At 73.6% G+C, this 56788-nt stretch carries 50 protein-coding genes (1 of these 50 cut by a window edge); 32 read left to right on the top strand and 18 right to left on the bottom strand.

Features of this window, described 5'->3' with window-relative positions; translation table 11 throughout:
- The 3 genes in view from ABZ321_RS51265 to ABZ321_RS51255 are tightly spaced (at most 41 nt apart) and all read right to left on the bottom strand, a layout consistent with a single transcriptional unit that may run on beyond the window.
- Window positions 1-2479 carry the 5' portion of an ATP-binding protein gene (locus ABZ321_RS51265; protein WP_354903720.1) on the bottom strand. The gene continues 251 nt to the left of window position 1, outside the view, so 2479 of the gene's 2730 nt are visible here — the first part of the coding sequence; its start codon is at window positions 2477-2479; its stop codon lies off the left edge, out of view.
- Window positions 2480-2519: 40 nt separating this feature from the next.
- Window positions 2520-3476 (bottom strand): TIGR03885 family FMN-dependent LLM class oxidoreductase, encoded by a 957-nt coding sequence (locus ABZ321_RS51260; RefSeq protein WP_354903718.1) that lies wholly within the window; start codon window positions 3474-3476, stop codon window positions 2520-2522.
- Window positions 3477-3517: 41 nt separating this feature from the next.
- Window positions 3518-4552, bottom strand: a complete 1035-nt coding sequence (locus ABZ321_RS51255; RefSeq protein ID WP_354903716.1) for an aldo/keto reductase — start codon at window positions 4550-4552, stop codon at window positions 3518-3520.
- 86 nt (window positions 4553-4638) lie between these two features.
- Here ABZ321_RS51255 and ABZ321_RS51250 point away from each other — a divergent pair, with 86 nt between their 5' ends.
- Together ABZ321_RS51250 and ABZ321_RS51245 are read left to right on the top strand one after the other, a co-directional pair.
- Window positions 4639-5238, top strand: coding sequence for a TetR/AcrR family transcriptional regulator (locus ABZ321_RS51250; RefSeq protein ID WP_354903715.1), 600 nt, complete (start codon window positions 4639-4641; stop codon window positions 5236-5238).
- Window positions 5239-5445: 207 nt separating this feature from the next.
- Window positions 5446-7407: a PAS domain S-box protein gene (locus ABZ321_RS51245; RefSeq protein WP_354903713.1), complete on the top strand. Its 1962-nt coding sequence runs from the start codon at window positions 5446-5448 to the stop codon at window positions 7405-7407.
- Between the two features lie 3 nt (window positions 7408-7410).
- Here ABZ321_RS51245 and ABZ321_RS51240 read toward each other — a convergent pair whose 3' ends face one another.
- Together ABZ321_RS51240 and ABZ321_RS51235 are read right to left on the bottom strand one after the other, a co-directional pair.
- Window positions 7411-7722 (bottom strand): hypothetical protein, encoded by a 312-nt coding sequence (locus ABZ321_RS51240; protein WP_354903712.1) that lies wholly within the window; start codon window positions 7720-7722, stop codon window positions 7411-7413.
- Between the two features lie 186 nt (window positions 7723-7908).
- Window positions 7909-8574, bottom strand: coding sequence for an NAD(P)H-binding protein (locus ABZ321_RS51235; protein ID WP_354903711.1), 666 nt, complete (start codon window positions 8572-8574; stop codon window positions 7909-7911).
- A gap of 48 nt (window positions 8575-8622) precedes the next feature.
- Here ABZ321_RS51235 and ABZ321_RS51230 point away from each other — a divergent pair, with 48 nt between their 5' ends.
- Window positions 8623-8976: a helix-turn-helix domain-containing protein gene (locus ABZ321_RS51230; RefSeq protein ID WP_344514372.1), complete on the top strand. Its 354-nt coding sequence runs from the start codon at window positions 8623-8625 to the stop codon at window positions 8974-8976.
- Window positions 8977-8984: 8 nt separating this feature from the next.
- Here the strand turns inward: ABZ321_RS51230 and ABZ321_RS51225 are convergent, their stop codons facing one another.
- Window positions 8985-9791 (bottom strand): hypothetical protein, encoded by an 807-nt coding sequence (locus ABZ321_RS51225; RefSeq protein ID WP_354903709.1) that lies wholly within the window; start codon window positions 9789-9791, stop codon window positions 8985-8987.
- Between the two features lie 57 nt (window positions 9792-9848).
- Window positions 9849-10931 carry a LacI family DNA-binding transcriptional regulator gene (locus ABZ321_RS51220; protein ID WP_354903708.1) on the bottom strand — a complete coding sequence of 361 codons (1083 nt, stop codon included), beginning with the start codon at window positions 10929-10931 and terminating at the stop codon, window positions 9849-9851.
- Between the two features lie 76 nt (window positions 10932-11007).
- Here ABZ321_RS51220 and ABZ321_RS51215 point away from each other — a divergent pair, with 76 nt between their 5' ends.
- Genes ABZ321_RS51215 through ABZ321_RS51180 form a run of 8 tightly spaced genes read left to right on the top strand, consistent with a single transcriptional unit; the run spans window position 11008 to window position 20867 of the window.
- Window positions 11008-11907 carry a sugar ABC transporter permease gene (locus ABZ321_RS51215; RefSeq protein WP_344514367.1) on the top strand — a complete coding sequence of 300 codons (900 nt, stop codon included), beginning with the start codon at window positions 11008-11010 and terminating at the stop codon, window positions 11905-11907.
- Window positions 11904-12749 carry a carbohydrate ABC transporter permease gene (locus tag ABZ321_RS51210; RefSeq protein ID WP_354903706.1) on the top strand — a complete coding sequence of 282 codons (846 nt, stop codon included), beginning with the start codon at window positions 11904-11906 and terminating at the stop codon, window positions 12747-12749. Before ABZ321_RS51215 ends, ABZ321_RS51210 begins: the two co-directional genes overlap by 4 nt.
- A 30-nt stretch (window positions 12750-12779) precedes the next feature.
- Window positions 12780-14117, top strand: a complete 1338-nt coding sequence (locus ABZ321_RS51205) for a sugar ABC transporter substrate-binding protein (RefSeq protein ID WP_344514363.1) — start codon at window positions 12780-12782, stop codon at window positions 14115-14117.
- A gap of 10 nt (window positions 14118-14127) precedes the next feature.
- Window positions 14128-16119 (top strand): beta-galactosidase, encoded by a 1992-nt coding sequence (locus ABZ321_RS51200; protein WP_354903705.1) that lies wholly within the window; start codon window positions 14128-14130, stop codon window positions 16117-16119.
- Window positions 16116-16499: a DeoR family transcriptional regulator gene (locus ABZ321_RS51195; RefSeq protein ID WP_354903704.1), complete on the top strand. Its 384-nt coding sequence runs from the start codon at window positions 16116-16118 to the stop codon at window positions 16497-16499. Before ABZ321_RS51200 ends, ABZ321_RS51195 begins: the two co-directional genes overlap by 4 nt.
- Window positions 16496-17254 carry a TIM barrel protein gene (locus ABZ321_RS51190; RefSeq protein ID WP_354903702.1) on the top strand — a complete coding sequence of 253 codons (759 nt, stop codon included), beginning with the start codon at window positions 16496-16498 and terminating at the stop codon, window positions 17252-17254. Before ABZ321_RS51195 ends, ABZ321_RS51190 begins: the two co-directional genes overlap by 4 nt.
- Window positions 17251-19026, top strand: coding sequence for a heparinase II/III family protein (locus ABZ321_RS51185; protein ID WP_354903701.1), 1776 nt, complete (start codon window positions 17251-17253; stop codon window positions 19024-19026). Before ABZ321_RS51190 ends, ABZ321_RS51185 begins: the two co-directional genes overlap by 4 nt.
- Window positions 19026-20867, top strand: a complete 1842-nt coding sequence (locus ABZ321_RS51180; RefSeq protein WP_354903699.1) for a DUF2264 domain-containing protein — start codon at window positions 19026-19028, stop codon at window positions 20865-20867. The genes ABZ321_RS51185 and ABZ321_RS51180 overlap by 1 nt, the downstream gene beginning before the upstream one ends.
- Here ABZ321_RS51180 and ABZ321_RS51175 read toward each other — a convergent pair.
- Window positions 20830-21909: a substrate-binding domain-containing protein gene (locus ABZ321_RS51175; RefSeq protein WP_354903697.1), complete on the bottom strand. Its 1080-nt coding sequence runs from the start codon at window positions 21907-21909 to the stop codon at window positions 20830-20832. The two genes, ABZ321_RS51180 and ABZ321_RS51175, sit on opposite strands and share 38 nt — an antisense overlap.
- Before the next feature lie 123 nt (window positions 21910-22032).
- Between ABZ321_RS51175 and ABZ321_RS51170 the strand changes: the two genes are divergently transcribed.
- The 8 genes from ABZ321_RS51170 to ABZ321_RS51135 all read left to right on the top strand — a co-directional run bounded on the left by ABZ321_RS51170 (window position 22033) and on the right by ABZ321_RS51135 (window position 30371).
- Window positions 22033-23061 carry a hydroxyacid dehydrogenase gene (locus ABZ321_RS51170; protein ID WP_354903695.1) on the top strand — a complete coding sequence of 343 codons (1029 nt, stop codon included), beginning with the start codon at window positions 22033-22035 and terminating at the stop codon, window positions 23059-23061.
- 27 nt (window positions 23062-23088) lie between these two features.
- Entirely contained in the window at window positions 23089-24339 is a 1251-nt protein-coding gene (locus ABZ321_RS51165) for an extracellular solute-binding protein (RefSeq protein WP_354903694.1), read from the top strand.
- A gap of 2 nt (window positions 24340-24341) precedes the next feature.
- Window positions 24342-25226, top strand: coding sequence for a sugar ABC transporter permease (locus ABZ321_RS51160; protein ID WP_354903692.1), 885 nt, complete (start codon window positions 24342-24344; stop codon window positions 25224-25226).
- Window positions 25223-26029 carry a carbohydrate ABC transporter permease gene (locus ABZ321_RS51155; RefSeq protein ID WP_354903691.1) on the top strand — a complete coding sequence of 269 codons (807 nt, stop codon included), beginning with the start codon at window positions 25223-25225 and terminating at the stop codon, window positions 26027-26029. The genes ABZ321_RS51160 and ABZ321_RS51155 overlap by 4 nt, the downstream gene beginning before the upstream one ends.
- Entirely contained in the window at window positions 26029-26643 is a 615-nt protein-coding gene (locus ABZ321_RS51150; protein WP_354903690.1) for a hypothetical protein, read from the top strand. The genes ABZ321_RS51155 and ABZ321_RS51150 overlap by 1 nt, the downstream gene beginning before the upstream one ends.
- A gap of 61 nt (window positions 26644-26704) precedes the next feature.
- Window positions 26705-28096 carry a ricin-type beta-trefoil lectin domain protein gene (locus tag ABZ321_RS51145; RefSeq protein ID WP_354903688.1) on the top strand — a complete coding sequence of 464 codons (1392 nt, stop codon included), beginning with the start codon at window positions 26705-26707 and terminating at the stop codon, window positions 28094-28096.
- A gap of 2 nt (window positions 28097-28098) precedes the next feature.
- The gene (locus tag ABZ321_RS51140) at window positions 28099-28959 is read left to right on the top strand and encodes a family 43 glycosylhydrolase (protein ID WP_354903686.1); all 861 of its coding nucleotides are present in this window, start codon (window positions 28099-28101) and stop codon (window positions 28957-28959) included.
- Window positions 28956-30371 (top strand): RICIN domain-containing protein, encoded by a 1416-nt coding sequence (locus ABZ321_RS51135; protein WP_354903685.1) that lies wholly within the window; start codon window positions 28956-28958, stop codon window positions 30369-30371. The genes ABZ321_RS51140 and ABZ321_RS51135 overlap by 4 nt, the downstream gene beginning before the upstream one ends.
- 57 nt (window positions 30372-30428) lie before the next feature.
- Here ABZ321_RS51135 and ABZ321_RS51130 read toward each other — a convergent pair whose 3' ends face one another.
- Genes ABZ321_RS51130 through ABZ321_RS51120 form a run of 3 tightly spaced genes read right to left on the bottom strand, consistent with a single transcriptional unit; the run spans window position 30429 to window position 33634 of the window.
- Window positions 30429-31871, bottom strand: a complete 1443-nt coding sequence (locus ABZ321_RS51130; RefSeq protein ID WP_354903683.1) for a serine hydrolase domain-containing protein — start codon at window positions 31869-31871, stop codon at window positions 30429-30431.
- Between the two features lie 29 nt (window positions 31872-31900).
- Window positions 31901-32374: a helix-turn-helix domain-containing protein gene (locus ABZ321_RS51125; RefSeq protein ID WP_344514333.1), complete on the bottom strand. Its 474-nt coding sequence runs from the start codon at window positions 32372-32374 to the stop codon at window positions 31901-31903.
- Window positions 32375-32392: 18 nt separating this feature from the next.
- Window positions 32393-33634, bottom strand: coding sequence for an MFS transporter (locus ABZ321_RS51120; RefSeq protein WP_354903681.1), 1242 nt, complete (start codon window positions 33632-33634; stop codon window positions 32393-32395).
- Window positions 33635-33704: 70 nt separating this feature from the next.
- Between ABZ321_RS51120 and ABZ321_RS51115 the strand changes: the two genes are divergently transcribed.
- Window positions 33705-34313: a class I SAM-dependent methyltransferase gene (locus ABZ321_RS51115; protein WP_344514329.1), complete on the top strand. Its 609-nt coding sequence runs from the start codon at window positions 33705-33707 to the stop codon at window positions 34311-34313.
- Window positions 34314-34349: 36 nt separating this feature from the next.
- Here the strand turns inward: ABZ321_RS51115 and ABZ321_RS51110 are convergent, their stop codons facing one another.
- Window positions 34350-35276 (bottom strand): LysR family transcriptional regulator, encoded by a 927-nt coding sequence (locus ABZ321_RS51110; RefSeq protein ID WP_354903679.1) that lies wholly within the window; start codon window positions 35274-35276, stop codon window positions 34350-34352.
- Window positions 35277-35332: 56 nt separating this feature from the next.
- Here ABZ321_RS51110 and ABZ321_RS51105 point away from each other — a divergent pair, with 56 nt between their 5' ends.
- A complete protein-coding gene (locus ABZ321_RS51105; RefSeq protein WP_354903677.1) occupies window positions 35333-36637 on the top strand; it encodes an FAD-binding protein in 1305 nt (434 codons plus the stop codon).
- 25 nt (window positions 36638-36662) lie between these two features.
- Here the strand turns inward: ABZ321_RS51105 and ABZ321_RS51100 are convergent, their stop codons facing one another.
- Complete coding sequence (locus ABZ321_RS51100) at window positions 36663-39476, bottom strand: AAA family ATPase (protein ID WP_354903676.1); 2814 nt, start codon at window positions 39474-39476, stop codon at window positions 36663-36665.
- A 112-nt stretch (window positions 39477-39588) separates the two neighbouring features.
- On the opposite strand from ABZ321_RS51100, the gene ABZ321_RS51095 reads away from it, so the two are divergent.
- Window positions 39589-40191 (top strand): adenylate kinase, encoded by a 603-nt coding sequence (locus ABZ321_RS51095; RefSeq protein ID WP_354903674.1) that lies wholly within the window; start codon window positions 39589-39591, stop codon window positions 40189-40191.
- On the opposite strand, the gene ABZ321_RS51090 is transcribed toward ABZ321_RS51095, so the two are convergent.
- Entirely contained in the window at window positions 40188-42614 is a 2427-nt protein-coding gene (locus tag ABZ321_RS51090) for a glycoside hydrolase family 32 protein (RefSeq protein ID WP_354903672.1), read from the bottom strand. The genes ABZ321_RS51095 and ABZ321_RS51090 overlap by 4 nt on opposite strands.
- A 97-nt stretch (window positions 42615-42711) precedes the next feature.
- Here ABZ321_RS51090 and ABZ321_RS51085 point away from each other — a divergent pair, with 97 nt between their 5' ends.
- Complete coding sequence (locus ABZ321_RS51085) at window positions 42712-43722, top strand: LacI family DNA-binding transcriptional regulator (protein WP_354903671.1); 1011 nt, start codon at window positions 42712-42714, stop codon at window positions 43720-43722.
- A 12-nt stretch (window positions 43723-43734) separates the two neighbouring features.
- Here the strand turns inward: ABZ321_RS51085 and ABZ321_RS51080 are convergent, their stop codons facing one another.
- The gene (locus ABZ321_RS51080; RefSeq protein WP_354903670.1) at window positions 43735-44634 is read right to left on the bottom strand and encodes a hypothetical protein; all 900 of its coding nucleotides are present in this window, start codon (window positions 44632-44634) and stop codon (window positions 43735-43737) included.
- Window positions 44627-45148 (bottom strand): sigma-70 family RNA polymerase sigma factor, encoded by a 522-nt coding sequence (locus tag ABZ321_RS51075; protein WP_344512625.1) that lies wholly within the window; start codon window positions 45146-45148, stop codon window positions 44627-44629. Before ABZ321_RS51075 ends, ABZ321_RS51080 begins: the two co-directional genes overlap by 8 nt.
- Before the next feature lie 213 nt (window positions 45149-45361).
- Between ABZ321_RS51075 and ABZ321_RS51070 the strand changes: the two genes are divergently transcribed.
- From ABZ321_RS51070 to ABZ321_RS51035, 8 genes are read left to right on the top strand one after another with little or no spacing between them, the layout of a single operon-like run.
- The gene (locus ABZ321_RS51070; RefSeq protein ID WP_354903668.1) at window positions 45362-45973 is read left to right on the top strand and encodes a chemotaxis protein CheW; all 612 of its coding nucleotides are present in this window, start codon (window positions 45362-45364) and stop codon (window positions 45971-45973) included.
- Complete coding sequence (locus ABZ321_RS51065) at window positions 45970-46812, top strand: CheR family methyltransferase (RefSeq protein WP_354903666.1); 843 nt, start codon at window positions 45970-45972, stop codon at window positions 46810-46812. Before ABZ321_RS51070 ends, ABZ321_RS51065 begins: the two co-directional genes overlap by 4 nt.
- Before the next feature lies 1 nt (window position 46813).
- Window positions 46814-47311, top strand: a complete 498-nt coding sequence (locus tag ABZ321_RS51060; RefSeq protein ID WP_354903665.1) for a chemotaxis protein CheD — start codon at window positions 46814-46816, stop codon at window positions 47309-47311.
- Window positions 47301-48353 (top strand): chemotaxis response regulator protein-glutamate methylesterase, encoded by a 1053-nt coding sequence (locus ABZ321_RS51055; RefSeq protein ID WP_344512632.1) that lies wholly within the window; start codon window positions 47301-47303, stop codon window positions 48351-48353. Before ABZ321_RS51060 ends, ABZ321_RS51055 begins: the two co-directional genes overlap by 11 nt.
- A complete protein-coding gene (locus tag ABZ321_RS51050) occupies window positions 48346-49383 on the top strand; it encodes a methyl-accepting chemotaxis protein (RefSeq protein WP_344512634.1) in 1038 nt (345 codons plus the stop codon). Before ABZ321_RS51055 ends, ABZ321_RS51050 begins: the two co-directional genes overlap by 8 nt.
- A 12-nt stretch (window positions 49384-49395) precedes the next feature.
- The gene (locus tag ABZ321_RS51045; protein ID WP_344512636.1) at window positions 49396-49764 is read left to right on the top strand and encodes a response regulator; all 369 of its coding nucleotides are present in this window, start codon (window positions 49396-49398) and stop codon (window positions 49762-49764) included.
- The gene (locus ABZ321_RS51040; RefSeq protein WP_344512638.1) at window positions 49761-50039 is read left to right on the top strand and encodes an STAS domain-containing protein; all 279 of its coding nucleotides are present in this window, start codon (window positions 49761-49763) and stop codon (window positions 50037-50039) included. Before ABZ321_RS51045 ends, ABZ321_RS51040 begins: the two co-directional genes overlap by 4 nt.
- Window positions 50040-50052: 13 nt before the next feature.
- Window positions 50053-52176, top strand: a complete 2124-nt coding sequence (locus ABZ321_RS51035) for a chemotaxis protein CheA (protein ID WP_354903663.1) — start codon at window positions 50053-50055, stop codon at window positions 52174-52176.
- Between the two features lie 21 nt (window positions 52177-52197).
- Here ABZ321_RS51035 and ABZ321_RS51030 read toward each other — a convergent pair whose 3' ends face one another.
- On the bottom strand, window positions 52198-53883 hold the full coding sequence (locus ABZ321_RS51030) for a methyl-accepting chemotaxis protein (RefSeq protein ID WP_354903661.1): 1686 nt from the start codon (window positions 53881-53883) through the stop codon (window positions 52198-52200).
- 245 nt (window positions 53884-54128) lie between these two features.
- Between ABZ321_RS51030 and ABZ321_RS51025 the strand changes: the two genes are divergently transcribed.
- The gene (locus ABZ321_RS51025) at window positions 54129-54515 is read left to right on the top strand and encodes a cellulose binding domain-containing protein (protein ID WP_354903659.1); all 387 of its coding nucleotides are present in this window, start codon (window positions 54129-54131) and stop codon (window positions 54513-54515) included.
- Here the strand turns inward: ABZ321_RS51025 and ABZ321_RS51020 are convergent.
- Window positions 54496-56658 (bottom strand): tetratricopeptide repeat protein, encoded by a 2163-nt coding sequence (locus ABZ321_RS51020; RefSeq protein WP_354903657.1) that lies wholly within the window; start codon window positions 56656-56658, stop codon window positions 54496-54498. The two genes, ABZ321_RS51025 and ABZ321_RS51020, sit on opposite strands and share 20 nt — an antisense overlap.
- Between the last annotated feature and the right edge of the window lie 130 nt (window positions 56659-56788).

Raw genomic sequence — 56788 nt, 5'->3', positions numbered from 1 at the left:
CGCGGTCGGCGACGTCGACCCGGACCCACCCGGTGCCGTGCGGCGTCGCGCAGACGTCGACCCGCGCGGGTTGCCCCGGCGGCGTGTACTTCAGCGCGTTGCCGATCAGGTTGTCGAGCAGCTGCCGCAGCAGCGCCGGATCCGCGTGCACCGACGGCATGGCGCCGACGAAGATCTGCGGCGGCGGGCTGGTCGGGTCGGCGGCCTGTGCCGCGAGCCGCTCGGTGACCACGTCGTCGACGACGGCGCGCAGGTCGAGGTCCCGCGCGTCCAGCACGGCGTCGCGGGCCGCGGCGTAGCCGAGCAGGTCGTCGATGAGCCGGCGCATCCGGGCCGTCGTCGCCAGGGCCCGGTCCAGCACCGCCCGCTCCTCGCGGTGCTCCTGCCCGCACAGCCCGTCGCCGAGCGAGTCGCGGACGAACTCGGTGAACCCGCCGATCGCCGTCAGCGGGCTGCGCAGGTCGTGGGCGACGATGCCGGCGAACGCGGTCAGCTCGGCCTCCCGCTGCCGCAGCGCCGTGATCGTGTACGACGACGCGACCGCCCCCATGATCTGCCCCTCCCGGTCCCGCAGCGGCCGGGCGTGCATCATCACCACCTGCTGGTGCCCGTCGGCCTGGGTCACGTGCGCCTCGACCCCGTCGACCCGCCGGCCGTGCAGCGCCACGAGCAGCGGCAGGTCGTGCTCGGCGAACGGGGTGCCGTCCGGGTGCGCCATCCTGACCCGGCGGCTGCTCTCGACCGCCGGCAGCGGCCCGCCGGACCCGGCGTCGGCGCCGGCGTCGAGGCCCGGGATCGCGACCCGCGCCGCGCGGTTGGTGTGCACCAGCATGCCGTCGGCGTCGCAGGTGATGACGGTGACGTCCAGCGCGTCGAGGACCTGCCGCAGGTATGCCCGCTCGGTGGCGAGCTCGTCCCGCGCGGCGCGCAGCCCGGCCTCCGCCGCCTCCCGCAGCGCCAGCTCCTCGCGCATCGCGGTGTGCGCCTCGGCGATCGCCCGGTCCGCGGCGGCGCGCGCCGTGACGTCGTGGAACACCGCGACCGCGCCCGGCCGGCCGGCGCTGCCGTGCAGCGGCCGCGCCGACACGGTGATGACGACCCCGTCCGGGTTGCCGCCGTTGCGGATCACCATCGGCACCTGGTCGCTGGCCTCCCCGGCCAGGGCCCGGGCGAGCGGTAGCTCCCCGGTGGGGAACGGGGTGGCGCCGTCGGGCCGGAAGATCCCGTAGTGCGCCTGCCACGTGTCCGCGCCGTCCTGGCTGTCCTCCTCCACCCCGAGCAGCGCCTTGGCGGCCGGGTTGTGCAGCAGGAACCGGCCGTGCTCGTCGACCACCCCGACCCCGTCGCTGACGCTGTCGACCACGGCGGTGAGCAGGGCCGCGTGGTCGCGGGCGTCCGCCTCGGTGCGGCGCAGCCGTGCAGTCGCGGCCGCGACCCGGGCGTCCGCCCTGGCCCGCCCGGTGCCGAGCACGAACGTCAACAGGGCCAGCAGGCCGCCGAGGCCGAGGCCCGCGGCCGTCATCGCCGCCGGGAACGGGCCCGCGCCCGGCAGGTCCGCGGCGACGACGCTGATCCGCAGCCGCCACCGCGCCTGCGCCACCGCGACGTCGACGGTCCGGTGGTCGGTCCGGTGCCGGTCGGACTCGGCGCGGACCGCGGCCACGGTGCCCTCGGTGCCGTCGGCGTTGCGCGCCGACAGCGTCACGTCCGCGCTGTTCTGGGCGCTGCGCCGCACCGCGGCCGTCATGAAGTCCTGCCCCCGCAGCCCCATCAGCACCCAGCCGAGGAACGGCCGCTCCCCGTCGGCGCCCGACGCCGGAGGCGGGCCGGGCGTGCCGTAGACCGGGGCCGTCAGCACGAACGACTGCTGCCGCTGCTGCTCCGGCAGGTTCCGGTCGCGGATCAGCAGGTACGTGTCGGACACCGTGATCCGGCCGGACCGCCGGGCCTCGGCGAGGGCCCGCGTCGGCGCCGCCGCCTGCGTGACGTCGACGCCCAGCCCGCCGGCGGTGGAGCCGTCGAACGGCTCGCTGAAGATCGAGAAGATGTGGCCGGTCCCCGACCCGACCGGCGTGAGCGTCAGGCCCGGCACCCCGCGCTCGCGCCACAACGCCTGCACCCGGCCGATCTCGCCGTCGTCGGCGGGCACCATGAACGCGATCGACGTGGCGCCCGCCAGCCCCATGTGCCGCAGCGGGTCGACGGCCCGGGCGAACTTCGCCGCGGTCAGCGGCTCGAACGCGCCGGTCGCGGCCGCCACGGTGCGCAGGGTGTCGACGTAGCGGCCGGTCTCGTGGACGACGGCCGCCGCGACCGAGCCGACCTTGCGGTCCAGGGCCTGCGTCATCGCCCGGTGCTGCGCGCGGTCCAGCACCACCCCGGCGCTGACCGCCATCGCCGCGGTGAGGACCGCGACGAGGCTGGCGAGGGCCCCGGCGCGCGACATCGCCCGCCCGGCCCGCCGCAGGACGGACCACACACCCGGTTATCGGAGCGCGCCGCCCCGACCTTCGGACTTTCTACCGCAGTTGTGGCAGGACCTTCGCACCGAACGCGTCGATGAACTCGTCCTGCCGCTGCCCGACGTGGTGCAGGTAGATCTGGTCGAAGCCGAGCTCGGCGTACCGGTGCAGGATCTCGGCGTGCCGGCCCAGGTCGGCGCCGACGTGCACGGTGCCGGCGACCTGCTCCGGGGTCACGTGCTCGGACACCGCGTCGAAGTGCCCGGCGGTCTCCAGGTCCCAGCAGACGGGCGGCGCGAAGACGTTGCTGCGCCACTGCTCGTGCGCGACGGCCAGGGCCTCCTCGTCCGTCGGCGCCCAGCTCAGGTGCACCTGGAGGCAGAGGTCACCGCGCCCGCCCGCGGCCCGGTACGCGTCGATCATGCGGCGCAGGTGCTCGACCGGCTGGTTCACGGTGATCAGGCCGTCGGCCCACGCCCCGGCCCAGCCGGCGGTCTCCACGCTGACGGCCGCGCCGACCAGCCTGACCGGCTCGTCGGGGCGCGTCCACAGCCGCGCCCGGTCCACGGTGACGAGCCCGTCGTGGCTGACCTCCTCGCCGGCGAGCAGCGCCCGGATGACGTCGACGCACTCCCGCAGCCGCGCGGCGCGGACGTCCTTGCGCGGCCAGCCGTCGCCGGTGATGTGCTCGTTGCTGGCCTCGCCGGTGCCGAGCGCCGCCCAGAACCTTCCCGGGTACATCGCCGCGAGTGTCCCGATCGCCTGCGCGATGATCGCCGGGTGGTACCGCTGGCCGGGCGCGTTGACGATCCCGAACGGCAGCGACGTCGCCTGCAGCGCCGCGCCGAGCCACGACCACGCGAACGCCGACTGCCCCTGCCGGGCGCTCCACGGCGAGAAGTGGTCGGAGCACATGGCCGCGCCGAACCCGGCGGCCTCCGCCCGCCGCACCGCGGCCAGCAGCGCGGACGGGTGGATCTGCTCGTGCGAGTTGTGCAACCCGTAGACCGTCATGCCGGCTCTCTTACCCACCCCGTCCCCGTCCCCATGCACGGTCAGACCGGTGCGGGGTTGAGCCGGGCGAAGGCTTCCTGACGCTGGTACGGGAAGTGCGGGTACGGCGCGGTGCGGGCGCTGGCCGCGTCGAGGCGGGCCAGCTGCTCCGGCGTGAGCGACCAGCCCACGGCGCCCAGGTTCTGGCGGAGCTGGGTCTCGTCGCGGGCGCCGACGACGACGGACGCGACGGTCGGGCGGTGCAGCAGCCAGTTGATGGCGATCTGCGGCACGGCCCGGCCGGTTTCGGCGGCGACCTCGTCGAGCGCGTCGACCACGGTGTAGAGGTGCTCGTCGTCGACGGGCGGGCCGAAGCCGGCCGTCTCGTGCAGGCGGCTGCCGGCCGGCGGCGGGGTGCCCCGGCGGATCCGGCCGGTGAGCCGGCCCCAGCCGAGCGGGCTCCACACGACGGCGCCGAGGCCCTGGTCGAGAGCGAGCGGGAGCAGGTCCCACTCGTAGTCCCGGCCGACCAGCGAGTAGTAGACCTGGTGGGCGACGTAGCGCGGGTAGCCGTGCCGGTCGGCGGCCGCGAGGGACTTCATGATCTGCCAGCCGGCGAAGTTGGAGACACCGAGGTAGCGAACCTTGCCCGCGCGGACCAGGCCGTCCAGCGTCGAGAGCACCTCCTCCACCGGTGTGCCGGCATCGAACGCGTGCAGCTGGAACAGGTCGATGTGGTCCGTGCCGAGGCGGCGCAGCGCCGCGTCGCAGGCGCGGATCAGCCGGGACCGCGACGAGCCGGCGTCGCCGGGGCCGTCGCCGGTCGGCAGGCTGGTCTTCGTCGACAGCAGGACGCGGTCGCGGCGGCCCTTCACGGCCTGCCCGAGCACCTCCTCCGAGGCGCCGTCGGAGTAGACGTCGGCGGTGTCGAACATCGAGACGCCGGCGTCGAGGCAGATGTCGACGAGCCGGCGGGCCTCGCGGGCGCCGGTGCTGCCCCACGCGCCGAAGAGTGGCCCGCTGCCGCCGAAGGTCCCGGCCCCGAAGCTCAGCGCGGGCACCTGCAACCCCGACGCACCCAGCCGGCGGTACTCCATGATCGCACTCCTAACGGGTCTGTAGTTCCGTTAACGCTTCCGTTACGCTAGCACCGGCACCGGCTAAACGGAACTGGAGCACCGTTATGACGAGCAACACGCGACCCGGCGGGCGCACCGCCAGGGTGCGGGGCGCGGTGCTGCGCGCCGCCGGCGACGCCCTCGCCGAGCACGGCCTGGCCGGCCTCGACCTCGCCGACGTGGCCCGCCGGGCAGAGGTGGGGAAGACGACCGTGTACCGCCGCTGGGGGACCGTCACCGGGCTCGTCGCCGACCTGCTGCTGGACATGGCGGAACAGTCGCTGCCCCGCTCGGACACCGGCTCGCTCGACGGCGACCTGCGCGCCAACGCCAGGCTGGTCCAGCGGACGCTGAGCGATCCGCGGCAGGGGCCGCTCTTCAAGGCAGTCATCGCCGCGGCCACCTCGGACCCGCGGACCGCCGCGGCGCTGCACGGCTTCTACGACACCCGTATCCGCGAGTGGGCGTCCTGCGTGGAGCTCGCCGTCCGGCGTGGCGAGCTCCCGGAGGGCACTGACGCGCACGAGGTGGTCCGCGCGGTCTCGGCGCCGCTGTACTACCGGCTGCTGGCCAGCGGTGACCCGGTCGACGTGGCCGCCGCCGACCGGGCGGCCGCCGCAGCCGCCGCGGCCGCCCGCGCGGGGATCTTCGTCCGCACCGCGTAGCCGCCCTGCGGCGATGGCGAGGCGCTCGGCGATCCGCGGGGCGAACGGGCCGACGGCGGTCGACCGGCGCGGTCACCAGATGAACGCCGTCGCCAGGACGGGATCGTGGCCGGCGGCCCGCCCGGACTGTCCGTCGGCGCCGCCACCGGTTCCGCGTCGAACGACGTGCCCGCACGGACGCCTAACCGGCGTATCCAGGCTGCCGATATGGCAGGCATGCCGGAGGAGCTGTACCTGCTCGGCAACGTCGTGATCATGCTGGCCTACGCCGCCATCATGGTCGCGATCGTCGTCCCGGTCGCCAGGGCCGGTCAGCTGCGCACCAACAAGCTCGCCGTGGCGACCGCGCTGATCTTCTTCAGCTGCGCCGTCGGGCACGGGCTGCACGCGCTGACGGCCGCGCGCGGCCTGGCGACGGGTGCCGGTCATCCGGCGTCCTGGACGGCGGCGCTGTGGGACGTGCTCACCGCCGGTGTCGGCGTCTACTACTGGACGCTCCGGCGCGGATACGGCGTGCTGCTCGACAAAGGCGCCATGTACGTCGACCCGTGGCGGCAGCACCGTCTCGACGCCGCCGGTGCGCGCGAACGGGCCGCGCGGGCCAGCGCCGAGAACCACCGGGCGACCCTCGCCGCCGTCGTCGAACACACCGCCGACGCCATCATCGGCGCCGACCCCGACGGCACCATCACGGCCTGGAACAGCGGCGCGGAGCGGCTCTTCGGCTACACCGCCGCCGAGGCGATCGGCCGGCACGCGCTGATCGTGACCGACGGCGAGAGCACGGACGAGCAGGCGCGGCTCATGGACCGCATCCGCGCCGGCGAGCGGAGCCTGTCCTACGAGGCGCAGCGGGTGCACAAGGACGGCTCGCCGCTGGAGGTCGCGTTCACCGTCGCCCCGATCCAGGACGGCGCCGGGACCGTCATCGGCATCTCCGTGGTCGCCCGCGACATCGCCGCGGCGAAGGAGGCCGCGGAGCGGCAGCGCGCCATGCAGGAGCGCACCCATCAGGCGCAGCGGATGGAGAGCCTCGGCAAGCTCGCCGGCGGCGTCGCGCACGACTTCAACAACCTGCTCGCGATCATCGTCAACTACACCGACTTCGCCATGCAGGGCGGCAAGGTCGACGCGACCGTCCAGGCGGACCTCGCCCACGTGCGCACCGCCGCGGACCGCGCGATCAACCTGACCCGCCAGCTGCTGACGTTCACCCGCGGCGACGCGATCCAGCCGCAGGACGTCGACGTCAACACCGCCGTCGCCGAGGTCCAGACCATGCTGGAGCGCACGATCGGCGAGCACATCACGCTCATCACCGTGCCGTCGGCGCAGCCGCTGACCGTGCGCGCCGACCCCGGCCAGCTCCAGCAGGTGCTGCTCAACCTGGCGCTCAACGCCCGCGACGCGATGCCCGACGGCGGCACGCTGGTGATCGAGGCCAACACCGCCGACCTGACCGGCGACGAGCTCGCCGTGCAGCCGCAGCCGGCGCCCGGCCACTACGCCCGGCTGCTCGTCAGCGACACCGGCGAGGGCATGTCCCCGGAGGTCGCCGCGCACGTCTTCGAGCCGTTCTACACGACAAAGCCGCGCGGGCAGGGCACCGGCCTGGGGCTGGCCACGGTGTATGGCATCCTCGCCGAGGCGGGCGGCAGCATCAACCTGTACACCGAGGCCGGTGTAGGCACCACGTTCCGCGTCTACCTGCCGCTGGTCACATCGGCCGGACCGGCGCCGGGCAGGCCGGCCCGCGCCGCCACCCCGCCGCACGGCGGTGGCCGCACCGTCCTCGTCGTGGAGGACGAGCCGGCGCTGGCCCGGGTCGTCACCCGCATCCTGGGCAACGCGGGCTACCGCGTCGTGGCGTGCGCGAACGGCGAGGAGGCCCTCGCGGTGGACGCCCAGCGCGCGTGCGACATCCTGCTCACCGACGTCATCATGCCCGGCATGTCCGGCCGCCGCCTCGCCGAGTGCCTGCACGAGCGCCGGCCGGGCCTGCCGGTGCTGTACATGTCCGGGTACAGCAACGGCCTGCTCGGCACGACCCACGTGCTGGACGGGGACATCGCGTTCCTGGAGAAGCCCTTCACGGCCGACCAGCTGCTGGTGAAGCTGGGCGAGGCGGCGGTCGCCTCACAGGTTGACCGTGCTGCGGTGGCCGGTTGACGGTCAGGCCGGGATCGGCAGGACGGTGCCGGTGCCGCGTTCGACGGCGGCGACGCCGGTGTGCCCGCGGGCCGGGATGTAGACGTCCATGCCGGTGATGAACGTCTGCGCGTAGAACTCCGGCAGCGGCGCCGACAGGTCGGTGACGCCGTCGCTGCCCTCGTCGAACGCGAAGATGCCGATGACCCGCTTCACCCGCGGGCTGTCGGCCTCGTTGAGCTGTCGCTGCCGTGGGACATGATGCCCGACACGCCGGGCGTGCCGCGGGACCGCACGGCACGGCCGTCGCTGGACGAGGTCCTCGAACTGCGCCACGACCGCATGGCGACCGTCCGCACTCTGGTCGACGGCCTGGCCGACGCGTCCCTCGCCGCCGACACCGTGCCCGTGCGGGCGCCGGGCCGGCCGCCGCCGCGCGCCTTCGCCGTGCACGACTGCCTGTCGGTGGCGCTCAACGAGGAGTGGGAGCACTGCCTGCACGCCGAGTGCGACCTCGACGCCCTATTCGAAGACCGACACCCGGCGGCGGTGCATCGTCGGCGTCTCGATCTCGTCGAGCACGGCGACCGCCAGGTCCGCGTACGACAGTCCCGACGCGGGCAGGGTCTCGCCGCCGATCCGGTACCGCCCCCGCCGTGGGCCTGCCGGGTCCAGCCCCGCGGGTGGCGTCAGCATCAGCCAGTCGACGTCTTCGCCGGCCGTACGCCAGCGATCCAGCCCCGCGGCGTGCGACAGTGCGAACGGCCGCAGGTGCGCCGGGAACGCCGCGGGATCGTCGTGGACCGGCCGCCCGTCGGCGCCGAGCAGGTTCGCGAACAGGCCGATCGGCACGGCCCGCCGCACCCCGGCCAGCGGCAGGCCGTGCAGGAGCGCGTCGGCGGCGTCGGCGAAGAACCGGGCGTCGAGCGGGCCGAGCGCGGCGAGCGCCTCGGGGCCCGACGCCGGGGTGACCGCGCTGACCACCGCCGTGTGCCCGCGCGCGATCGACGCCGTCGCCGCCCCGTCGCGCACGTCGCCCCGCACCACACGCACGCCTTCTGCCGCGATGTCCGGGTGCCTGGACGGGTCGCGGACCACCGCGGTGACCTGATGGCCGCGGGCGAGCGCCTCGGCGGTGACCGCCCGCCCCGCCCTGCCGCCCGCTCCGAAGATGACGATGCCACTCATGGGCCGGACGGTAGCCGCGCCGGCACCGGTTACTGCAAACATACCGGGATGGACCTGGACCCGCGGATGTTCGACCCGGTGTGCCCGTCCGGCGCGCTGCCGTTCCAGATCGGCGACAAGTGGACGGCGATGGTGGTGCTGTGCCTGGAGCACGGCCCGCGCCGCTTCACCGAGCTGCGGGTCCCGCTGCGCGCCGTGACGCCGAAGGTGCTCACGGAGACGCTGCGGGCGATGGAGCGCGACGGGCTCGTGGTGCGCACCGCGTACGCGGAAAATCCACCGCGCGTTGAATATGCGCTGACCGATCTCGGCCGCACGCTGCTGACGCTCATCGAGGCGGTGCGGGCCTGGAGTGCCGAGCACCTTCCCGCGCTGCTGGCCGCCCGCGCCGCCAACTCCTGACGCCCCGGCTACTCCTGTGGCGGTTGCGGCGTCTGTACGACTGGCGCCGGCGGTTCCGTTGCCGTGGGCTGATCCTGCGGCGTCTGCGGCGCCGGCACGACGTGCGCCGGTGCCGGTGCGACGTGCGCCGACGGGTCCGGGCAGATGAAGTACGGGCCGGGGTAGGCCGGCCACGCGGGCGGCACCGGCGCGGCGGCCCGCGGCACGAAGTACCGGTGCGCCGGCGGCAGCGCGAGCAGCAGGACGACCGCCACGCTGAGCGTCACGACGAGGAACAGGCCGAGGGCGCCGCCCAGGAACGCGAGGTCGGAGAAGTCCTCGACGCGGTCCCAGAGGATCGACTGGAACTGCGACGCCTCCGGCGAGTCCCACGACGCCCCGTCGTCGACGACCACGTCGGAGTCCCAGTCGGCGGTGGCGAGCAGCGGCAGCATCAGGAGTCCGCCGCACATCTGCAGCGTGATCAGCAGCAACTGGCCGGCGGCGGCGACGAAGACGAAGATCCGGGCGACGTTGCTGCCGCGCAGCACCGGCAGCGCCGTGATCCCGAGCCACAGCGCCAGGACCAGGGCGGGCACCCCCACGAACAGCGCGGAGAACAGGTTTCCGGTGCGCTCGGTGTCGACCTCCCGCGGGTCCACGCCCGGCACCATCCCGGCCGCCCGCGAGATCTCCGCGTCGTAGTGCACCGCGTACGCGACGACCATCCCCACCACGGTCAGCAACACCGCCGCGGCGGCCAGCTGCAACCAGAACGCCACGGTCACCTGTGCGGGCCGCGCCAGCCGCGCCGGCCGAACTACCTCAACAGTCACAGCAAGCGACCCTACGGGCGGGCCGACCCCGCGACCTACAGCCGTTCGGTCAGCCCGTCAACGGCCGATGTCCGGCGGCGGGGCGGTGCTGGCGCGAAGGACGATGCGGGTGGGGACGAGGTCGGTGCCGGGGTCGGCGGGCTCGTTGCGGAGCTGGCGGAGCAGAGCCTGGACGCAGCGGCGGCCGACCTCGGCGAAGTCCTGGTGCACGGTGGTCAGCGGCGGCAAGTAGGACGACGCGTCGGCGATGTCGTCGAAGCCGACGACGCTGACGTGCGCGGGGACCGGGCGGCCGCGCTCGTGCAGGGCGCGCAGGACGCCGAGGGCCATCTGGTCGTTGGCGGCGAACACGGCGGTGCAGTCGGGGCGGGCGGCGAGCCGCAGGCCGGCCCGGTAGCCGGACTCGGCGGACCAGTCGCCGCGCTCGACCGGCGGCACGGGGCGGCCGGCCGCCTCCAGCTCGGCGCGCCACGCCTTCGCGCGGCGGTCACTGGCGAAGGACTCGGCCGGGCCGGCGACGTGCCAGACGGTGCGGTGGCCCAGATCGAGCAGGTGCCGGACGGCCTGGCGGGCGCCGTCGGCCTGGTCGGTGTCCACGACCGGGTAGAGGTCGCCGGCGTCGGAGTCGACCACGACCACGTGGACGCCGGGCGGCAGGGAGACGGTGCTGGCGTCGAGCAGATGGATCTCGAGGATGACGATGACGCCGTCGACGGCGAGCTCGCCCATGCGCGTGAACGCGCCCAGCACGTTGTCCTGGGTCGGCATGTCGACGGGGATCAGCGTGATGGCGTAGCCCTCGGCGGCGGCGTGGGTGGCGATCGCCTCGACGGTGCGGCTGTTGCCGGTCGAGGAGAGCCCGAACAGGATGACGCCGAGGGTGTTGAACTGCCCGTAGCGCAGCGAGCGGGCCGCGCTGTTGGGTCGGTAGCCGAGCTCCCGCATCGCGGCGAGGACCTGCTCGCGGGTCGCCTCGATGACGCCCGGGTGGCCGTTGGAGACGCGCGAGACGGTCTGCGACGACACGCCGGCGAGGGCGGCCACGTCGGCCATCGAGACGCGCTGCTTGCGGCGGCCGCCGGGCACGTCCGAGCCGCCGCGCTGCACGCCGGCGGCCGGGCGGATCGCGTCGACGTCCATCGCTTGCTCCTTGACGGTCCTGGTGAGGGGTGCCACTATACCGGCACTCACGTTTACGTAAACATCGTTCACCGCGGTGCGCGATGTTTACGTAAACACCGACGTAGAGGAGGTCATCGTGGCGCGGGTCGGCTGGCTGTTCACGGCCCCGTTCCTGGCGGTCTTCGCGCTCGTGTTCCTCGCCCCGATCGGCTACGGCGTCTACCTGAGCCTGTTCGACACCAAGTTGATCGGCGGCACCACGTTCGCCGGCGCCGGCAACTACGCCAAGGCGCTCAGCGACCCGCAGTTCTGGTCCTCGTTCGGCCGGGTGGCGCTGTTCCTCGCCGTCCAGGTGCCGGTGATGCTGTTCCTGGCGCTGCTGCTCGCGCTCGCCATCGACAGCGGCCGGCTGCACGGCGCCGCGTTCTTCCGGATCTCGGTGTTCCTGCCCTACGCGGTGCCGGCGGTCGTCGCCGCGCTCATGTGGGGCTTCATGTACGGCGACCGCTTCGGCCTGGTCGGCAACCTCGAACGGGCCCTGCACGTGACCCTGCCCGACCTGCTCTCGCCCGACGTCGTCCTCGCGTCCATCGGCAACATCGTGACCTGGGAGTTCGTCGGCTACAACATGCTGATCCTGTACTCGGCGCTGCGGGTGGTGAACCCGTCGCTGTACGAGGCCGCGGAGATCGACGGCGCCGGGCAGATCCGGATCGTGCGGGTGATCAAACTGCCCGCGCTGCGCGGGCCGCTGCTCATCGCGACCATCTTCTCGATCATCGGCAGCTTCCAGCTGTTCAACGAGCCGAGCATCCTCAAGACCCTGGCGCCCAACTCGATCAGCACGTTCTACACGCCCAACCTGTACGCCTACTCGCTGTCGTTCTCCGGGCAGCAGTACAACTACTCCGCCACGATCGCCGTCGTCATGGGCGTCATCACGATGGTCGTCGCCTACCTGGTGCAGCTGCGCGGCCTGCGGAGGGCGTCATGAGGCGCCGCCGCAGCGTCACGCTGACCGCCGCCTGCTCCCTGATGCTCGTCTACAGCCTGCTCCCGCTGGTGTGGCTGCTCATCAACGCGACGAAGACGCAGGACGGGCTGCTCAGCTCGTTCGGCCTGTGGTTCGCCGACGACTTCGCGTTCCTCGGCAACGTCGCCGACACGTTCACCTACGACGGCGGCATCTTCACCCGCTGGCTGCTCAACACGCTGCTCTACGTGGTCGCCGGCGCGGGTGGGGCGACCCTGCTCGCGGCCCTGGCCGGCTACGGGCTGGCGAAGTTCGACTTCCCCGGGCGCAGGGCCGTGTTCGCGGTCGTCCTCGGGGCCGTCGCGGTGCCGGGCACCGCCCTCGCCGTGCCGACGTTCCTGATGTTCTCCGGGCTCGGCCTCACCAACACCCCCTGGGCGATCATCGTGCCCTCGCTGGTCTCCCCGTTCGGCCTGTACCTGATGTGGAACTTCGCCGGCGACTCGGTGCCCGACGAGCTGCTCGAGTCGGCGCGCGTCGACGGCGCGGGGGAGCTGCGCACGTTCTTCTCCATCGGGTGCCCGCTCATGGCGCCCGGCGCCGTCACTGTCCTGCTGTTCAACGTCGTCGCGACCTGGAACAACTACTTCCTGCCGCTGATCATGCTGAAAGACCCTGACTGGTATCCGCTCACCCTCGGGCTCAAGTCCTGGAACCAGCAGGCGACGACCGCCGGCGGCGAGGCCGTCTTCAACCTCGTCATCACCGGCTCGCTGCTCACGATCGTGCCGCTCATCGCCGCGTTCCTGCTGCTGCAACGGTTCTGGCAGTCGGGCCTCAACGCCGGGGGCGTCAAGGAATGACACCCCACCCCAATGAGAAGGGAATCCGCCATGCCGGCATCCCGCCGCACACTCCTGCTCGGCGCAGCGTCGCTGACCGCGTCGCTGCTCATCTCCGGCTGTACCGGCGACGACACCTCTGAGAAGGCCCAGGGGAACGTGTCCGACGCCGACCTCACGGCCGCCCTCGACAAGGGCGGCGAGCTCACCGTCTGGGCCTGGGAGCCGACGCTGAAGAAGGTCGTCGCCGACTTCCAGACGAAGTACCCGAAGGTGAAGGTCAACCTGGTCAACGCGGGCACCGGCAACGACCAGTACACGGCGCTGCAGAACGCCATCAAGGCCGGCTCCGGCGTCCCCGACGTCGCGCAGGTCGAGTACTACGCGCTGCCGCAGTTCGCCCTCGCGAAGTCGCTGACCGACCTCAACCCCTACGGTTTCGGCGCGCTGCAGAGCACGTTCACGCCCGGCCCGTGGAGCTCCGTGCACGCCGGGGCCGCCGCGTACGGGCTGCCGATGGACTCCGGCCCGATGGCGCTGTTCTACAACAAGGAGGTCTTCGACAAGCACGGCGTCGCGGTCCCCGCCACCTGGGACGAGTACGTCGCCGCCGCCCAGAAGCTGCACGCCGCCGACCCGAGTGTGTACATCACCAGCGACACCGGCGACGCCGGCTTCACCACCAGCATGATCTGGCAGGCCGGCGGCAGACCGTACACAGTGGACGGCACGAAGGTCGGCGTGAACTTCGCCGACCCGGGCACGCAGAAGTTCACCGCCATGTGGCAGAAGCTCATCGACGGCAAGCTGCTGTCGCCGGTGAACGGCTGGAGCGACGCCTGGTACAAGGGCCTCGGCGACGGCACCATCGCCTCGCTCGTCATCGGCGCGTGGATGCCCGCGAACCTGGAGTCGGGGGTGAAGGCCGCCGCCGGCAAGTGGCGGGTCGCGCCGATGCCGCAGTGGGAGGCCGGCGGGAAGGCCACGGCGGAGAACGGCGGCAGCTCCCTCGCGCTGCCCGCCGCCGGCGGCAACAAGACCCTCGCCTACGCGTTCAGCAGGTACGCCACGGTCGGCGACGGCGCGCAGTCCCGGGCCGACAACGGCGCCTTCCCCGCCACCACCGCACAGCTGGACGCGGCGGCGTTCAAGAACAAGGAGTTCGCGTACTTCGGCGGGCAGAAGGTCAACGAGGTCCTCGCCCAGGCCGCCGGCCAGGTCGTGCCCGGCTGGACCTACCTGCCGTTCCAGGTCTACGCCAACAGCGTCTTCAACGACACCGCCGGCAAGGCGTACCTCGGCGGCGGCGTCACCCTGCAGAACGGCCTCAAGGCCTGGCAGGACTCGTCGGTGAAGTACGGCAAGGAACAGGGCTTCACCATCCAGTAAGGGAGTTGCCGTGCACAACGACTGGCTGCGCTGGCCGACGGATCCCGCCCGGGCCCGCCTCGGGTTCGGGGCCGACTACAACCCCGAGCAGTGGCCCCGGCACGTGTGGGACGAGGACATGCGCGCGATGCGCGCCGCCGGGGTGAACATCGTGTCCCTCGCCATCTTCTCCTGGGCCAGGATCCAGCCGGACGAGGACACGTGGGACTTCGCCTGGCTCGACGAGGCCATGGACCTGTTGCACAGCAACGGCATTGCGGTCGATCTGGCCACGGCGACGGCCTCCCCGCCGCCGTGGCTGACCACCCTGCACCCGCAGATCCTGCCGGTGGACCGCGAGGGGCGCACCGTCTGGCCCGGGGCGCGGCAGCACTGGCGGCCCACGTCACCGGTCTTCCGGGAGCACGCGCTGCGGCTGACCCGCGCCCTCGCCACCCGCTACGGCGGGCACCCGGCGCTCGCGGCGTGGCACGTCAACAACGAGCTCGGCTGCCACAACGTCTACGACTACTCCGACGACGCGGCGGCGGCGTTCCGGCGGTGGCTGCGCGACCGGTACACCACCCTGGAAGCGCTGAACGAGGCCTGGGCGACCACGTTCTGGTCGCAGGGCTACAGCGACTGGGGGCAGATCATCCCGCCGCGGCTCGTGACGTCGCACCCGAACCCCGCGCAGCAGCTGGACTTCAAGCGCTTCTCCTCCGACGCGCTCAAGGAGCACCTGCGGGCCGAGCGGGCGGTGCTGCGCGAGCTGACCCCCGAGGTGCCGGTCACCACCAACTTCCTGCTCATGGGCGAGACCAAGGGCATGAACTACGCCGACTGGGCGGCCGAGGTCGACTTCGTCGCCAACGACCACTACACGCTGCCCGGCCCGCAGTCCCGCGACGAGCTGTCGTTCTCCGCGAACCTCACCGGCAACCTGGCCGGCGGGCGGGCGTGGTACCTCATGGAACACTCGACCAGCGCGGTGAACTGGCAGCCGGTCAACGTCGCGAAGGCCCCCGGCGAGCTGGCCCGCGACTCCCTTACGCACGTCGCGCACGGCGCCGACGCCGTCTGCTTCTTCCAGTGGCGGCAGTCGGCGGCGGGCGCCGAGAAGTACCACTCGGCGATGGTGCCGCACGCCGGCGAGGACAGCGCCGTCTTCCGCGCCGTCGTCGACCTCGGCGCCCGGCTGCGCGCGCTCGACGGGGTCGCCGGTCGCCGCCGCATCCCGGCCCGCGCCGCCGTCGTCTTCGACTGGGAGTCGTGGTGGGCGGCGGAGCTCGACTCGCACCCCACCGACCGGCTCCGCTACCGGCAGGAGGCGCTCGACTGGTACACGGCGCTGCTGGACCTCGGCATCCGCGCCGACGTCGTGCCGACCGGCGCGCCGCTGGAACGCTACGACCTGCTGGTCGCGCCGATCCTGCACGTCGTCCCCGCCGGGCTCGCCGCGCGGCTGCGCGGGTACGTCGCCGGCGGCGGGCACCTCGTCACCACGTACTTCTCCGGCATCGTCGACGAGCACGACCGGGTGTGGCTCGGCGGCTACCCGGGCGCGCTGCGGGACCTGCTCGGCATCCGCATCGAGGAGTTCGCGCCGCTGCTCGACGAGCAGCGCGTCGAGCTCGACAACGGCACGACCGGCACGCTGTGGACCGACCGGATCGACGTGACCGACCCGGCGACGGAGGTGCTCGCCTGGTACAAGACGGGCGACCAGGCGGGCCGGGCGGCGGTCACTTGGCGGCAGGCCGGCGCGGGCTCCGCCGCCTACGTGTCAACCCGCCTCGGTCCGGCGGGCCTGGCCCCGGTCCTCGCCGACCTGGCAGGGCGGGCCGGCGTCACCAGCGAGCTGCCGGAGCCGCTGCGCGGGCGCGTGGAGCTCGCGGTCCGGGGCGGGCACTGGTTCCTCATCAACCGGACCGGCGCGCCCGTCGACATCAGCGCCGTCACCGGGGTGGCCTCGACCCTGGAGCCGCACGGGATCCACGTCGTGCGGACGGGGGGCACATGAGCACGGAGGTGCTCGCCGCGGTGCGGCACCGGCGGATCCTGGCGCTGCTCGCGGCGCGGGAGTTCGTCACCGTCACCGAGGTCCGGGCGGCGACCGGCGCGTCGCTCGCCACCGCGAACCGGGACCTGTCGGTGCTCGCCGCCGAGGGTGCGCTGACCCGCATCCGGGGCGGCGCGACCAGGACGGCCCCGCCCCCGGCCGGGCCGTCGGGTCAGGAACGCGTCCTGGTTGCCTGCCTGGTGCAGGCCCGGCGGGCGGCCGAGCGCCACGACCTGGCCGCGGTCGAGGGCGCGCTGCATCAGGCGCTCACCACCTGCCGGCAGCTGCGGGATCGCCATGTGAGCGATAACATTCGTCCGCCGCGGAAGGAGGCCTCATGACGTTGCAGACCGGGATGTGCTCGGTCACATTGCGGCGCCTGCCGGCGGGCGCGGTGCTCGACCTGGCCGCGGCGGCCGGGCTGGCGTGCATCGAGTGGGGCGCGGACCGGCACGTCCCGCCCGGCGACCCGCGGGCCGCCGTGGCGCTGCGGCAGCGCGGGCTCGACCTGGGCGTGGCGGTCGCCGCATACGGCTCCTACTTCCGGGCCGGCGTCGACGACGTCGCGGATTTCGCCACTGTACTGGCGGCGGCGGTCGCTCTCGGCGCGCCGCGGGTGCGGATCTGGGCCGGCGCGGCGGGGTCGGCAGGGGTCTCCGCCGACGAGCGCCGGGCGGTCGTCGCGGGCGCCCGGGCCGCCGTCGAGCGCGCCGCCGACGCGGGGATCCTGGTGGCGTTCGAGTTCCACGGGGACACGCTCACCGACACGGTCGCCTCGACGCTCGACCTGCTCGGCGAGGTCCCCGGCGCCGCCACGTACTGGCAGCCGCCGGTCGGCGCCCCGGATGCCGAGGCGCTCGCCGGGCTCGCGGCGGTGCTGGACCATCTCGCGGCGGTGCACGTCTTCTCGTGGTGGCCGCGCACCGAACGGCTCCCGCTGACCGCCCGCGAGCGGCTGTGGCGTGAGACTTTCACGCTGCTGCGCGGCTGTGAACGCGACCGCGACCTCGACGCGCTGCTCGAGTTCGTCCCCGGCGACGACCCGGCCGTGGTCGCCACCGAGGCCGCGACCCTGCGCGACCTGGCCGGCGCATGAGTCTCCGCGAGCGGTGGGACGGGCTGCCGGCAGGGGTACGGGCGCGCGCCGTGAGCGACGCCCGCGACCGGATACCCGTACCTTCCGCCGACGTGCGGGAGGCATGGGCGGGGCTGCCCGCACCGACGGTCGACCACGACGCGCCGTGGCCGCAGCCGCTGCTGTCGCAGTACGGGCGGTACTGGCGGGACGGCAACCGCACCGGCTACGAGGGCCCGGCCGCCGCGCTGCGCGACCGTGCCGCGACGGCCGTCCTCGCCGCCGCGGTCACCGGCGACCTCCGCGACCTGGACGCCGCCGCGGACGGGCTGCAGCTGCTGTGCGAGCAGAGCACCTGGTGCTGGGCCGCACACGAGACCTTCGCCGCCGAGCGCGGGCACGTGGTGCCGGACCCGGACCGCCCGCACCTCGACCTCGGCGCCGCCGAGACCGCCGGGCTGCTCGCGTGGGCCGACCTCGTCCTCGCGCCCGCGCTCGACCGGCGCGTGCCCGGACTGCGGGAACGCGTCAGGTGGGAGGTGCGGCGGCGGGTCCTGCGGCCGTTCCGCGAGGTGCGGGACTGGCACTGGCTCGGCCTCGACGGGCACCAGCACAACTGGAACCCGTGGATCCACGGCCACGTCCTCGCCGCCACGCTGTTCCTGGACCCCGACCCGGCGGTGGTGGACCTGGTCGTGGACGGCCTCGACCGGTACCTGGCCGCCCAGCCCGCGGACGGCGGGTGTGACGAGGGGTACGGGTACTGGTGGAACGGGCCGGCCCGGCTCGCCGAGGCGCTGCAGCTGCTCGACTGGTCCACCGGCGGCGTCCTCGCCCCGTGGACGATCCCTCCGCTGGCGGAGATGTCGCGGTACCCGCGGCACACCGACCTCGGCGGCGGATGGGCGGTCAACGTCGGCGACGGCCCCGCCCGCCCCGATCCGGCGCAGCCGTGGCACGTGCTGCACCGCTGGGGCGCCGCCTGCGGCGCGGCCGACGTGGTCGCCTACGCGGTCTCACGCAAGGGCCGGCCGGGCGGCGCCGGGCTCGGCCGGGCGCTGGTCGAGCTGCACGACCCCGCCTGGCGGGCGGCCGTCCCCGCGCCCGCGCCGCTGCCCGAGCGGTCCTGGCTGCCGGACGTGCAGCTGCTCGTCTGCCGCGCGCCCGGGATCGCGCTCGCCGTCAAGGGCGGCCACAACGACGAGAACCACAACCACAACGACGCCGGCTCCTATGTCGTCGCCGTCGGCGGTGTGCCGGCCGTCATCGACCTCGGGCAGCCGACGTACACCGCGATCTCCTTCACGGAGCGCCGCTACGAGCAGTGGGTGACCCGCAGCGAGTGGCACAACCTCCCGGTGATCGGCGGCGCCGGTCAGGAGCCCGGCCGCGCGTTCCGGGCCACGGACGTCCGCGCCGACGGCGACGCGCTGCACCTGGACCTGAGCCGCGCCTACCCGCCGGAGGCCGGCTGCCGGTCGTGGCGGCGCACGGCGCGCCTCGACCGGGCGCGCGGCGCCGTCGTCGTGTCTGACGACTGGGACCCCGCGGTGCCGGCCGTGCTGCACCACGTCCTGTCCGGCGAGCCCGTGACGCACCGCGCGGGCGAGCTCGTCATGCGGTTCCGCTCGCCCGTACGCCTGTCGTGGAACCCCGCCCTCGGCGCCGGCCACCTGGAGCGGCACCCGGTCGACGACCCGCTCCTGCGCGGCGTGTGGGGCGGCGCCGTCCACCGCCTCGTCATCGCCGCCACCGCCACCTTCGAACTGACCGTCACCAGTGGAGACCCCTGATGGACGCTGCCGAGCGCTCCCCGTACACCGGCTACACCCGCGAACACTGGACGGCCGCCGCCGACCGCCTGCTCGCCGCGGTGCGCCCGTACGCGTCGCCCGACCACGCGCGGATCGACCTGCCGGGCCGCACCAGCAGGTACGGGCGGGACAGCGACGCGCTCGAAGGGTTCGCCCGCACCTTCCTGCTCGCCGCGATCCGGCTGCGCGGCGAGGGCGGCGCCGACCCGGACGGGCTCGCCGGCTGGTACGCCGACGGGCTGCGCGCCGGCCCGGACGTGTGGCCGCGGCCGGACCGCCTCGACCAGGCGAAGGTCGAGGCCGCCTCGATCGCGCTCGGGCTGCACCTGAGCCGGCCCTGGATCTGGGACCGCCTCGACGACGCCGGCCGGGAGCGGATCGCCGGCTGGCTCGGCACCGTCGTCGGCCAGGCGTACCCGCCGATCAACTGGGTCTGGTTCCAGCTCACCGTCGAGGCGTTCCTCCGCGGGGCCGGCGGCGACTGGTCCGAGGCGGACATCCACAGTGGACTGGCGGCGCACGAGTCGCTGTACCGCGGCGACGGCTGGTACGCCGACGGCCCCGAACGCTCCTACGACCACTACAACGGGTGGGCGCTGCACACGTTCCCGCTGCTGTGGGCGGACCTCGCCGGCGACCTGTGCCCGGAGCACCTGCGGCAGGCGTGGCGCGAGCGGTTGCGGCGGTTCCTCGGCGACGCCGTGCACCTCGTCGGCGCCGACGGCTCCCCGCTGCTGCAGGGCCGCAGCCTCATCTACCGGTTCGGCGCCGCGGCGCCGTTCTGGATGGGCGCCGTCACCGGCGCGACGCCGCTGTCCCCGGGCGCCACCCGGCGGGCGTGCAGCGGCATCCTCCGCCACTTCCACCAGCACGGCGTGCCCGGCCGGCGCGGGCTGCTGACGCTCGGCTGGCACCGGGAGTGGCCGGCGATGGCGCAGTCCTACTCGGGGCCCGGCTCGCCGTACTGGGCGGTGAAAGGCATGCTCGGCCTGCTGCTGCCGGCGGACCATCCCGTGTGGACGGACGTCGAGGAGCCGCTGCCGGTCGAGCGGTCCGACTTCACGCGGGCGATCGGCCCGCCGGGCTGGCTCGCCGCGGGCACCCGCGCCGACGGCGTGGTCCGCGTCGCCAACCACGGCACCGACCACGCCCTGGAGGGCGACGGCGGCACCGACGCGCCGCTGTACGCGCGGCTCGGCTACTCCACCGCGACGTTCCCGGCCGGCGACGACAACGCGATCGCGCTGGTCCGCGACGGCGAGCCCAGCCACCGCAGCGGGTTCCGGACCGTCGGGTGCACCACGGACGGCGCGGTCAGCGTCGCCCGGCTGCACTGGGTCGGCACGCCCGACACGGCGGCACCCGACCACGGCTCCGGCCGCACCGGCACCGTCACGTGGGGTCCGCACATGACGATGGCGTCGCTGATCCGCGGCGCCGTCGAGGTGCGGGTCGCCAGGATCGACGACGAGGTCGACGACGAGGAGCCGGCCCCCGGCACGGTGCTCGAGTTCAGCGGCTGGCCCATCACCCGCGGGCTCACGTCGCTGCTCGTGCCGCTGCACGGGTTCGAGGGGGCGGCGCTGTCGGAGCGCACCGTCGCGTCACCGCTCGGCGACGAGGTGCGGGTGCCGGTGCTGCGGGCCGCCGAGCCCCCGCGCGCAGGGCGGGTCTACGCGGTCGCCGTGCGGCTCAGCCGGGCCCCGTCGGGCGGGCTGCCGACCGTGACCGCCGCCGCGGGGACGGTCACGGTCCACTGGCCGGACGGCTCCACGGCGACGGTCACCCTCCCTGCCGTGGCACGGAGGAGTCCCGGATGACCAGCTCCGGGGTGACGAGGACGCGCTGCACCGGCCGGCGCGGCTCCGTCAGCCGGGCCACCATCAGCTCGACCGCGACCCGGCCGACGTGCCCCTTCGGCGGCCGCACCGCCGTCATCGCCGGCTCGGCCAGGTGGGCCACCTCATCGTCGTAGGACACCAGCGCGAGGTCGTCGGGAATGGACAGCCCCAGCTCGATGCAGAACTGCGCGATCGAGATCGCGTCGGGGTCGCCGTGCACGATCAGCGCCGTCGTGCCCGACTCCCGGCAGCGGCGCATGATCCCGGCGATGATGTCGCGGTGGCCCGGCACGTCCAGGCCCACCGACTCCCGCACCACCAGGTCGTCGGGGATGCCGAGGTCCGCGCAGGCGAGGCCCCAGCCGACGGCGAGGTGCGCCGACGTCGGTGACCCCCGCGACAGCACGAGGCCGATCCGGCGGTGGCCGTGCTGATGCAGGTGCCGCACCGCCATCTCCAGGCCGAGCGAGTGGTCGCTACGGACCCACTCCAGCTGCCGGCGCGTCGGCGTCCAGCGCGGCGCCTGCCGCTCGACGAGGATCGTCGGCACCGGCAGCCCGCTGATCCAGTCGACCATCTCCGCCACCCCGCCGCCGTCGAGGCTCGGGGCGAGCAGCAGGCCCTGCACCTGCTGGGCGTCGACGAGCCGGCCGATCTGGCGGCGGTCCTCCTCCGGGTCGTAGCTGGAGCCGCGCAGCTGGATGTGCACGCCCAGGGCGGCCGCGGCGGCGCGGGCGCCGGTGACGATCGGGGGCCAGTAGTAGTCCAGCGACGGCACCACCATGCCGACCGTGAACCGGGTCTTCGGCGGCCGGGGGCGGCGCGGCGACGGCAGCAGCTGGGTCGGCAGGGTGGCGCCGCCGTGGACCTTCGTCAGCAGGTTGCGCTCGGCGAGCGCGGCGATGTCGCGGCGCACGGTCAGCTCGCTGACCCCGAGCACCGGCGCGAGGTCCTTGACCCGCACGGCGCCGAGCCGGCGCAGCTCGTCCATGAGCCGTTCCTGGCGCTGCACGTTGAACATCCGCGCTCCTGGTTGTTCGACTCTGTTCGTTTCGGATCGAACGAGATCGGGCTCTTCCGGACATGTTCGAACGCGGCTATCCCTGTTCCTACACGAATCTCAACGGAAACAACAGGAGCCGCGTTGCCGAAGCCGAAGGCGTTGGTGGTGATGAACCCGGAGTCGTTCCGGGCCCACTTCGACGACGCACGCACCGCCCGGCTGGCCGCGCTCGCCGACCTCGGTGACGGCGGCGTCGACGGCGGCCCGGTGTGCCTGCACGAGCTCGACTCGCCGGCCGCCCGCCGCCGCCTCCGGGGCGCCGACGTGCTGCTGACGTCGTGGGGAGCCCCGGCGCTCACCGCCGAGCGGCTGCGGGACGCGCCGGCGCTGCGGGCGGTGTTCCACGCCGCGGGCAGCGTCCGGCCCCTCGTCACGAGCGAGGTGTGGCGGCGCGGCATCCGCATGACGAGCGCCGCGGACGCCAACGCGATCCCGGTCGCCGAATACACCCTCGCCGCGATCATCTTCGCCGGCAAGAAGGTGCCGTTCATCGCCGCCGACCCCGAGGCGGCCTACCGGGGCTGGAGCCACCTCGGCGGCTACGGCAACCTGTCCAACTACCGGCGCACCGTCGGCGTCGTCGGCTTCTCCCGGATCGGGCGGCGGGTCGTCGGCCTGCTCGACCGGCTCGACGCCACGGTGTGCCTCGTCGCCGACCCGCACGCCGACCCGGCCGAGGTCGCCGCGGCCGGCGGCGTCCTGGTCGACCTGCCGGAGCTGCTGGCCCGCAGCGAGACCCTGACGCTGCACGCGCCGGCGCTGCCCAGCACCCACCACATGATCGGCGCGGCCGAGCTGGCGCTCCTGCCCGACCACGCCACGGTCGTCAACACCGCGCGGGGCAGCCTCATCGACTCCGCGGCCCTCGCCGCCGAGTGCCGGTCCGGGCGGCTCTTCGCGATCCTCGACGTCACCGAGCCCGAGCCGCTGCCGCCCGGCGACCCGCTCCGTTCGACGCCGAACGTCCTGATCACCCCGCACCTGGCCGGCTCGCTCGGCACCGAGATCCTCCGCCTGACCGACCACACCCTCGACGAGCTCGCCCGCTGGATCGCGGGCGAGCCGCTGCGCGCCGAGATCACCCCGCAGGCGTTCGCCCTCAACGCCTGACCACACCCCCCATCAAAGGAGACCGCCATGCACCGCTCCCGGTTCGGTATAGCCGCCGCAGTCGCCCTCGCGTTGACGCTCACCGGATGTGGCAACGGCGACGACCCCGGCGCGGCCGGCGGCAAGACCGTGCTGACCGTGTCGCTGTGGAACTACGCCAGCACCCCGGAGTTCAAGGCGCTCGTCGAAGGCTTCGAGGCCGAGCACCCGGACATCGACGTGCAGCCGGTCGACATCCTCGCCGACGACTACGCCAAGAAGGTCACGACCATGCTGGCCGGCGGCGACACCACCGACGTCATCACGATGAAGAACGTCACCGACTACGCCCGCTACGGCACCCGCGGCCAGCTCGCCCCGCTGACCGACGAGGCGAACAAGCTCGACAAGAGCGCCTACCTGGGCCTGGAGCCGTTCAACCTCGACGGGAAGTACTTCGCGCTGCCCTACCGCTCGGACTTCTGGGTCCTGTACTACAACAAGAAGCTGGTGAAGGACGCGGACCTGTCGAAGCTGACCTGGCAGGACTACGCGCAGCTGGCGAAGGCGTCCACGACCGGCAGCGGCGCCGACAAGGTCTACGGCACCTACCAGCACGTGTGGCGCTCCGTGGTGCAGGCCGTCGCGGCCGCGCAGACCGGTGGCGACCTGCTCGGCGGCGACTACGGCTTCATGAGCGCGCAGTACACGATGGCGCTGGACCTCCAGATGGCCGGGGCGACCCTGCCGTGGGGCACCGCCTCCACGCAGAAGGTCTCCTACAACACGATGTTCTCCACTGGCAAGGCCGCGATGCTGCCGATGGGCACCTGGTACGCGGCGGCGCTGCTGCAGGCCAAGGCCGACAAGAAGTCCGATGTGGACTGGGGCATCGCGCCGCTGCCGCAGGTGGGCGGCGGCACGGTGACCACCTTCGGCTCGCCGACCGCGTTCGCCGTCAACAAGAAGGCCAAGCACGCGGACGCGGCGAAGCGGTTCGTGCTGTGGGCGTCGGGGGAGAAGGGCGCGGCCACGATCGCGAAGATCGGCGTCACCCCGGCCTACCACAGCGCCGCCATCACCGACGCGTACTTCGCGGTCGCCGGCATGCCGGGCGACGCCCTCGCCAAGAAGGCGTTCCAGCCCGACAAGGTGGTGCTGGAGATGCCGGTCAGCGACAAGTCCTCCGACGTCGACGCCATCCTCACCGAGGAGCACCAGCTCATCATGACCGGCAGCAAGACGGTGAGCGCCGGCATCGCCGAGATGGGCAAGCGGGTCAAGTCCGAGGTCCACTGAGCATGACGACCCACGCCGCGAGGCGCCGCAGCCGGACGCTCATCGGCTGGGCGTTCATCCTGCCCAACTTCCTCGGGTTCGCCGCGCTCACGCTGGTGCCGGTGGTGATCGCCCTCGCGCTGTCGTTCATGCGGTGGGACTCCTACTCCGACCCCGAGTGGGCCGGGCTGGACAACTTCCGCCGCATGGCCGGCAGCGACACGTTCTGGACCGCGCTGACCAACACCACGTATTACGCGGCCGGCCACATCCCGCTCACCCTGGCCGCGTCGCTGGGGTTCGCGGTCCTGCTCAACCGGAAGCTGCGCGGGGTGCGGTTCTTCCGCACCGCGCTCTTCTTCCCCTACATCACGTCGCTGGTCGCCGTGGCGGTCGTCTGGAACATGCTGTTCAGCCCCGAGTTCGGGCCGGTGAACCAGCTGCTGCGGGCGGTCGGCGTCGACGGCCCGCCGGGCTGGACGACGTCGACCACCTGGGCGATGCCGGCGGTGATCCTGACCAGCGTCTGGCGGGACATGGGCTACTACATGATCATCTACCTGGCCGGGCTGCAGGGGATCCCGGCGTACCTGTACGAGGCGGCCGAGATGGACGGCGCCGGCCCGTGGCAGCGCTTCCGCCACATCACGGTGCCGGCGCTGCGCCCGACCACGTTCTTCGTGGTCATCATGCTCACCATCGCCAGCTTCAAGGTCTTCGACCTGGTGCAGGTCATGACCGAGGGCGGGCCCGGCCGCTCCACACTGGTGCTGTCGCAGCTCATCTTCCGCGAAGGCATCACCGAGGGCCGCTTCGGCTACTCCTCGGCGATCGCGATGGTGCTGTTCGTCGTCGTGCTGACCGTCACCGTCGTGCAGTTCCGGCTCCAGCGCAGGAGCGAGCGGTGAGACGGGTCGCGCTCCACGCCCTGCTGGCCGGCCTCGGCGCCGCCGTGCTGATCCCGTTCCTGTGGATGCTCGTCTCGTCGCTGAAGCGCGACAACGAGGTGTTCACCGTGCCGATCCAGTGGATCCCCGAGGAGCTCCAGTGGGGCAACTACGGCCGGATCTGGCAGGAGATCCCGCTCGGCACGTACCTGGGCAACTCGCTGATCCTCGCGGTCAGCATCACCTTCCTGCAGGTGCTCACCGGCAGCTTCGCCGCCTACGGCTTCGCGAAGGTGCGCTTCCCCGGCCGGGACGCGCTCTTCCTCGCCTACGTCGCCACCATCGCGGTGCCGTGGCAGGCGTACATGGTGCCGCAGTACATCCTCATGGAGAAGGCCGGGCTGGTGAACACCCGCACGGCGCTGATCCTGCTGCAGGCGTTCGGCGCGTTCGGTGTCTTCCTGATGCGGCAGTTCTACCTCAGCATCCCCGACGAGCTGATCGAGGCGGCGCGGCTCGACGGGCTCACCGAGTACGGCATCTGGGCGCGGGTCGCGCTGCCGCTGTCCAAGCCGGCCCTCGCCAGCCTCGCGCTGCTCACGTTCGTCAACACCTGGAACGACTACATGGGCCCGTTCATCTACCTGACGAGCAACGACCTGTGGACCGTGCAGATCGGCCTTCGCTCGTTCGTCGGGGTCTACGACTCGGAGTACGCCATGATCATGACCGGCTCCGTCATCTCCGTCCTGCCGATCCTCGCCGTGTTCCTGCTCGGTCAGCGGTACTTCGTGCAGGGCGTCGCCACCACCGGGATGAAGTGATGCTCGCCCGGCTGAACGCGCCCGCGGACACGTGGGAGCTGATCTGGGCGTGGGTCGGCCGGGTCCTGGTGGTGAACCTGGGCCTGGCCGTCACCAACCTGCCGCTGCTGCTCGCGCTGTCCGTGGTGGACCGGCCCTGGCGCTCCCCGGTGTTCTTCGCCGTGCTGTCGCTCGGCCTCGGCCCGTCCCTGGCGGCCGCGTTCGCGCACCTGCACGGCGACCCGTTCGTGCGGTCCTACCGCCGCCACTTCGCCAGGGCCGCGCTGCGCTGGTCGGTGGTCGTCGCCGGGCTCGGCATCCTCGCCGCCGACGTCGTCGCGCTGCACGACGCCGACCCGGGCGCGCTGCTCGTGCCGATGCTCGCCGTCCTCGCCGTGCTGCTGCTCGCCGCCGGGGTCCTCTGGCTGGCGATGCTGCCGCTGCACCATCCCGGCGGCGCCCGCGGGGCGCTGTGGGTCGCGGTGCGCCGGTGGCCGCTCAGCCTGCTCAGCCTCACCGTCCTGGCCGCCGCCGCGGCCGCCGTCAACCAGGCGCCCGTGGCCGGTCTCGCGACCGTGCCCGGCTGCGCCCTGCTCGTCGCCTGGCACAACAGTCGGGTCGCCCTCACGACCTGACGCACCCATTTCCGTCAGGGGCGGGGCCGCCAACCCCTCCCACACCCCACAAGGAGTGCCGATGTCCGCACCCCACCCGCGATGGCGCCGGCTGGTCCTCACCGCCGCCGTCCTCGCCGCCAGCACCGTCGCCGCCGTGCTGCCGGCCGCCACCGGCCACGCGGCGACCTCGGGCTTCCACGGCGTCAACTGGGCCGACCCGCGGGACAACTTCACCGACGACGCCGTCGTCCCCAGTGGACTGTCCACCGCCGACAGCTACGCCACCACGAAGGCCAAGGCCGGCCGGATCCTCGACGGCTTCCGCACCGACCTGGGCGCCAACACCGTCCGGCTGCCCGTCAACGCCGCCAGCGTCGGGACCGCCTGGTGGAACTCGTACACCGGCGCGATCGACGCCGCCACCGAGCGCGGGATGAACGTCATCCTCAGCTACTGGGAAGGTGACTCGTCCCGCGACGGCAAGGTCGACAACACGACCGCGTTCTGGTCGATGTGGCAGACCGCGGTCGGCAAGTACGCCGGCAACGCCCGCGTCTACTTCGAGCCGATGAACGAGCCGCACGGCTACAGCTTCACGGACTGGAGCGCCATCTGCGCCGCCTGGCTCGCCAACCACGCGTCCGTGCCCAGGGGGCGGGTCATCCTGTCGGGCACCGGCTACAACCAGGACGTCAAGCAGCTCGGCGCCGACGGCCGCTTCACCGGCACGCTGCTGTCGGTCCACCTCTACAAGTTCTTCTCCAGCAACACCACCTACGCCCAGTTCAAGGCGCAGCTCGCCAACGAGGTCGGCGCCTACGCGAGCCGCACCATCCTGGACGAGTGGGGCGCGCCGATGACCGACGGCACCAACTACCACGCGGCCGGCAGCACCAACCCGTTCGTCACCTACCTGCAGGCGTCGTCGGACTTCGCTCGGGAGAACGCGATGGGCACCGTCTACTGGCCGGGCCTGCGCAACGCCGACCCCTACTCGATGGAGACGCTCGTCGGCACCTACCCGAACACGACGCTGCTCAACACCAACTCCTCCGGCCGGCACCTGCTGCTGGCCAGCTGGGGTGTCAGCGCCGCGCGGACCGGCACCGTCAAGGGGCTCGCCGGCAAGTGCCTCGACACCGCGGCCAACGGCACCGCCAGCCCGAAGGTCGTCATCGCCACCTGCACCGGCGGCGCGAGCCAGAGCTGGACACTCGACGGCGGGGCGCTGAAGTCCGGCGGCCGCTGCGCCGACGCGACCGGCGGGGCGACCGCCGACGGCACCCGGATCATCACGTACACGTGCAGCGGCGCGGCGAACCAGCAGTGGATCCTCGTCGGCAACCAGCTGCGCAACGGCAAGTCCGGCAGCTGCCTCGACGTCCCGGCGTCCAACAGCGCGGACGGCACCCAGGTGACCATCTACAGCTGCAACAACGGCGCCAACCAGCGCTGGACCCTGGGAGGCTGACGATGCAATCCATCATCCGCTGGTTTACCGCCGGCATCGCGCTGCTGGCCGGGGTGCTGGTGGCGCCGGCTCCCGCGGCCGCGGCCACCACGCTCGTCTACGCGACCTTCAAGGGCGACGCCGCCGCCGACGAGGAGCTGTGGCTCTACCAGTCCACCAACGGCGGCACCAGCTACAGCGTGCTGTCGGACACCAACTTCCGCGGCCCGACCGGCGTCCTGCGCGACCCGGGCATCCTGAAATACAACGGGAAGTACTACATCGCCTACACCGTCCAGTCGTGGACCACGAACTCCACGTACTTCGCCATCGCCAGCAGCACCAACCTCACGACGTGGACGAACGTCGCCACCGTCAACTCCGGCATTGCCGACACGAAGTTCACCTGGGCGCCCGAGTTCTACGTCGAGGGCAGCACGGTGCGGATCATCGCCAGCGTCGCCGCCACCACCTGCTCGGCGTGTTTCCGCCCGTACGTGTACACCGCGCAGAACACCGCGCTCACGTCCTGGAGCGGGCCGGTGCAGATGTGGGGCCTCGGGACCAACCACATCGACACGTTCGTCGTGAAGTCCGGCAGCACATGGCACGCGTTCACGAAGAACGAGACCACGAAATACATCGAGCACTGGATTACGACAAAGAACCTCACCGAGGGGTGGGTCAACAAGGGCAACCTGTGGAGCTCCGGCTACGAGGGCCCGTCGCTGGTGCGCCTGGACAACGGCTCCTGGCGGATCTACGTCGACAAGTACACCAACGGCGGCATCTGGACGGCGACCAGCACCGACCTCAACACGTGGACCGGCCTCAGCGCCGTCGGCTGCTCCGGCTGCCGGCACGGGACGGCGATCCCCCGATGAGACGACTTCTCGTGCTTGCCGTGCTCGCGCTCCTGTGCGTGGCGACGCCCGCCCGGGCCGCCACCGTGACCGTCGCCAGCGGCGGCCAGTTCCGCGACACCGCCGGCAACGTCGTGCACGCGCACGGCGGCGGCGTGCTCAAGGTCGGCCAGTACTACTACTGGTTCGGCGAGAACCGCAACACCGACAACACCTTCCGCAGCGTCGCCGTCTACCGGTCCACCGACCTGCGGACCTGGGAGTTCCGCAACAACGTGCTGACCCAGTCGTCGCACGCGGAGCTGGCGTCGGCCAACATCGAACGCCCCAAGGTGATCTACAACAGCTCGACCGGGCAGTTCGTGATGTGGATGCACAAGGAGAGCGCCACCGACTACTCGGAGGCCCGCGCCGCCGTCGCCACGTCGTCCACCGTGGACGGCGCCTACACGTACCGGGGCAGCTTCCGCCCGCTCGGGCACATGTCGCGGGACATCACCCTGTTCCGCGACGACGACGGCACCGCGTACATGATCTCGGCGGCGAACGAGAACGCCGACCTGCACGTGTACCGGCTGACCGCCGACTACCTCGGGGTCGGCACCCTGCTGCACCGGCTGTGGCAGGGCTCGTGGCGCGAGGCGCCCGCGATGTTCAAGCGCAACGGCGTCTACTTCCTGCTCACCTCCGGCGCGACCGGCTGGGCGCCGAACCAGCAGAAGTACGCGACCGCCACCTCGGTCGCGGGGACGTGGACCGCGCTGCAGAACGCCGGCGACAACACGGCGTTCGGCTCGCAGACCGCGTACGTCCTGCCGGTGCAGGGCAGCACGACCACGTCTTACCTGTACCTCGGCGACCGCTGGGCCGGGGCGTGGAACGGGCGGGTCAACGACTCGCAGTACGTGTGGCTGCCGCTGCAGTTCCCGACGAGCACCAGCCTGTCGCTGAGCTGGTCCCCGGCGGTCAGCATCGACACCGCGACCGGGGTGGTGCAGGGCACCGCCGGGCCCGCCGAGCAGCTGGTCGCCCGGCACAGCGGCAAGTGCCTCGACGTGGCCTCCGGCTCCGCCGCGGACAGCGCCCGGACCCTCCAGTACACCTGCGGAAACGGCCTGAACCAGCGCTTCACCGTGCAGGACCTGGGCACCGGCTACGTGCGGCTCGTCGCGCGGCACAGCGGCAAGTGCCTGGACGTCACCAGCGCCTCGACGTCCGACGGTGCGACCGTCGTGCAGTACACCTGCGGCGGCGGCAGCAACCAGCAGTGGCAGGTCCAGGACGCGGGCGGCGGCTACGTCCGGTTCGTCGCGCGGCACAGCGGCAAGTGCCTGGACGTCAACGGCGCCTCGACGTCCGACGGCGCCGGCGGCATCCAGTGGACCTGCGGATCGGGCACCAACCAGCAGTGGACCCGACGCGTGGCGGCGTAAGGGCTCCACCGGCCGAAGCCGTGCCGCCGCGGCTGGGAACGCGGCGGCACGGTCAGGTCACATCACCAGCAGCACCGCGGCGACCGCCGCGGCCCCGGAGAAGGCGGCGGCGGTCCAGCGCCACCACGGGCGGCCCGCGACGAGCGGCAGGTCGCGCCAGCGGGGGACGGCCACGCAGAGCACGGCGGCGGACGCGGCCACGCCGAGCGCCCAGACGAGGCCGGGGACCGCCAGCCAGTCGCCGGCCCGGTGCGCGAGCAGCGGCATCACCACCGCCCACACCATCGACGTGGCGAGCCTGACGCGGTCGGTGCGGCTTCTGGCCGTGATGAGCAGGCCGGCCGCGCCGAGGAAGCTCAGGCCCACGGCGAGCAGCACCGCGAGCGGCGTCCGCTCCGGACCGGTGGCGCCGGACGGGGTGACACCGAGCAGGCGCCGCCCGATGGGGTCGACGTCGCGGTCGGTGTTGCCGAGCACGACGACGCCGCGGCCGGTGGCGCGGTCCACGGCCAGGAACGAGCGGAACCCGCCGGTGCCCCCGTTGTGCCACGTCAGCGCGGTGCCGCCGTAGCGGGTGGTGAACCATCCGTAGCCGATCCGCTCGCCGCCATCGCCCGTGTCGAACCGCGGGGTCAGCGCGTCGATGCCGGGCGCGGTGCCGGCCTGCACGGCGGTCACCAGCCGGGCGAGATCGGCGGCGGTCGACCAGACGCCGATGCCGGCCGGCGCCCAGCCCTCGCCCCGCCACGGATCCACCTCCCGCCCGGCCGCCGTCCCGCCGGTCGCGCGCCCGGCCGGCAGCGCGGTGCCGTCGGGGTTGACCGTCGTCGCCGCCATCCCGAGCGGGTCGAGCAGCCGGCGGCGCAGCAGGTCCTGATACGGCACGCCGGCCCGCTCGGCGAGCGCCTGGCCGAGGACGGCGACCCCGAAGTTGGAGTAGTGCACGGTGCCCGCGTCGCCGGGGCGCTGCCCAGCGGCGGTGTGCAGCAGCCATCCGCGGTGTTGTCGCCGGTACGGGTCGGCGCCGCTGACCCTGGCGGACCACAGGCGGGCGGCCTGTCCCGCCGACCCGATCGGCACGCTGCGCAGCCCGGCCCGGTGGCTCGCGAGCTCCGCGACGGTCACGTCGCCGGTGGGGCCGCCGATCGACGGCACGAGCGCCCGCAGCCGCTCGTCCGGCTCGACACTGGAGTCCGCGAGCAGCATGCCGGTGAACGTCTTGACGATGGAGCCGATCTCGAACGGGGTGTCCGCGGTGACCGGCGTCCCGTCGCCGCGGTCGCCGATGCCCGCCGTCCGGACCCCGCCTGGCCCGATCAGCGCGACGGCGAGCCCGCGGTAGCCGTCGGGGTCACCGGCGGCCGCTCTGAGGTCGGCGGCGAGGGCGGCGTCCCCGGTGGTGGCCCGGCCCAGGTGCGGTGGCCGGGGCGCGGCCAGGAGCGCGGCGAGCACCCCGGTGAGCAGGGCGGTCACGACGGTCACGACGACACGGTGCGGCATGGTCTGGCTCCCTTCCGGCAAAGGACTCCTCAGCGGCGGGCGGCCGCCAGGATGGTCAGCAGCGGCACGACCCGCTCCGGCGGCACGCTGTAGTGCCCGCGGCCGGCGGTCCGCAGCCAGCCCGCGGCGGTCAGCTGGCGCAGATGGTGGTAGAGCTGGCCGCTGGTGCCGAGGCCCTCGGTGGCGGCGAGGTCGGTGCTCGCCCGCACGCCGCCGAGGATCTCCCGCAGCAGCCGCAGCCGCATCGGGTGCGCGAGCGCCGCCAGCGCCGCCGCGAACTCCTGCCAGTCCTCGTCCAGCAACTGCCCGACCGGCGTGCCGAGCTGCCAGTCGTAGTGCTCGCCGGTCGGCAGGTCGACGGTGCCGGTGAAGAGCACCGCACCCTCGTCCGGCGCCAGATCCCGCAGCCGCTCCAGCGCCCAGAACGCCGACCCGTCCACCTGGGACGGCTCGCCGAACACCCGGGCCTCGAGCGCGGCCACCCGCTCCTCCAACGACGCCATGAGTACGATTCTACGTAATTACGTAGAAGCGTTCAAACCCTGCGCCGGCTGTACGGGGGCCGCGGTGGTCATGTGCCGGACGGTGGGCCACCAGATGAGCAGCTCCGCGACGGCCAGCGCGAGCGCGAACGGGGCGAGGGTCCACAGCCCGGACCGGTCCGCGATGGCGCCGGCCAGGAACGGGAAGAGCGCGCCACCGAGCACCGACACGCCGTTGAGCAGGCCGATCGCGGTGGGGGCGAGGCCGCCCGGGGCGAGGGCGGGCGCGATCGCCATCGTGGTGGGGAAGACGGGTCCCAGCCAGAAGCCGAGGAGCGCGAAGGCCGCCACGGCCGTCGCGGGCACGAGCCACAGCAGCGCCGCCGCCAGGGTGACGCCGATCAGGCACGCGGTCATCAGCCGGTTCGCGGTCCAGCCGAGGCGGGCCGCGGCCGGGCTGAGCACGAAGCGGCCGAGGGTCAGGCCGAGCCAGTAGCCGCTGACCGTGTAGCCGGCGAGGAGGTCGCCGTGGCCGCGTTCGGCGACGAGATAGCTGAAGCCCCAGTTGCCGACGCTGATCTCCAGCCCCACGTACACCGCGAGGAACACCGCGCCGAGCAGCACCGCCGGCCGCCGGCCGGCCGAGCGGACCAGACCCCGGGCGGGCGGCGGGTCCGGAACGCCGGTCGGGGCACCGGCCAGGGCACCGGTAGGAGTGCTGCCGGCGGTGGCGCGCAGCGTGAGCTGGAAGCCGGCGACGATCGGCACGCACGCCAGGGCGAGGACCAGCCACACCGAGGTCCACGCGGTGAAGCCCAGCATCCAGGTGGCGAGGGGCGGGCCGATCAGCGCCCCGACGCCGAAGAACGCGTGCAGCCAGTTGAGCAGCGTGGTGGAGCCGGGCAGGGCGGCGAGGTACGCGTTGAGCACCGACTCGAGGACGCCGGTGCCGTACCCGGCGACGACCTGCACCCCGACGAGCACCGCGAACGCCGGGCGGGTCGCCGTGCCGAGCCCCGCGGCGATGAACGCGGCGCCGCCCGTGGTCAGCGCCGCCCTGGTCCCGAGCCGGTGGATGAGCGTCCCGGCGGTCGCCCCGGCGAGCAGGAACCCGGCCGAGAACGCGAAGAACGTGACGCCTATCGTCGCCTTGTCGAGGCGGTAGTCCAGCAGCTGCGCGGGCAGCAGCACACCGCCGACCCCGGCGCTCAGGCCGGCGAGGACGAAGGTGGCGTAGGCGAACACGATCGGCGCCAGGGCGCGCGGATGAGACGCTGACACCGGCTCATCATGCCGAACCATCGACGTCGGGTCGCCGGTTCGGTTTTTCGAAAGTGAAGGGGAACAGCGGATGTCGGACCGCAACGCCTGGCGCGAGCTCATCGAGGCCGACCCGGAGCACTCGCAACGCTACATCGAGCGGTTCCGGTCGATGGCCGAGGCGGGCGCCGACCTCGTCGGCGAGGCCCGCCTCGTCGACGCGATGCTGCCCCGCTGCGCCCGGATCCTCGACGCTGGCTGCGGCCAGGGCCGGGTGGGTGGCCACCTCGCCCGGATGGGCCACGACGTGATCGGCGTCGACCTCGACCCGGTGCTGGTCGCGGCCGCCCGGGACTCCTACCCGTCCGCGACCTGGCTCGTCGGCGACCTGTCGGAGCTCGACCTGCCGGCCCGCGAGGTCCCCGACGGCTTCGACGCCATCGTCTGCGCCGGCAACGTGATGACGTTCGTCGCGAGGGACACCCGCCGCATGATCCTGCGCCGGATGCGGGCCCACCTGCGGGGCGCCGGCCGGGTCGTCATCGGCTTCGGCGCCGGCCGCGGCTACGGGTTCGACGACTTCCTCGCCGACGCCGACACCGCCGGCCTGGCCCCGGACCTGCTGCTGGCCACCTGGGACCTCCGCCCCTTCACGCCGGACTCCGACTTCCTGGTCGCCGTCCTGCGCCCGGCGGAGTAGCGCGCCGGCCGGTCCGCCGCGGTGTTGCGTCGCGGGTCACGGGTCGTGGGTGGTCAGGTCGTCGGCGGCGCGGGCGAAGGCCAGGACCTTGGCGGTGGCCCGTTCGCGGTGCCAGGCCAGGCCCCACTCGACCGGCGGCGCGTCGCGGAAGGACACGTAGGCGACGTCGGGGCGCACGTAGTAGCGCCGCACGTGCGCGCCGACCGGCAGGACGCCCCGCCCGGAGCCGGCGAGCATCAGCGCCTCCTGGAACGTGGCGGCCGGCGGGCCCTGCGGGATGGGGCGGCCCGCCGGGGTGCTGCCGGGGTTGCGGTCGCGCAGGGTCGACGCGGGCAGGGTCGACGGCAGCTGGAGCACCGGCACGCCGGCGAGGTCCTCCACGGACACGGTGTCGCGGCGGGCGAGCGGGTGCTGCGACGACACCGCGAGCATGCGCGCCTCCCGCACCAGGGCGCGGCCGGTGTCCAGGAGCGGGTCGTCCACGGGGAGCCCGGTGAGCGCCACGTCCACGGAGCCGTCGTGCAGCCACGGGACGACCTCCGCGATCTGCGCCTCCCGGATCCGCACCTCGCAGCCGGGGTGCCGGCGCCGGAACAGGTCGGCGACCTGGATGACCAGCTGGCCGGCGGCCGCGCCGACGAAGCCCACGACGAACTCGCCGGCCATGCCCCGCCCGGCGGCGACGGCCCGCCGCACCGCCGCCTCGATCTGCGCCCACGCGGGCTGGACGTCGTCGTGCAGCCGCCGCCCGGCGTCGGTCAGCTCCACCCGCCGGCTGGTGCGGTGAAACAGCGGCACCCCGACCCGCCGCTCCAGCTTCCGGATCGTCTGGCTGACCCGGGTCGTCGACACGCCGAGCCGTCCGGCGGTCCGCCCGAAGTGCAGTTCCTCGGCGAGGACGATGAAGGCGTCCAGCTCGTGCCGCTCCAGCATGCCGCCCCCGATCGTGAAGTCCCGCTTCATGATCGTGCCACAAAAGCGCGTTGATCATCGTGCGGGTCCGGCCGAGACTGGAGCGCATGCCGAAGCTCACCGCACTGCGTACAGCCGTCGAGGGCCGCGTCCTGCTGCCCGGCGACGACGGGTTCGACGCCGCCCGCCGCCCCTGGAACCTCGCGGTCGACCAGCCGGCCGCCGCCGTCGTCGAGGCCGCTCACGCCGCGGACGTGGCCGCCGTCGTGCGGTTCGCGGCGGCGGCGGGGCTGGCCGTGGCGCCGCAGCCGACCGGGCACGGGGCCACCGGCAACACCGGCGACGCGATCCTGCTGCGGACCGGCCGGCTCGACCAGGTCCACGTCGACGCCGCGGCGCGCACCGCACGGGTCGGCGCGGGCGCGACCTGGGGCGCGGTCCAGACGGCCGCCGGCCCGCGCGGGCTCACCGGCCTGGCCGGCAGCTCGCCGGTCGTCGGCGTCACCGGGTACACGCTCGGCGGCGGGATGAGCTGGTTCGGCCGTGCGTTCGGATGGGCCGCCGACAGCGTCACCGCCTTCGACGTCGTCGATGCCGCCGGTGTACCGGCGAAGGTCACCGCGGACAGCGACGCCGAGCTCTTCTGGGCGCTGCGCGGCGGTGGCGGCGACGTCGCGGTCGTCACGGCCGTCGAGTTCCGCCTGCACCCCGCCCCGGTCCTGTACGGCGGCCGGATGCTCTGGCCGGCGGACCGGGCGCCGCGGGTCCTCGCCGCGTTCCGGGACGTCGCCTGGGAGGCGCCCCGCGAGCTGACCCTGTGGTTCGAGCTGATGCGGTTCCCGAGCGGGCCGCCGCTCGTCGCCGTCGACGTCACGTACCTCGGCGACGCGGCGACCGGCGCGGCCCTGACGAAACCGTTCGCGGACGCCGGCCCGCCGATGAGTGACAGCCGCGCCGTGCTGCCGGTCGCCGACCTCGGCTCGATCACGGCCGAGCCGGTCGACCCGTCGCCGGGGCTGTCGTTCAGCGCGCTGCTGCACGACCTCGACGGCGTGGCCGGCGCGCTGCTGGACCGGCCCGTCGACCCGCTGCTCGCCATCCAGGTGCGGCAGCTCGGCGGCGCGTTCGCCGGCCCGTCGGACAGCCCGTTCGGCCCGCTCACGGAGCCGTACTCGCTGTACACGCTGGGGATCCCGGCCACGCCGGAGCGGGCGGCCGCGATCCGGGAGCGGCAGCGCGAGATCGTCGCCGCGCTCGGCCCGGCCGTCGCCGGTCGCAAGCCACTGACCGCGCTCAGCGGCGGCGAGTCGGTCGGGGACGCGTTCGCGCCCGGCGTCCTCGCCCGGCTGCGCGAGGTGAAGCGGCGCCGCGACCCGGCCGGGGTGCTGCGGAGCAACTACCCGGTCGCGTGAGCGCGGCGGCCTGGAGCGGCGCGATTCAGAGCGCCGGAGCGGAGGTGCCGGCCCGCGAATCGAGGGCGCCGGCGAGGGCGGCGCGCGAGGTGATGCCGAGCTTCGGGAAGGCCCGGTGCAGGTGGGCGCCGACCGTGCGGTGCGACAGGAACAGCCGCTCGCCGATCTGCTTGTTGGTCAGCCCGGTCGCGGCGAGCGTGGCGATCTGCCGCTCCTGCGGGGTCAGCGCCGCCGGTCCGGACCCGACGGTGGCCACGCCCGCGGCGCGTAGCTCGTTGCGGGCCCGGTCCGCCCACGGCTGGGCACCGAGCCGGTCCAGGCTCTCCAGGGCGTCCCGCAGCTGCAGCCGGGCGCTGGTGGTGTCGCGGGTGCGCCGCAGCCATTCGCCGTACGCGAGCCGGATCCGCGCCTGCTCGAACGGCCACTGGTCGGCGCACGGGAGCGCGAGCGCGGCCGCGTAGAGCCGCTCGGCGTCGTCGTCGGGGGCGGCGATCGCGGCGGCGCCGGCGGTGAGCAGCGCGGTGCGGGACGACACGTCGGCGAGCCCGGCCTGCCGCGCGGCGTCGACGTGCGCCCGCGCCTCGTCGAGGTGTCCGATGTGGACGGCCGCGTCGACGGTGTCGAGGACCATCCACCGGCCGGGCACGCCGAGGCTCGGGTGCCCGGGCCCGTCGATCCGGGCCGCCTGCACGTAGGCGTCCTCGTAGTCGCGCCGGCCGAGCGCGGCGACGGCGCGGGCCTGCCACGCGAGGGCCTGCGTCAGCCCGACGCCGCGCGGCGCCGCCCAGCGGGTCACCTCGTCGGTCAGCATCCGCGTGCGGGTGGCGTCGCCGCGGTACGCCCCGATCAGCGCCAGCCGGCACCGCAGCTGCCCTTCGAGCAGGTGATAGCCGTCGGCGCGGGCGATCTCGAGGGCCTCCTCCGCCAGCCGCTCGGCCTCGTCCCACTGCCCGTGCGCGATCGAGTCGACGCTGAGCATCAGCAGCCCGGCGATGACCACGGTGACGATGCCGCCGTCGCGTTCCCGGTCGATGACGCGGTGGCACAGGTGCCGGTAGGCGGCGAGCGCGTCGAGCTCGACGGCGGCGTACGTGAGCGGGATGAACTGCCACGGCGCCGGGTCGCTGGACAGGTCCTCGAACGCGGTGGAGAGCCGGTGCCGCAGCGGGCCGGCGGTGCCGACCGGGTCGGCGTACGCGTCGTAGCACAGCTGCAGCGCGGTGACGGCCCGCGGGTCGAACCTGGTCAGCGCCGCCCGCAGCAGCTCCCACGGCCCAGGACGTCCACTGTAGACACACACGAACAGCAGCGCGTAGAGCACGCCGTAGGCGTCCCAGCCGTCGCCCGGCGTGCCGTCGAGGTCGTCGAGCGCCCGGGCGAGGAGGCGGTGGGCCGCGTCGACGTCGCCGCTGCCGTTGGTCAGCAGGTGCGCGGTGGCGGCGAACACGAGACCGGTGGCGGTGTGGGGGGTCTGCCCGGCGTCGTTGAGCAGCTGCGGCACCCGGTCGAGCTGGCCGGTGACGTTGGCGAGGAACGCCGCCTCGACGAGCCGCCGGGACCGCTGCCCCGGCCGGTCGCTGAGCTCGCTGGCGCGCACGAGCGCGCTGACCGCGCCGGCGGCACCGCCGCGGGGCCGGCCGCCGCGGCCACCGGTCCAGGCGGCCTGCGCGACCTCGTCCAGCGCGCGGGCGACGACCTCGTCGGGTCCGGTCGCGGCGTCGGCGAGGTGGCGGGCGCGGCGCTCCGGTGCGGTCCCGCGGCACCCTGCCGGCGTCGCCGCGACGGCGGGCCCGAGTGTCCGGGCGACGGCGAGGTGCGCGTGCCGCCGCTCGTCGGCGGTGGCGAGCTGGGCGACCGCGGCGCGGATCAGCGGGTGGCGGAACTCCAGGCGGCCGCCCTCGACCACGCGGATCAGCCCGGCCCGCTTCGCCGGGGACAGGTCGCGGAGGTCGGCGTGCGGGCGGGCGGCGGCCCGCACCATGGCGACGTCGGCGTCGGGGTCGAGCGCGGCCAGCAGGAGCACGGCCCGGGTCGGCTCCGGCAACTCGGCGAGCCCGGCGGCGAACGCCGCCTCGAGGCGGTCGCCGAGCGGCAGGAACGCGGGCAGGGCGGCCTGACCCGACCGCTCCCGGGGCGTGAGCACCGCCGGCAGCTCCAGCAGCGCGAGCGGGTTGCCGGCGGCGTCGTCGAGCAGCCGCCGCCGCACGACGCCGGGCAGGCCGGGGTGGTGGGCGTCCAGCAGCGCCGCAGCGGCCCGCGCGGACAGCGGGCCGACGGTCCGCTCCGGCAGCCGCGTCTCGTCGAAGACGCCACCCGCGCCCGACCGGACGGCGGCGAGGAACCGCGCGTGGGTGCCGGCGACGCGCCGCGCGAGGAACCCGAGGACGGTCGCGCTCGCCGCGTCGATCCATTGGACGTCGTCGACGACCAGCAGCAGCGGGCGGCCCGCCGCGACCTCGGCGACGAGGGCGAGCACGGCCGTGGACAGCACCAGCGGCTCGGCCTCCCGGGCGCCGGCGCGGCCGAGCACATGGGCGAGGGCGTCGCGCTGGTCGTCGGGGAGCTGCCCGGCGAAGTCCCGGGTGGCGTACAGCAGCTGGTGCAGCGTCGAGAAGCGGATCCCGGACTCGAAGGGCGCGCCCGCCGCCCGCAACACCCGCATCCCGGCCGCGCCGGCCCGTGCGGCGGCGGCGTCGAGCAGCGCGGTCTTGCCGGTGCCCGGGTCGCCGCGCAGCAGCAGGCTCGGGCCGGGCGGGTCGGCGCCGGCGAGCACCGCGTCGATCGTCCGCAGCTCGGGTGCCCGGCCGCGTAGTTCGCCCTGCTCCGCTGGAAGCGTCACGGTCATCCCCCGACCCCAACGGTAGCCAGGGAAGCAGTCATCTGACCCATGCCGCGGTGCCGGGGCCGCCGCAGGATTCATGGGTAGCCACGCACCAGCGATTGGAGACACCATGCGGGTACTGATGATCGCGCCACCAGGAGCCGGCAAGGGCACGCAGGGAGCGCGGATCGCAGCCCGCCTCGGCGTGCCGCACCTCGCGACCGGTGACCTGCTGCGCCGCCACGTCGCGCTCGGCACGAGCCTGGGCCGGGCCGTGCAGGAGCATCTGGACCGCGGCGACCTGGTGCCGGACGGCGTCATGCAGGACCTGGTCCGCAGGTCCCTCGCCGACGCGACGGCCGATGGCGGCGGTTACGTGCTCGACGGCTACCCGCGCACGCCCGCGCAGGCGTGGGCCGCGTACCGGATCGCCGCGTCGCTCGAAGCGACCGCGCACGTCGCGCTGCACCTGCGCGTCGACGACGACGAGGTGGTCCGCCGCCTGCTGGCCCGCTCCGCGATCGAGCACCGCACCGACGACACCGAGCCCGTCATCCGCCGCCGCCTCGCGCTGTACCACCGGGTGACGGAGCCGATCCTGCAGTGGTACCGCTACCGCGGCATCCTGCTGTCGGTCGACGGCATGCCGGAGCCGGACCGGGTGACGTCGACGGTGGTGTCGGCGTTGCGGTGCCGAAGGCCGTGCCCCGATCCGGTGCCGCTGGCCGCCTAACCGCGGGTGAGGCGCTGCACCACCCCCGTGCCGTCGTAGACGTTGGCGCCCAGGTAGCCGCTGCTGTAGGCGGTGTCGGTGGCGTCGATGACCGGCGTGGTGCCGCCGCCGCCCAGGTACACCTTGATGCTCGCGCCCGAGGCGACGACCTTCAGGTGGTAGGTGCGGCCCGGGACGATCGCCGTCGGGTAGGTGGCGATGTCGCGGCCGGGTCGCCACAGCTTCACCACCCCGGACGCGTCGATGTTCGCGGTGTAGTGCTGGGTGGCGTCGGCGTTGGCCCGGAAGGTGAGGGCGGCGGCGGTGCCGTTGACGATCGTCAGATCGCCCTCGTAGGTGAAGTCGGCGGCGACGGTCCGGCTCAGGTAGAACGTGTCGCCGGCGCTGGTGCCGCGGGCGCCGGCCCGGGCGGTGGTCGTCGTCCAGGTGCCGCCGACGGGCTGCCACGGGCCGGCGAGGTTCGTCGCGAACCCGGGCCCGTTCAGCGTCAGGTTCTGCACGGTGGCGGTGCCGTTGAAGACGTTGGCGCCCAGGTAGCCGCTGCTGTAGGCGGTGTCGGTGGCGTCGATGACCGGAGTCGTGCCGTGGTCGAGGTACGCCTTGATGCTCGCGCCGGCGGCGACGACCTTCAGGTGGTAGGTCCGGCCCGGGACGACCGCCGCTGGCGCGGTGGCGATGACCCGGCCGGGCCGCCACAGCTTCACCACCCCGGACGCGTCGACGTTGGCGGTGTAGTGCTGGGTGGCGTCGGCGTTGGCCCGGAAGGTGAGGGCGGCGGCGGTGCCGGAGGCGATCGTGACGTCGCCCTCGTAGGTGAGGTCGGCGGCGGTCGTGTTGCTCAGGTAGAACGCGTCACCGCTCGCGGTGCCGCGCTTGCCGGTCGCGGCGTCGCCCCAGGACCCGCCCGCGGCGCGCCACGGCCCGGCGAGGTTCGACTCCAATGTGGACTGACCCTGCCCCCACGCGGAGCCCAGCCGGTGGAGCTCGGCGGAGACCAGCCGCACGGAGCCGCCGGTGGCGAACAGCCGGATGCCCTGGCTGCCCGCCGCGGAGTTGAAGTTCACGTTGTCGGTGAAGGAGAGCCGGCCGTCGTTGCCGAACACCTCCAGCTGGCCGCGGTCCACGAGCAGCCGCACCTTGACCCGCCCGTTCAGGGGTGCCAGCGGCGCCCCGTACAGCGTCTGCGCGGCCCGGTCGTAGACCACGGCCCGGTCGTGGCCGCCGTCCGCGCGGCGGTGCAGCTGGAACCCGAACTGGGTGGCGGTGGCGGCGCCGACGTCGAACTCGGCGAGGATCTCGTAGGTGTCGGCGGTGATGCCGGCGAACGGGTCCGTGGCCGGGTCGGTGGTGATCGTGCGGTTCGACCAGGTCGTGGTGCCCTGGCGCAGGGAGGCGATCTCGGCGACGGGGAACCGGGTGACGCGCGGCCCGGCGGGCGTGCTGATGAGCCCCAGCTGGACGGGGAACGACGCGTTGCCGGTCCAGGTGCCGCCGCGGTTGCCGGGCTGCCAGGCCATCTGCACGGTCCGGCCGTCGGGCATGTTGCTGAACGTGAGGCCCGCGTAGAACGTGCCGTCGAAGCTGTTGCGGCCCTGGTCCATGCGCTGCGGCGCGGTCCAGTCGGGGGTGAACACGGCGCCGTCGAACGTGCCGGTGACGTACTCACCGGAGGCGTCGGTCATCACCCAGCGGATATTCGCCGCGTTCCCGTCGACGGGCAGCGGGAAGAAGTCGGGGCACTCGAAGAGCCAGCCCGCGGCGTACCGGCTGCGATAGGTCCAGTCGAGGAGGTTCGCCGACGTGTAGACGTTGACGCCGTTGCCGCCGCCGTCGGACCAGACGACCATGACCCACCGGCCGCGGGCGGCGTCCCACAGCACCTTCGGATCGCGGCTGGTGCCGGTCGGGGTCACGACCTTCCGGCCGCGGTCGTAGCTCTGGAAGGTGCGGGCGCCGTCGGTGCTGTAGGCGATCGAGACGCCGTTGGTGCCGGTGAACACGACGATCGGGGCGTCGGCGCCGGTCTTCAGCCCCGAGGCGTTGGTGGTGTCGACGACGCCGGCGCCGGAGAACAGATCGCCGGGGTGCGCGCCCGGCTCGAGGGCGACCGGCTTCTGCGTCCAGTGCACGAGATCGGGGCTGGTCGCGTGTCCCCAGTGCATGGTGTCCCAGCCGAGGCCGTGCGGGTTGTGCTGGTAGAAGAGGTGGTACTGGCCGTTGTAGTACAGCGGGGCGTTGACGTCGTTCATCCAGCCGCTGCGCGAGCTGAAGTGGAACTGGCCGCGGAACGGCTCGTCGTAGGCGGCGGTGGCCGGGTACGGGAACTCCGGGTAGTCGCTGGACGGGCTCGCGGCGGCCGGAGCGGCGGCGGACAGGGCGCCGGCGACGAGGGCGGCGACGAGCAGGAACCGAACGGTACGCATGGCGGTGGTCCCTTCGGCGGGGTGACCGGTAGGGTTGAGGAAACGTTTCCTGGCGAGTGTTCGACAGTGTGCGCTTCATAGAGAAAGATGTCCATACATGAGTGACCGTGGGCGGGCCACGATGAAGGACGTCGCGGCGCTCGCGGGCGTCGGGCTGGCGACGGTCTCCCGGGTCATCAACGGCGTGCCGGTCGACCCGCACCTCACCGGCCGGGTCCTGGACGCCGCGCGGCAGCTCGGCTACCGCAAGGACACCGCCGCCACCAGCCTGCGCCGCGCCGACCGGCGCACCAACACGATCGGGCTCGTGCTGCAGGACGTGGCCAACCCGTTCTCCTCCGCGCTGCACCGGGCCGTCGAGGACGTCGGCGTGCAGCGCGGGCTGCTGGTCCTCGCCGGCAGCAGCGACGAGGAGCCCGACCGGGAGCGGGAGCTGCTCGGGGTGCTGCGCACCAGGCGCGTCGACGGGCTCATCGTGGTGCCGACCGGCGCGCCCGACGGGGAGCTGGCGGCGGCGCACCGCGACGGGACGCCGATCGTCTGCGTCGACCGCGCCTCGCCGGTGCCCGGCCTGGACACCGTCACCGCCGACAACCGCGGCGGCGTCGCGGGGGCCGTGCGGGCGCTGCACGACCTGGGGCACCGCGACATCGGGTTCGTCGCCGACCACTCGTCGCTGTGGACGGCCCGCGAGCGGCACGCGGGGTTCGTCCAGGCGGCGGGGGCGACCCGGCCGGCGTGGGTGCGCCGGGACGTGCGCACCGCGGAGGCGGCCCGGCAGGCGGTGACGGAGATGTTCGCCGCCGCGCCCGCGCCCACCGCGCTGGTGACCGCGCAGAACTGGTTGACCGTCGGCGCCCGGCGGGCGCTGGTGGAGCTGGGGCTGCACCGCACCGTCGCGCACGTCGGCTTCGACGACTTCCCCCTCGCCGACATGCTCGACCCGCCGGTGTCGGTGATCGCGCAGGACCCGGCGGAGCTGGGGCGGCGGGCGGCGTTGCTCCTGCTGTCCCGGCTCGACGGCGACACCGGACCCGCGGCGGCGGTGACGCTGCCGACGCGGTACATCGCCCGGGGGTCGGGGGAGATCCCGCCGCCCGGGCGATGACCCGCCCGTTGGTCAGCCGGCCTTGGAGCTGGTCACGGGCATCGAGGAGGCGCCCGGGCCGGCGCTGGCCGACGCGGGTGCGCCGGGCCTGGTCGACGCGGGCGGGCGCGGGGTGTCGTCGCCGGTCGGGGCCGGCGGCTTGCCGTCCGCCGACGACCACAGCACGATGATGTTCCCGGGGATCGGCGCGGTGTCGAACACGATCCAGTCGCCGGGCACCTGATCGGCCGGGGCGGCCATGGACTTCGGGCCGACGCGGTATTCGGCCGTCATGCCCTTCGAGGCGAGGATCTGGCGCGCCTCGGAGACCCGCTTGCCGATCAGGGACCCGCCGACGGCGTTCTGCTCCGTGGAGCCGCCCTCGATGAACTCGCCCGGCAGCGGGGTCCGGCCGAACGCCACGACCGCGTAGGACGAGAAGTTCAGCGGCACCTTGAACCCGACCTGGCACGACCCGTTGGCGGTGCACCGGCCGGGATCCTCGATCGCCTCCAGCCCCGGGGCGCCCGACTCCTCGAAGACCACCTTGCCGACGTTCTCGGGGTTCGCCGGCACCAGCTCGATCTTGATGTTGAGCCCGCGTCTCGCGAGCTCGTCACGGTACCGCTGGGGGTCGGCGGCGGGGTCCTTGATCGTGACGGTCAGGAACCCGTCGCCCTCGGTGAAGGTGAGCGCCGCGTTGGCCGGCTTCGGCGCGGTGAGCAGCGACCCGGCGACGAGCGCCGCGACGGTGAGCCCGGCCGCGACCGGCACCCCGACGAACAGGCGGCGCCGCCAGTTCGTCGCCGGCGCGCCGGTGTCCAGGATGGCGTGCAGCAGGTCCTCGCCGGCCGCCCGGGCGGGCTCCGGGACGTGCACGGTGGGGGAGAGCAGCCGGATCAGGTGATCCTGCTCCTCGTCGACGTCAGTCACGGTGGCTCCTCTCACGGCTGGTGAAGGTGGGTGTGCGCAGCGCCTCCGCGAAGCGGCGGCGCGCTCGGTGCAGGCGGATCCGGGCGGCGTTGACCGTGCAGCCGAACGCGACGGCGATCTCGTCGGCGCTCAGCCCCTCCCAGGCCACCAGCCGCAGCACCTCCCGGTCGCCCTCGGGCAGCGCGCGGAACGCGTGCGCGATCTCCGGCGGCACCGAAGGCTCGATCGTGGTGGCGCCGGCGAGCTCCTGCCGCAGCCGCGCCCCGAGGTCGGCGCGGCGCCGGTCGGCGCGCTGGTGGTTGGCCATGACGTTGCGGGCGACCCCGAACAGCCAGGGTCTGGCCTGCTCGTCGGGGATCTCGTCGATGCGGCGCCAGGCGGTCAGGAACGTGTCGGCGACCACGTCGGCGGCCGACTCCGGCCGGTCGACGCGCCGCAGCGCGTAGCCGAGCAGGTCCTGGTAGCAGGACCGGTACAGTGCTTCGAAGCGGGCGGCGCTAGGGGCTCGTGCCAAGGGTGGCTCCCGTCATGCGGCGTTCGTGTCGCCTGTACATGTCCGCACGGGGCCGAGCATTTCACGGTTCCTTCACGGCGCTGTCCGGCCGCCGCGCCCCGGGGAGGATTTGTCTGATCTTGTGCCCTGTTCCCCTTCAGGCGCCGGCGGCGGGGCCGATAGGTCTCCTGGTGGGCGTGTCCCGAGCGCCCGTCCGCCCGGGAGGGGAGACCAGTGAGCGTTGAGGCGGCGCCCCGTGGCGGCGGTCCCGGCGACAGCACCGCCGGCGACGCGAAGCGATACCTGACCTTCACGTTGAACGGCGAGTCCTACGCGCTGGACATCTTCCACATCACCGAGATCCTGGAATACCGGAATCTCACGGTCGTGCCGATGACGCCCGACTTCGTCCGCGGCGTCATCAACCTGCGCGGCCGGGCGGTCCCGGTCATCGACCTCGCGATCCGCTTCGCCAAGGGCGCCACGAGCATCGCCAGGCGCACCAGCATCATCATCGTGCACATCCGCGGGATGCCCGGGTCCGGCGACACCGGCGCGGGCACCGTCACCGGGGACGGCCGCGACGGCCAGGACATCGGCGTCCTCGTCGACGCGGTCAGCAAGGTCGAGTCCTTCACGGCGGAGGACATCGAGCCGGCACCGGCGTTCGGCGCCGGCATCCGGGCCGACTTCATCAGCGGCATGGCGAAGCGCGACAACGACTTCATCATCGTGCTCGACATCGACCACGTGCTGTCGCTGAACGACATGGCGGACCTCGTGACGGCGCTGCCGGCCGGAGCGGAAGGGAACGGCGGCGCCGACCGGGCGATCCGGTCGTCATGACGCGGTCACTCGCCGGCCCCACGGAGATCAGCGCCGCGGAGTTCCAGGCCGTCAGCGAGCTCCTCCACCAGTGCACCGGGATCCGGCTCGCGCCGGGCAAGGAGACGCTGGTGATGGGGCGGCTGGACAAGCGCCTGCGCAAGCTCGGCCTGTCCAGCTACACGGAGTACCTCCGGCTGATCCGGTCACCGCAGCACGCCACGGAGACCCGGCAGGCGATCGACCTGCTGACCACGAACGAGACGTTCTTCTTCCGCGAGCCGCGGCACTTCGAGTTCCTCGGCGAGGTCGTCGCGCCGGCGTACCGCGCCCAGCGCGTGCACCGGCCGTTCCGGCTGTGGAGCGCCGCCAGCTCCAGCGGCGAGGAGGCGTACAGCGCGGCGATGGTGCTCGCCGAGGCGCTGCCGGACCGGCCGTGGGAGATCGTCGGCACCGACATCTCGTCGCGGGTGGTGGCCGGCGCGGCGGCCGGCATCTACCCGATCTCGGCGGCGGAGCGGATCCCGAAGGTGATGCTGCGTCGGTACTGCCGCAAGGGCCGGGCCGAGTACGAGGGCCTGATGGCCGTCGACCGGGAGCTGCGGGCGCGCACGACGTTCCTCGGCGCGAACCTCCTGGAGGATCTGACCCGCCTCGGCCGGTTCGACGTGATCATGCTGCGCAACGTGATGATCTACTTCGAGCCCGAGACGAAGGCGCGGGTGATCGGGCGGCTGCAGGAGATGCTGCACCCGGGCGGCTACCTCATCGTCAGCCTGTCCGAGACGCTCAACGGCATCCCGTCGCGGCTGCGGGCGGTCCAGCCGTCGATCTACCGCCTCGGAGACGACCGTGGGTAGCGTGACCGAGGTCTTCCTCAACCCGGGCGACTTCCACTTCGCCGGGGCCGGCACCCGCATCCGCACCGTCCTCGGCTCCTGCGTCGCCATCACGCTGTGGCACCCGCGGCTGCTGGTCGGCGGGATGTGCCACTACCTGCTGTCCCACCGCGCCGCCCCGCCGGGGGAGCACCCCACGCTGAGCGGTCGCTACGCCGACGAGGCGGTCCAGCTGTTCCTGCGCGAGCTCGGGCGCAACGGCACCCGTCCCACGGACTACCAGGCGAAGATCTTCGGCGGCGGCGACCAGTTCCCCGGCGGATCGCCCGGCCCGGTGCCGCGCGTCCCGCGGGACAACATCGAGACCGGCCTGCTGCTGCTGCGCGAGCACGGCTTCCACCTGGCCGCGAAGCATCTGGGCGGCACCGGATCCCGGCAGCTGGTGTTCGACCTCGGCACGGGCGACGTGTGGGTGCAGCATCAGGAGCGCCGGCCGGCCGGAGCGGGTCATGACCGGTAAGGGGATCAGCGTCGTCATCGTCGACGACTCCGCGGTGGTGCGCCAGGTGCTGTCCAAGCGGCTGGCGGACAGCCCCGGCATCGAGGTGCTCGGATGCGCCTCGGATCCGATCTTCGCGATGAACCTGATGAACCGGGCCTGGCCGGACGTCGTCGTGCTCGACATCGAGATGCCCAGGATGGACGGCATCACGTTCCTCAAGAAGATCATGGCGACCCGGCCGACGCCGGTGATCATCTGCTCGACGCTGAGCCAGCGCGGCGCCCGCGCCACGATGGACGCCCTGGCGGCCGGGGCGGCCGGCGTCGTGCCCAAGCCCAGCACCGGCCTGAAGCAGTTCATGGCCGACGACAGCGGCGACATCGTGGCGGCGGTCCGGGCGGCGGCGGCCGGCAAGGTCGCCCGCCTGAACCGGGCCGGGACGGCCCCCGCCGCTGCCGCGCCGCGACCTGCCGCGGTGGCCCCGCCCGTGGTGTCGGCCGGCCGGATCATCGCCATCGGCACCTCCACCGGCGGCACGCAGGCCCTCGAGACCGTGCTGACGGCGCTGCCCCGCGACAGCCCGGGCATCGTGATCGTGCAGCACATGCCGGAGAAGTTCACCGCCGCGTTCGCCGAGCGCATGGACGTGCTGTCCGCGATCGAGGTCCGCGAGGCCGCCGACGGCGACCTCGTCGCCGACGGGCTGGCCCTCGTCGCGCCGGGCGGCCGGCACATGCAGGTCCTCTCCGACGGCGCCCGCTTCCGGGTCAAGGTGAGCGACGGCCCTCCGGTCAACCGGCACCGGCCCTCCGTCGACGTGCTCTTCCGGTCCGTCGCGAAGGTCGCGGGCCGGCACGCGCTCGGCGTGATCATGACCGGGATGGGCGACGACGGCGCCCGCGGGCTGCTGGAGATGCGGACCGCCGGCGCGCTCACCGTCGCGCAGGACGAGGCGACCTGTGTCGTGCACGGTATGCCGAAGGAAGCGGTCCGGCTGGGTGCCGTCGACCGGGAAGTGCCGCTGACCGCCATCGCCGAGGTGATCCGTACCCATGGTTGAGTTCCTGATCGTCGTCGTCGCCCTCGCCGCCGGCCTGGCCGCCGGCTACAAGGCCGGGGCGCTGCGCGCCGTCCGCGCCGGGCGGGAGGAGGCGGCGGCGCGCGCCGCGACCGCCGACTACGCGCGCAGCGTCACCGAGTTCGCCGGCGCGGTCGCCCCCGTCTGGTCGAGCCAGATCGAGTCGTCGCGGACGCAGATGGAGGCCGCGGTCGGCGCGGTGACCACCGAGTTCAGCCAGATCGTCGACAACCTCGACGCGGTGCTCGCCTCGTCGAGCGCGGCGCTGGAGGACAGCCACGGCGGCGGCGCGCTGGAGCGCGGCCGGCAGCGCCTCGGCAGCGTCGTGCACACCCTCGACGCCGCCCTGACCTCGAAACGTGAGGCGCTGCGGGACCTCGAGGCGCTGCTCGGCCTCAACGACGACCTGAAGCAGATGACCGCCGAGGTCGCCCAGATCGCGGCGCAGACCAACCTCCTGGCGCTCAACGCGTCGATCGAGGCCGCGCGGGCCGGCGAGGCCGGCGCCGGGTTCGGCATCGTCGCCCTGGAGGTCCGCCAGCTGGCGGAGCGGTCGTTCCAGACCAGCGAGCGGATGGCGCGCCGCGTCGAGGGCATCGCCGGCGCGATCGCCTCCGCGCTGAGCAAGGCCGAGGGCGACGCCGAGCGCGAGGGCGTGGCGGTCACCCGGGCCAACAGCGAGGTGAGCGAGGTCCTCGACGACCTCGGCGCCGTGCTCGCCGGCCTGCGCGACTCCTCCGACCAGCTCGAACGCGCCGCCGTCGGGATCCGGTCGGGGGTCGCCGGTGCCATCGTCAACCTGCAGTTCCAGGACCGGATCGGCCAGGTTTTGGAGCACCTGCGGGAGAACATCGACCGGATGCCGGTCGTCGTCGCCGAGGACCGGTCCCTGAACGCCCAGCGGCTGCTCGACGAGCTCGCCGCCACGTACACGATGCACCAGGAGCGGGAGGCGCACCTCACCGGCGCCAAGACCGCCGCGGTGCCCGAATCAGAGATCACGTTCTTCTAGAGGGGGCACCTGATGTCGAAGACCATTCTGATCGTCGATGACTCGGCGTCGGTACGGCAGGTCGTCACCATCGCGCTGCGCGGCGCGGGCTACGAGGTGGTGGCCGCGACCGACGGCAAGGACGCGCTGAAGCAGCTCGACGGCCGGCGGATCCACCTGATCATCTCGGACGTGAACATGCCGAACATGGACGGCATCACGCTCGTCGGCGAGGTCAAGAAGCTGCCGTCCTACCGGTTCACCCCGATCATCATGCTGACGACGGAGTCGCAGGAGGACAAGAAGCGGCAGGCGCAGGCGGCCGGGGCGAAGGCGTGGGTCACCAAGCCGTTCCAGCCGGACCAGATGCTGGCGGCGGTGTCGAAGCTGGTCATGCCGTGACCGTGCCGGCCCGGCGCCTGGAGCTCGACGGCGAGCTGACCATCGTCGCGGCGGCCGAGCAGCAGGCCCGGGTGCGGGCGTTCCTCGCGGAGAGTCCCGTGCCGGCCGAGCTCGACCTCTCGGGCGTGACCGAGCTGGACACCGCCGGCCTGCAGATCCTGCTCGCCGCCCGGCGGGAGGCGGAGCAGCGGGGCACCGCCCTGACCTTCCACGACCCGAGCGGCCCCGTCCGGTCGGTGTTCGAGACCGCCCACCTCAGCGCGGAGCTGGACTGACGGGAGCACGATGGTGAGCGACGACCTCAACGACGCCCTCGACACCTTCATCACCGAGGCACGGGAGCTGCTGCAGGACTTCGAGGAGGGCCTGCTCGGCCTCGAGGACGACCCGAGCGCCGAGGAGACCGTCAACGCACTCTTCCGCACGATGCACACCCTCAAAGGGTCGGCGGGGCTGTTCGGCCTGGCCCATCTGGTGGCGTTCACGCATGTGGTGGAGACCGTGCTGGACTCGCTCCGCGAGGGCGAGCTGGCGGTGACCCCGGAGCTGGTCAGCGCGCTGCTGCCGTGCGGCGACCACGTCTCCTCGATGGTCGAGGGCGTGGCCTCCGGCCGGACCGAGGCGACACCGGCCGAGACCGTCGACGGCGACCGGCTGCTCGCCGCGCTCCAGCCGTTCCTCACCGAGGGGGAGGCGCCGGCTCGTACACCCGCCGCCGCCGAAGAACAGAGCAATGACGGGCTCAGGACGTGGCGGCTCACGCTGTGGTTCGGACCCGACAGCCTGCGCAACGGCATGGACCCCTTGTCGTTCCTGCGCTATCTCGGCAGCATGGGCACCGTCACCCGGGTCACGACCCTGACCGACGCCCTGCCCGAGCCCGACCTGATGGACCCGGAGACCTGCTACCTCGGCTTCGAGGCCGAGTTCGTCAGCGGCGCGCCGAAGACGGAGATCGAGGGGGTCTTCGACTTCGTCCGCGAGGACAGCCAGATCGCGATCGTGCCCGCCGACGACTACGTCACGGTGATCGAGGAGCTGCCCGACCAGGACCGGCTCGGTGACCTGCTGGTCCGCAGCGGCGCCGCCACCGACCTGGAGATCGCCAGGGCGCTGCGGATCCAGCAGGAGCGCAACCGGTCCGGCGACACGCTGCCGCCGCTCGGCGAGATCCTGATCGAGACGCAGGCCGTGCCGAAGCCCGTGGTCGAGGCGGCGCTGGGCAAGCAGCGCAAGACGGCCGACAGCCGGTCGCAGGAGACCCAGACCATCCGGGTGTACGCCAACCGCCTGGACAAGCTCATCGACCTCGTCGGCGAGCTCGTCATCGCCCAGTCGAGCGTGGGGATCCACCGCCGCGACGGCGACGGCGACGGCGACGAGGAGGCGCAGGGCGAGGTCATGAGACTCGTCGAGGAGGTCCGGCACAGCGCGCTGTCGCTGCGGATGGTGCCCATCGGCACCACGCTGCGCCGCTTCGAGCGGGTCGTCCGTGACGTCTGCGTCGACCTGGACAAGGACGTCGACCTGATCATCACCGGCGGCGAGGCGGAGATGGACAAGGCGCTCGTCGAGCGGATCGGCGACCCGCTGCTGCACCTGGTCCGCAACGCCCTCGACCACGGCGTCGAGCCCCGGGCGGAGCGGGAGCGCGAGGGCAAGCCGGTGCGCGGGAAGCTGCGGCTCAACGCCTTCCACGACGCCGGGTCCATCGTCATCGAGGTCGCCGACGACGGCCGTGGGCTCAACCGCGAGCGCATCCTCGCCAAAGCCGTCGACCGCGGCATGGTCCAGGCGGGCACCGTCATGAGCGACCACGAGGTGTTCGACCTCATCTTCGAGCCCGGCTTCTCGACCGTGGAGACGGTGTCGAACCTCTCGGGCCGCGGCGTCGGGATGGACGTCGTGCGCCGCAACATCGCCGAGCTGCGCGGCACCATCGAGGTCGACACGGCCGCCGGGGCGGGCACCACCTTCCGGATCCGGCTGCCGCTGACGCTCGCCATCATCGACGGGTTCCTGGTCGGCGTCGGGACCAGCGCGTTCATCGTGCCGCTGGACCGGGTCACCGAGTGCGTGGAGCTGCCGCCGAACGCCTCCGGCCGCGACTGCATGTACCTGCGGGGTGAGGTGCTGCCCTTCGTCCGGCTCCGGACGATCTTCGACATCGCGGGGCAGCCGCCGCGGCGGCAGAACGTGGTCGTCATCGAGCAGTCCGGGCAGCGGGCGGGGCTGGTCGTGGACACCCTGCTCGGGCAGTTCCAGACCGTCATCAAACCGCTGGGGGTGCTGTTCAGCGAGGCCCGCTGCATCAGCGGCTCGACGATCCTCGGCAACGGCGAGGTGGCGCTGATCCTGGACGTCGGACCCCTCGTCGCGGAGAACGTGAGCCGCGAGCAGTTGCTCGTCTGAAGGCCGGCCCGCCGGACCCGGTCAGAAGCGGTCGAACTTGCTCTCGTCGATCTCGGCGACCGGGAGGTCGGCCCGCGGCGAATACTGCGAGGTGCCGTAGTTCAGGCTCTTGGCCTGCGGCTTCGCCGTCTCCCGCGGCGAACGGCCGCCGTTCGTGGCGCGGCGCCCGCCGCCCGTGCCGGTCGTGAAGAACGCCATCATGTTCTGCAGCTGATGCGTCTGCGCCGCCATCTCCTCGGCGGTGGCCGCGAGCTCCTCGCTCGACGACGCGGTCTGCTGGGTGACCTTGCCGATCTGGGTCATCGCGATGTTGATCTGGTGCACGCCGGTGGACTGCTCGCCGCTGGCGGCGGCGATCTCCTGGACCAGGTCCGAGGTCCTGGTGATGCTCGGGATGATCTTGTCGAGGAGGGTGCCGGCGTGCTCCGCGGTCGTCACGCTGCCCGCGGCCAGCTCGCTGATCTCCTGCGCCGCGATCTGGCTGCGCTCGGCGAGCTTGCCGACCTCCGTCGCCACCACGGCGAAGCCCTTGCCGTGCTCCCCGGCCCGGGCCGCCTCGATGGTCGCGTTCAGGGCCAGCATGTTGGTCTGGAAGGCGATGTCGTCGATGATGCCGATCTTGCTGGTGATCTGCTTCATCGCGTCGAGCGTCTTCTGCACCGCGCCACCGCCGTCCTGGGCCTCGGTCGCGGCGCTGGCCGCGATGCTCTCGGTGGTGCGGGCGTTGTCGCTGTTCTGGGCGATGCCGGCGGTCATCTGCTCGATGCTGGCGGTCGTCTCCTGCACGCTGGCGGCCTGCTCGGTCGCGGCCTGCGACAGGCTCTGGGAGGCGCCGCTGATCTGGCTCGACGCGTTGGTCAGCTGGGTGGCGGAGTCGACGACCGTGCTCACCGTGTCGGCGAGCCGCTCCAGCGCGCTGTTGAGAGCGGTGCCCATCCGGCCGACCTCGTCGCGGCTCACCACCGTGACCCGCCGGTCGAGGTGCCCCTCGGCCATGGCGGACAGGACCGCGACCGTCTCCTGCAGCGGCCTGGAGATCGCCCGGCTGATCATCAGCACGATCGTGAACGCGAGCACCAGTGCCACCACGATCAGCCCGATCGACAGCACCCGCGAGGAGTCGTACGCGGACTTCGACTCGGCGAGCGTCGTCTGGGCGGCCTTGTTCTCCAGCTCCACCAGATTGGTGAGCGCGGTGTCGATCGTGGCCGCGATCGACGCGCCCTGCCCCTTGGTCACCTTGTTGAAGCCGTCGTAGTCGCTGGCCTTCGCCAGCGGGATCAGCTGCGTCGTGAGCAGGTCCTGGTACGCCTTCCAGGAGGACTCGAACGCTTCCCGGTCGGCCGCGCCGCCCTGCCCGCCGCCGGCGGCGAACGTCTGCCAGCTCGTGTCGAGCCCCTCCACGGCTGTCCGCAGCGCCTGATCGGCGGCGTCCTTCTCGGCCGGGGTCTGCGCGAGGGCGACGTCCCGGAGCCGGAACCGGATATCGCGGTAGTCCGAGCTGACCTCGTCGACGTTCTGCACCGTGCGCAGGTTGTTGTTGTACATCAGGTCCAGGCGATCCTGGGCGTCGCCGAGCTGGATCAGGCCGAACACCCCGATCGCCAGCAGCAGCACGGACACCACGCCCGCCAGGGTGCCCAGCTTCCAGGCGACGGACAGGTCACGGAATCCGGAGCGGCGTCGTTCGCCGGTAGCCTCGGCCATTCCCGGCCCTCCTCTGGAGTTGGGTCTGCCCTCTCCTCATCGGCCCCGACCGGCGATCGTCTGAGCATTTCCGCCACCGACGTCGCGTCGTCCGATCGGGCGGGATCCGGGCCTGTTGACCCGCCCGGCTCGGGCTCGGTAGATTCCGGCCGCGAGCCGCGGTGGGAGCCGAGCGGCCGGACGCGGCGTGTGAGCCGCGGGTCCGGCGCGTGTCCGTGCCCGTCACACCCCGTCCCGGAGGCACCGTGTTCCGCTCCGCCATCCTCGCCGTCGCCGCGCTCCTGCCGCTCCCGTTGGCCTCGCCCGCGTCGGCCGCCGCCCCAGCTGGGGACTTCAGCTGTGACTACCGCTTCTTCGCGTGGGACGGGGGGTTCGTCGCGGACCTCACGATCACCAACCACGGCCCGGCCATCGACGGCTGGACGGCCAGGTGGACCTTCAGCACCGCGACCGGCAACCTCGGCGTCTGGCAGGCCAGGATGGAGCAGCCGAACCCGTTCGCGGTCACGGCGACGAACATGCCGTACAACGCCGTCATCGACACGGGTCGGTCGGTGCGGTTCGGCTGGACCGCGTCGGCCGCCGCGACGGAGGCGCCGCACGACCTGACCGTCAACGGCGTGCCCTGCTGAGCCCGTCGACGGCGCGAGCCAGCCCGTGCCGGTCGCCGGTGCGTTCGGCGAGGGCGCGGGCCGCCGCGAACCGGTGCACCGCCGCGTCCGGGCGGTCCGTGGCCAGCAGCACGTCGCCGAGGGCGTTGAGGGTCTCGACCTCCAGGCCGCACTCGCCCGTGGCGCGGGCGACGGTGAGCGCGCGCCGCAGGTGGCCGAGGGCCTTCGTGTGGTCGCCGTGGCGGTGGTACGCCACCCCGAGCGTGCCCCGCGCGGTGCCCTCGCCGCCGCGGTCACGGGCCTCGACGCACCGCTCCAGGGCCAGGTGCAGGTGCGCGAGCGCCGCGTCGTGGCGGCCCGTGGCGCTGAAGACGGCGCCGAGGTTGCCCAGCGCGTAACCCTCGAGGCGCCGGTCGCCGAGGTCGGCGAACAGCGCCGCCGCCCGGTGCAGATGGTCGAGGGCCTCCGGGTGCCGGCCGATGCGGTACAGCGTGAAGCCGAGGTTGAGCAGCTGGGCGCCCTCGCCGTGGCGGTCGCCGAGCGCCCGGTAGGCGGCCAGGGCGTCCCGCAGCCGGGCGAGCGCCTCGTCGTGATCGCCGAGCCGCTCGTGCACGAGGGCCAGCCGGGCGGTGGCGCGCGCCTCGCCGGCCGCGTCACCGGCGGCGCGGTGCCCGTCCAGCGACCGCCCGAAGTGGACCTTCGCCAGGTCGTGGTCGCCGAGCAGCCAGTGGACGGCGCCGAGGTCGGTGTGCGCGCCGGCGTCGCCGTGCGCCGCGGCGGCGGCGTGCAGCGCGAGCGCCTCCCGGTAGTGGCCGCCGACCTCCAGGTATCGCCACAGCACCCGCGACAGGGCGACGGCGGCCCGCGACCCGGCGAGGGTGACGAGCGCGGCGCGGTGCCGGTCCAGCCATCGCGCCGCCGCCTCGGGACCGTCCATGGCGGTGGGCTCTGCGCCGGCGCGGTCGTGGGGGAACAGGGTCGCGGTCGCGGCGGTCGCGGTGTCCAGCAGGTGCGCGGCGAGCCGGTCCAGCGCGGCCCCCGCCTCGCCGGGCGGCAGGAGCGCGGCGAGCTCCGCGCTGTAGGCCCGCAACAGGTCGTGCATGGTGTAGCCGCCGTCGGCCGGCTCGACGAGGTGCGCGCGGGCCAGCTCGTCGAGCGGCGCCCCGGCGGGCCCGCCGGCGAGGGCGGTGGCGGTGGCGTCGTCGAAGACCCGGCCGGGGTACAGGCCGAGCAGCTGGAAGGCGCGCGCGGCGGGCGGGTCGAGGCGGCGCAGCGACCAGGAGAACACCGACCGCAGCGCGGTGTGCGGGTCGCCGTCGGCGTCGAACGCGGCCAGGTCGGCGGGGACCCCGGAGCAGTGCGGTGACGGGCCGGCCGCGGCGATGCGCAGCGCGAGCGGCAGGCCGGCGCAGCGGTCGGCGAGGAGGTCCACGGTGCCCGGGCCGGCCCCGGGGCCGAGGAGCCGCCGCAGCAGGACGCGGGAGTCGGCCCGGTCGAGCCGGCCGAGGCGGACCGGGTGGGCGCCGTCGCGGGCGACGAGGCCGCCGAGCGTGTCACGGCTGGTGACGACGACCGCGCCGGTGGAGGTGCCGGGCAGCAGCGGGCGGACCTGGCCGGCGTCGGCGGCGTTGTCCAGCACCACGAGCAGCCGCCGGCCGGCGACCTCGGTCCGGTAGCGGGCGGCGCGTTCGTCGGTCGCGGCGGGAATGCCCGACGCCGGCACGCCGAGCCCGCGGAGGAACCCGGCGAGGGCGTCGCCGGGGTCGACGGGCTGGCGGGGGTCGTACCCGCGCAGGTCGACGTAGAGCTGGCCGTCGGGGAACCGGTCGGCGACGCGGTGCGCCCAGTGCACGGCGAGGGCGGTCTTGCCCACGCCGGCGGTGCCGGCGATCAGCACGACCCGGGCCCCGGCGCCCGCGAGGACGGCGTCGAGGTCGGCGAGGCGCGCCGCCCGGCCGGTGAACGCGGGCACGTCCGCCGGCAGCTGCCGGGGCACCGGGTGCGCCGGGCCGGCAGAGTCGGCAGGGGCGGCAGGGGCGGGGGAAGGCACGGGACGGCGGCCCTCCTCGACCCGGTCGCGGGCGGTGGCGAGCGCGCCCTGCTCGGCCGGTGACGCGCCCAGCAGGCGGACCAGCACGTCGAAGCGGTCGGTCGGCGGCAGCACCCGCCCCGACAGGTAGCCGCCGATGATCCCGTGCGTGCAGCTGCGCGAAGCGACGCGTGAAGCGGTGGCGCAGCGGGATGGGATTGGTCTTGCCTGGGGCGTCCATGCGTGCCACCCTAGGGCCAATCCG

The organism is Dactylosporangium sp. NPDC006015 (assembly GCF_040614215.1).
GTDB classification, from domain to species: Bacteria; Actinomycetota; Actinomycetes; order Mycobacteriales; family Micromonosporaceae; genus Dactylosporangium; species Dactylosporangium maewongense.
This window is presented reverse-complemented; position numbering and strand designations above follow the sequence as displayed.

Bases quoted from the DNA above. Each gene is read 5' to 3' on its own strand.
- ABZ321_RS51160 (WP_354903692.1), top strand. From the start codon at position 24,342: ATGACGACCCACGCCGCGAGGCGCCGCAGCCGGACGCTCATCGGCTGG.
- ABZ321_RS51165 (WP_354903694.1), top strand. From the start codon at position 23,089: ATGCACCGCTCCCGGTTCGGTATAGCCGCCGCAGTCGCCCTCGCGTTG.
- ABZ321_RS51030 (WP_354903661.1), bottom strand. From the start codon at position 53,883: ATGGCCGAGGCTACCGGCGAACGACGCCGCTCCGGATTCCGTGACCTG.
- ABZ321_RS51110 (WP_354903679.1), bottom strand. From the start codon at position 35,276: ATGAAGCGGGACTTCACGATCGGGGGCGGCATGCTGGAGCGGCACGAG.
- ABZ321_RS51065 (WP_354903666.1), top strand. From the start codon at position 45,970: ATGACGCGGTCACTCGCCGGCCCCACGGAGATCAGCGCCGCGGAGTTC.
- ABZ321_RS51210 (WP_354903706.1), top strand. From the start codon at position 11,904: ATGAGGCGCCGCCGCAGCGTCACGCTGACCGCCGCCTGCTCCCTGATG.
- ABZ321_RS51135 (WP_354903685.1), top strand. From the start codon at position 28,956: ATGAGACGACTTCTCGTGCTTGCCGTGCTCGCGCTCCTGTGCGTGGCG.
- ABZ321_RS51150 (WP_354903690.1), top strand. From the start codon at position 26,029: ATGCTCGCCCGGCTGAACGCGCCCGCGGACACGTGGGAGCTGATCTGG.
- ABZ321_RS51145 (WP_354903688.1), top strand. From the start codon at position 26,705: ATGTCCGCACCCCACCCGCGATGGCGCCGGCTGGTCCTCACCGCCGCC.
- ABZ321_RS51195 (WP_354903704.1), top strand. From the start codon at position 16,116: ATGAGCACGGAGGTGCTCGCCGCGGTGCGGCACCGGCGGATCCTGGCG.
- ABZ321_RS51180 (WP_354903699.1), top strand. From the start codon at position 19,026: ATGGACGCTGCCGAGCGCTCCCCGTACACCGGCTACACCCGCGAACAC.
- ABZ321_RS51230 (WP_344514372.1), top strand. From the start codon at position 8,623: ATGGACCTGGACCCGCGGATGTTCGACCCGGTGTGCCCGTCCGGCGCG.
- ABZ321_RS51185 (WP_354903701.1), top strand. From the start codon at position 17,251: ATGAGTCTCCGCGAGCGGTGGGACGGGCTGCCGGCAGGGGTACGGGCG.
- ABZ321_RS51050 (WP_344512634.1), top strand. From the start codon at position 48,346: ATGGTTGAGTTCCTGATCGTCGTCGTCGCCCTCGCCGCCGGCCTGGCC.
- ABZ321_RS51125 (WP_344514333.1), bottom strand. From the start codon at position 32,374: ATGGCGTCGTTGGAGGAGCGGGTGGCCGCGCTCGAGGCCCGGGTGTTC.
- ABZ321_RS51260 (WP_354903718.1), bottom strand. From the start codon at position 3,476: ATGACGGTCTACGGGTTGCACAACTCGCACGAGCAGATCCACCCGTCC.
- ABZ321_RS51205 (WP_344514363.1), top strand. From the start codon at position 12,780: ATGCCGGCATCCCGCCGCACACTCCTGCTCGGCGCAGCGTCGCTGACC.
- ABZ321_RS51235 (WP_354903711.1), bottom strand. From the start codon at position 8,574: ATGAGTGGCATCGTCATCTTCGGAGCGGGCGGCAGGGCGGGGCGGGCG.
- ABZ321_RS51105 (WP_354903677.1), top strand. From the start codon at position 35,333: ATGCCGAAGCTCACCGCACTGCGTACAGCCGTCGAGGGCCGCGTCCTG.
- ABZ321_RS51140 (WP_354903686.1), top strand. From the start codon at position 28,099: ATGCAATCCATCATCCGCTGGTTTACCGCCGGCATCGCGCTGCTGGCC.
- ABZ321_RS51095 (WP_354903674.1), top strand. From the start codon at position 39,589: ATGCGGGTACTGATGATCGCGCCACCAGGAGCCGGCAAGGGCACGCAG.
- ABZ321_RS51055 (WP_344512632.1), top strand. From the start codon at position 47,301: ATGACCGGTAAGGGGATCAGCGTCGTCATCGTCGACGACTCCGCGGTG.
- ABZ321_RS51220 (WP_354903708.1), bottom strand. From the start codon at position 10,931: ATGGACGTCGACGCGATCCGCCCGGCCGCCGGCGTGCAGCGCGGCGGC.
- ABZ321_RS51045 (WP_344512636.1), top strand. From the start codon at position 49,396: ATGTCGAAGACCATTCTGATCGTCGATGACTCGGCGTCGGTACGGCAG.
- ABZ321_RS51130 (WP_354903683.1), bottom strand. From the start codon at position 31,871: ATGCCGCACCGTGTCGTCGTGACCGTCGTGACCGCCCTGCTCACCGGG.
- ABZ321_RS51255 (WP_354903716.1), bottom strand. From the start codon at position 4,552: ATGGAGTACCGCCGGCTGGGTGCGTCGGGGTTGCAGGTGCCCGCGCTG.
- ABZ321_RS51115 (WP_344514329.1), top strand. From the start codon at position 33,705: ATGTCGGACCGCAACGCCTGGCGCGAGCTCATCGAGGCCGACCCGGAG.
- ABZ321_RS51190 (WP_354903702.1), top strand. From the start codon at position 16,496: ATGACGTTGCAGACCGGGATGTGCTCGGTCACATTGCGGCGCCTGCCG.
- ABZ321_RS51090 (WP_354903672.1), bottom strand. From the start codon at position 42,614: ATGCGTACCGTTCGGTTCCTGCTCGTCGCCGCCCTCGTCGCCGGCGCC.
- ABZ321_RS51175 (WP_354903697.1), bottom strand. From the start codon at position 21,909: ATGTTCAACGTGCAGCGCCAGGAACGGCTCATGGACGAGCTGCGCCGG.
- ABZ321_RS51250 (WP_354903715.1), top strand. From the start codon at position 4,639: ATGACGAGCAACACGCGACCCGGCGGGCGCACCGCCAGGGTGCGGGGC.
- ABZ321_RS51245 (WP_354903713.1), top strand. From the start codon at position 5,446: ATGGCAGGCATGCCGGAGGAGCTGTACCTGCTCGGCAACGTCGTGATC.
- ABZ321_RS51085 (WP_354903671.1), top strand. From the start codon at position 42,712: ATGAGTGACCGTGGGCGGGCCACGATGAAGGACGTCGCGGCGCTCGCG.